At 35.1% G+C, this 50122-nt stretch carries 36 protein-coding genes, 1 tRNA gene and 1 pseudogene (1 of these 38 only partly in view); 17 read left to right on the forward strand and 21 right to left on the reverse strand.

What is annotated here, in order from left to right:
* The 4 genes from C8C87_RS15585 to C8C87_RS15600 all read left to right on the forward strand — a co-directional run.
* Positions 1 to 618: the end of a carboxypeptidase-like regulatory domain-containing protein gene (locus tag C8C87_RS15585; RefSeq protein ID WP_121343226.1), read on the forward strand. It extends 2208 nt beyond the left edge of the window; the window shows 618 of its 2826 coding nt (coding positions 2209-2826); its start codon lies beyond the left edge, outside the window; its stop codon occupies positions 616 to 618.
* A gap of 33 nt (positions 619 to 651) precedes the next feature.
* Positions 652 to 2145 carry a G-D-S-L family lipolytic protein gene (locus C8C87_RS15590; protein ID WP_121343227.1) on the forward strand — a complete coding sequence of 498 codons (1494 nt, stop codon included), beginning with the start codon at positions 652 to 654 and terminating at the stop codon, positions 2143 to 2145.
* 255 nt (positions 2146 to 2400) lie between these two features.
* Positions 2401 to 3912 (forward strand): F0F1 ATP synthase subunit beta, encoded by a 1512-nt coding sequence (atpD, locus tag C8C87_RS15595; RefSeq protein WP_035668832.1) that lies wholly within the window; start codon positions 2401 to 2403, stop codon positions 3910 to 3912.
* Between the two features lie 79 nt (positions 3913 to 3991).
* Positions 3992 to 4273, forward strand: coding sequence for a F0F1 ATP synthase subunit epsilon (locus C8C87_RS15600; protein WP_099713839.1), 282 nt, complete (start codon positions 3992 to 3994; stop codon positions 4271 to 4273).
* 52 nt (positions 4274 to 4325) lie between these two features.
* Here C8C87_RS15600 and C8C87_RS15605 read toward each other — a convergent pair whose 3' ends face one another.
* The 6 genes from C8C87_RS15605 to C8C87_RS15630 form a co-directional block, all read right to left on the reverse strand.
* A complete protein-coding gene (locus C8C87_RS15605; RefSeq protein ID WP_121343228.1) occupies positions 4326 to 4868 on the reverse strand; it encodes a GNAT family N-acetyltransferase in 543 nt (180 codons plus the stop codon).
* Positions 4869 to 4960: 92 nt separating this feature from the next.
* Positions 4961 to 5383 (reverse strand): hypothetical protein, encoded by a 423-nt coding sequence (locus C8C87_RS15610; RefSeq protein ID WP_233550051.1) that lies wholly within the window; start codon positions 5381 to 5383, stop codon positions 4961 to 4963.
* A 224-nt stretch (positions 5384 to 5607) separates the two neighbouring features.
* Positions 5608 to 7164 (reverse strand): vanadium-dependent haloperoxidase, encoded by a 1557-nt coding sequence (locus tag C8C87_RS15615; protein WP_121343229.1) that lies wholly within the window; start codon positions 7162 to 7164, stop codon positions 5608 to 5610.
* Complete coding sequence (locus tag C8C87_RS15620; protein ID WP_121343230.1) at positions 7154 to 8077, reverse strand: hypothetical protein; 924 nt, start codon at positions 8075 to 8077, stop codon at positions 7154 to 7156. The genes C8C87_RS15615 and C8C87_RS15620 overlap by 11 nt, the downstream gene beginning before the upstream one ends.
* Before the next feature lie 131 nt (positions 8078 to 8208).
* Positions 8209 to 9336, reverse strand: a complete 1128-nt coding sequence (locus C8C87_RS15625) for a hypothetical protein (protein WP_233550052.1) — start codon at positions 9334 to 9336, stop codon at positions 8209 to 8211.
* 489 nt (positions 9337 to 9825) lie between these two features.
* Positions 9826 to 10365: a hypothetical protein gene (locus C8C87_RS15630; RefSeq protein WP_147402384.1), complete on the reverse strand. Its 540-nt coding sequence runs from the start codon at positions 10363 to 10365 to the stop codon at positions 9826 to 9828.
* A 295-nt stretch (positions 10366 to 10660) separates the two neighbouring features.
* Between C8C87_RS15630 and C8C87_RS15635 the strand changes: the two genes are divergently transcribed.
* The 5 genes from C8C87_RS15635 (at position 10661) to C8C87_RS15655 (ending at position 15540) form a co-directional block, all read left to right on the forward strand.
* Complete coding sequence (locus C8C87_RS15635) at positions 10661 to 11800, forward strand: pyridoxal phosphate-dependent aminotransferase family protein (RefSeq protein WP_121343232.1); 1140 nt, start codon at positions 10661 to 10663, stop codon at positions 11798 to 11800.
* Between the two features lie 48 nt (positions 11801 to 11848).
* The gene (locus C8C87_RS15640; protein ID WP_121343233.1) at positions 11849 to 12235 is read left to right on the forward strand and encodes a GxxExxY protein; all 387 of its coding nucleotides are present in this window, start codon (positions 11849 to 11851) and stop codon (positions 12233 to 12235) included.
* A 48-nt stretch (positions 12236 to 12283) separates the two neighbouring features.
* Positions 12284 to 12901: a dethiobiotin synthase gene (bioD, locus tag C8C87_RS15645; RefSeq protein ID WP_121343234.1), complete on the forward strand. Its 618-nt coding sequence runs from the start codon at positions 12284 to 12286 to the stop codon at positions 12899 to 12901.
* Positions 12902 to 12985: 84 nt separating this feature from the next.
* The gene (gene bioA, locus C8C87_RS15650) at positions 12986 to 14257 is read left to right on the forward strand and encodes an adenosylmethionine--8-amino-7-oxononanoate transaminase (protein ID WP_121343235.1); all 1272 of its coding nucleotides are present in this window, start codon (positions 12986 to 12988) and stop codon (positions 14255 to 14257) included.
* Between the two features lie 125 nt (positions 14258 to 14382).
* The gene (locus C8C87_RS15655; protein WP_121343236.1) at positions 14383 to 15540 is read left to right on the forward strand and encodes a beta-ketoacyl synthase N-terminal-like domain-containing protein; all 1158 of its coding nucleotides are present in this window, start codon (positions 14383 to 14385) and stop codon (positions 15538 to 15540) included.
* Positions 15541 to 15595: 55 nt separating this feature from the next.
* Here C8C87_RS15655 and C8C87_RS15660 read toward each other — a convergent pair whose 3' ends face one another.
* Both C8C87_RS15660 and C8C87_RS15665 read right to left on the reverse strand, forming a co-directional pair.
* Positions 15596 to 18883, reverse strand: a complete 3288-nt coding sequence (locus C8C87_RS15660) for a T9SS sorting signal type C domain-containing protein (RefSeq protein WP_121343237.1) — start codon at positions 18881 to 18883, stop codon at positions 15596 to 15598.
* A 211-nt stretch (positions 18884 to 19094) separates the two neighbouring features.
* Positions 19095 to 19565, reverse strand: a complete 471-nt coding sequence (locus tag C8C87_RS15665; protein ID WP_121343238.1) for a regulatory protein RecX — start codon at positions 19563 to 19565, stop codon at positions 19095 to 19097.
* A gap of 343 nt (positions 19566 to 19908) precedes the next feature.
* Between C8C87_RS15665 and C8C87_RS15670 the strand changes: the two genes are divergently transcribed.
* From C8C87_RS15670 to C8C87_RS15680, 3 genes are all read left to right on the forward strand, one after another.
* Entirely contained in the window at positions 19909 to 23823 is a 3915-nt protein-coding gene (locus C8C87_RS15670) for a T9SS sorting signal type C domain-containing protein (protein WP_121343239.1), read from the forward strand.
* Positions 23824 to 24020: 197 nt separating this feature from the next.
* Positions 24021 to 26909, forward strand: coding sequence for a T9SS sorting signal type C domain-containing protein (locus tag C8C87_RS15675; protein WP_121343240.1), 2889 nt, complete (start codon positions 24021 to 24023; stop codon positions 26907 to 26909).
* A gap of 231 nt (positions 26910 to 27140) precedes the next feature.
* Complete coding sequence (locus C8C87_RS15680) at positions 27141 to 30998, forward strand: T9SS sorting signal type C domain-containing protein (RefSeq protein ID WP_233550053.1); 3858 nt, start codon at positions 27141 to 27143, stop codon at positions 30996 to 30998.
* A gap of 64 nt (positions 30999 to 31062) precedes the next feature.
* Here the strand turns inward: C8C87_RS15680 and bioB are convergent, their stop codons facing one another.
* The 8 genes from bioB to C8C87_RS15720 all read right to left on the reverse strand — a co-directional run bounded on the left by bioB (position 31063) and on the right by C8C87_RS15720 (position 39255).
* Complete coding sequence (gene bioB, locus C8C87_RS15685) at positions 31063 to 32148, reverse strand: biotin synthase BioB (protein ID WP_099713823.1); 1086 nt, start codon at positions 32146 to 32148, stop codon at positions 31063 to 31065.
* A 65-nt stretch (positions 32149 to 32213) separates the two neighbouring features.
* A complete protein-coding gene (locus C8C87_RS15690; RefSeq protein ID WP_099713822.1) occupies positions 32214 to 32651 on the reverse strand; it encodes a hypothetical protein in 438 nt (145 codons plus the stop codon).
* Between the two features lie 225 nt (positions 32652 to 32876).
* Positions 32877 to 33326: a hypothetical protein gene (locus C8C87_RS15695; RefSeq protein WP_121340693.1), complete on the reverse strand. Its 450-nt coding sequence runs from the start codon at positions 33324 to 33326 to the stop codon at positions 32877 to 32879.
* A gap of 114 nt (positions 33327 to 33440) precedes the next feature.
* The gene (locus C8C87_RS15700) at positions 33441 to 34370 is read right to left on the reverse strand and encodes a bifunctional riboflavin kinase/FAD synthetase (RefSeq protein ID WP_121343242.1); all 930 of its coding nucleotides are present in this window, start codon (positions 34368 to 34370) and stop codon (positions 33441 to 33443) included.
* Positions 34371 to 34468: 98 nt separating this feature from the next.
* Positions 34469 to 36511, reverse strand: a complete 2043-nt coding sequence (locus C8C87_RS15705) for a T9SS type A sorting domain-containing protein (protein ID WP_121340694.1) — start codon at positions 36509 to 36511, stop codon at positions 34469 to 34471.
* A gap of 153 nt (positions 36512 to 36664) precedes the next feature.
* Entirely contained in the window at positions 36665 to 37339 is a 675-nt protein-coding gene (gene pth / locus C8C87_RS15710; protein ID WP_121340695.1) for an aminoacyl-tRNA hydrolase, read from the reverse strand.
* 271 nt (positions 37340 to 37610) lie between these two features.
* On the reverse strand, positions 37611 to 38222 hold the full coding sequence (locus C8C87_RS15715) for a 50S ribosomal protein L25/general stress protein Ctc (protein ID WP_099713819.1): 612 nt from the start codon (positions 38220 to 38222) through the stop codon (positions 37611 to 37613).
* Positions 38223 to 38313: 91 nt separating this feature from the next.
* Positions 38314 to 39255, reverse strand: a complete 942-nt coding sequence (locus tag C8C87_RS15720; RefSeq protein ID WP_099713818.1) for a ribose-phosphate pyrophosphokinase — start codon at positions 39253 to 39255, stop codon at positions 38314 to 38316.
* Positions 39256 to 39474: 219 nt separating this feature from the next.
* Between C8C87_RS15720 and C8C87_RS15725 the strand changes: the two genes are divergently transcribed.
* From C8C87_RS15725 to C8C87_RS15750, 5 genes are all read left to right on the forward strand, one after another.
* Positions 39475 to 39554, forward strand: a tRNA-Leu gene (locus C8C87_RS15725).
* Between the two features lie 229 nt (positions 39555 to 39783).
* On the forward strand, positions 39784 to 41703 hold the full coding sequence (locus C8C87_RS15730) for a glycoside hydrolase family 97 protein (protein WP_121340709.1): 1920 nt from the start codon (positions 39784 to 39786) through the stop codon (positions 41701 to 41703).
* 759 nt (positions 41704 to 42462) lie between these two features.
* Positions 42463 to 42993, forward strand: coding sequence for a hypothetical protein (locus C8C87_RS15740; RefSeq protein ID WP_121340711.1), 531 nt, complete (start codon positions 42463 to 42465; stop codon positions 42991 to 42993).
* Between the two features lie 20 nt (positions 42994 to 43013).
* Positions 43014 to 43286: a hypothetical protein gene (locus C8C87_RS15745; protein ID WP_233549979.1), complete on the forward strand. Its 273-nt coding sequence runs from the start codon at positions 43014 to 43016 to the stop codon at positions 43284 to 43286.
* Between the two features lie 254 nt (positions 43287 to 43540).
* Positions 43541 to 44056, forward strand: coding sequence for a hypothetical protein (locus C8C87_RS15750; RefSeq protein WP_147402352.1), 516 nt, complete (start codon positions 43541 to 43543; stop codon positions 44054 to 44056).
* A gap of 275 nt (positions 44057 to 44331) precedes the next feature.
* Here the strand turns inward: C8C87_RS15750 and C8C87_RS15755 are convergent, their stop codons facing one another.
* The 5 genes and pseudogenes from C8C87_RS15755 to C8C87_RS15775 form a co-directional block, all read right to left on the reverse strand.
* Positions 44332 to 45513 (reverse strand): aldose epimerase family protein, encoded by a 1182-nt coding sequence (locus C8C87_RS15755; protein WP_121340713.1) that lies wholly within the window; start codon positions 45511 to 45513, stop codon positions 44332 to 44334.
* A 109-nt stretch (positions 45514 to 45622) separates the two neighbouring features.
* Positions 45623 to 47131, reverse strand: coding sequence for an L-arabinose isomerase (gene araA, locus C8C87_RS15760; RefSeq protein ID WP_121340714.1), 1509 nt, complete (start codon positions 47129 to 47131; stop codon positions 45623 to 45625).
* Positions 47132 to 47306: 175 nt separating this feature from the next.
* Positions 47307 to 48008: an L-ribulose-5-phosphate 4-epimerase gene (locus C8C87_RS15765; RefSeq protein ID WP_121340715.1), complete on the reverse strand. Its 702-nt coding sequence runs from the start codon at positions 48006 to 48008 to the stop codon at positions 47307 to 47309.
* Positions 47992 to 49685: pseudogene (locus C8C87_RS15770) on the reverse strand (ribulokinase). Before C8C87_RS15770 ends, C8C87_RS15765 begins: the two are co-directional and overlap by 17 nt.
* 166 nt (positions 49686 to 49851) lie before the next feature.
* Positions 49852 to 50122: alpha-L-arabinofuranosidase C-terminal domain-containing protein (locus C8C87_RS15775; protein WP_304466118.1), on the reverse strand; the 271-nt coding region annotated here is incomplete at its 5' end.

The following is a 50122-nucleotide window of genomic DNA, read 5'->3' on the forward strand; positions in this document are numbered from 1 at the left end:
GATTTGTCGATTGATATAAATGGGTATTATAATTTATACAATGATTTCATGAATACTTCAAGAGTTATCAGTCCTTATTATGGAGATGTTAATACAACTTTTGATTTTGGTAATCCTGCAACTTTGGCTACACTTTCAGCTTTAAGCAATGGAGATAGAAGAGTATATCAAGTATATACAAATACTACAGCAAAAATTACATCTTTAGGTTTTGGTGTTGGTTTGTCTAAAAAAGTGTACAAGGATTTTGAATTGGGTGTAAATTATAATTATGCTGAATTTAATTTCAATCAAGAAGAAGATCCAAGTTTTGTTGCTGGTTTTAATACACCGAAACATAGAGTTAAAGCGTCTATTGGTAATACTAAATTGTTTAAAAACTTTGGTTTCAATGTTAATGCAAGATATAATACAGAGTATTTATGGCAATCTTCTTTTGCTGACGGAATGGTACCTGAGAACACAGTTTTGGATGCTCAAATCAATTATGGTTTTCCTAAATTGAAATCAGTGCTTAAAGTTGGTGCTACTAATATTGGTGGAAAAGACTATATTCAAGTAATAGGAGCGGGTGCAATAGGACAACAATGGTTTGCTTCTTGGACAATCAACCCATAATTTAATAAGGTCAATAATTTTAAAAAATATATTATGATAAAAAATTTCAAATGGCTGTTGTTGATTTCGCTAACCTTCGCAGCATGTAATAATGATGATGAGGTAATCGTTGAAGAGCCACTAACGGCAGGTACGGCAGATTTCTCTAAATATGTGGCTTTAGGGGATTCATTTGCGGCAGGATATAGCGATGGTGCTCTTTTTAAAGCCGGTCAAAAAAATTCATATCCAAATATTCTGGCTGAGCAATTTGCTTTAGTTGGTGGAGGTGTTTTTACAAATCCATTTATGGCAGACGATAATAGAGGAGGTTTTTCAATTGGAGGGAATCAAGTTCCTCAATTTCCGACACGTTTGTATTTTAATGGAGCTGGGCCTGTAAATGTTTCAGGGGTTTCGGGAACGGTTCTTGGTGCCAGTATTTCTGGTGCTTATAGCAATATGGGTGTTCCAGGAGCAAAAGCGATACATTTAGGAATTGCAGGTTACGGACAGGCTAATCCTTATTTTGGACGATTTGCAAAAACAGCAATGTCTAGTGTGGTTAAAGATGCTACGGATCAAAATCCAACTTTTTTCTCTTTGTTTATTGGTGGAAATGATGTTTTAGGATATGCTACTAATGGTGGTATACCTACTTCGCAAGATCCTGTTTCAGGAAATGATATTACACCGGCGGGTACTTTTAATGCTGCTTATAATGCTTTGGCAACTGCTCTTGCAACTGGAGGAAGAAAAGGTGTTGTCGCAAATTTACCATACATCAACAATCTTCCGTTTTTTACGACGGTTCCTTATAACCCAGTTCCTTTAGATGCTGCTACTGCAACGCAGTTAAATACACAGTTGTTGGGGCCTGTAAAACAAATTCTTACTGCTTTGGGAGCTGGAAGTAGAATCAAAACATTAGCTGCTTCTGCTACTAATCCTTTGTTGATAAGAGATGAAACTTTAGTAAACTATAGTGCTCAGATTACTGGTGCATTGACAGCGGCGGGTGTTCCTGCAGCTCAAGCGGGTTTAATGGGTAGTCTTTACGGACAGGCACGCCATGCTAATGGAGGTGCGAATGTTGCTGATAAAGATTTTATATTACTTACTACAAGAACTGTGATTGGAACACCACAAGCTGGAGTTCCGGCTCCTTTTAATACTGTTGGGATTACTTATCCTTTACAGGATAATAGAGTTTTGACAGCTTCAGAGGTTTCTGAGATAAAATTAGCTACTGATGCATACAATGTAACTATAAAAGCTGCTGCTGATTCAAACAGTTTGGCTTTTGTTGACACGGCATCAATATTGAATCAGTTGAATAACGGAGGAATTCGTTTTGGTAACTTTCATATGACGGCTGCTTATGTAACTGGTGGTACTTTTTCTTTAGACGGAGTTCATCCAAGTCCTAGAGGATATGCTTTGATTGCCAATAAATTCATTGAGGCGATAAATGCTAAATACGGCTCTAATTTGAAAGGTGTTGATTTAGGTTTATATGGGATTCAATATCCAGCAACGATACAATAATCAGAATTTACTTTTTTATAAAAAACCATCCGTTTTTTAACGTGATGGTTTTTTATTTTTGAGGATATTGCTATCTTTTGTCTGTTTCTAAGTCATTTCTCCATTATCTATTAAAAATATCCTTTTTTTATAAAAAAATAATTGATTTTATATTTTAAAAAATTATCTTTGCGCTCTGAAAAAAGCATTTAATCGATACGTTTCGGTTGGTACTAATTCATAAACCTAAATAGCTATTTAATAAATACATAAGTAATGTCAAAAGTAATAGGAAAAGTTGCCCAGATCATTGGACCAGTAGTTGATGTAGTTTTCAACGGTAAGGATGTTGAACTTCCAAAAATTTATGATTCGTTAGAAATCACAAAAAAAGATGGTACTTTATTAGTACTTGAAGTACAATCTCACATTGGTGAAAACACAGTACGTACCATTTCGATGGACTCAACAGATGGTTTGAGTAGAGGTTATGAAGTAGTTGGAACAGGAAATCCTATCCAAATGCCAATCGGTGCCGATGTTTACGGTCGTTTATTCAACGTAATTGGAGATGCAATTGACGGTTTAGGTAATTTACCAAAAACAGGAGAAAATGGTATGTCTATTCACAGACAAGCACCAAAATTCGAAGATTTATCTACTTCTTCTGAAGTTTTATTCACAGGTATTAAAGTAATCGATTTAATTGAACCTTACTCAAAAGGGGGTAAAATTGGATTGTTCGGTGGTGCTGGAGTTGGTAAAACAGTATTGATTCAGGAGTTGATTAACAATATTGCAAAAGGTCACGGTGGACTTTCAGTATTCGCAGGAGTAGGAGAAAGAACACGTGAAGGAAATGACTTACTTCGTGAGATGTTAGAGTCAGGAATTATAAAATACGGTGATGAATTCATGCACTCTATGGAAAATGGAGGATGGGATTTATCTAAAGTTGATATGCCAGGAATGAGAGAGTCTAAAGCTACTTTCGTTTTCGGACAAATGAATGAGCCTCCAGGAGCTCGTGCTCGTGTAGCACTTTCTGGATTATCTATTGCAGAATATTTCCGTGATGGAGCAGGAACTGATCAAGGTAAAGATGTATTGTTCTTCGTGGATAATATCTTCCGTTTTACACAAGCAGGTTCTGAGGTTTCGGCACTTTTAGGTCGTATGCCATCTGCGGTAGGGTACCAACCAACATTGGCTACTGAAATGGGTGCGATGCAAGAGCGTATTACATCAACAAACAAAGGTTCTATTACATCTGTACAAGCGGTTTACGTTCCTGCGGATGATTTAACTGACCCGGCTCCGGCTACAACTTTTGCTCACCTTGATGCTACTACTGTATTATCTCGTAAAATTGCTGAGTTAGGTATTTATCCTGCGGTTGATCCATTGGATTCAACTTCAAGAATTCTTACTCCTCAAATTTTAGGTGATGAGCACTATGACTGTGCGCAAAGAGTAAAAGAAATTTTACAAAAATACAAACAATTACAAGATATCATCGCGATCCTTGGTATGGAAGAATTATCGGAAGATGATAAATTAGCCGTTTCAAGAGCACGTCGTGTACAACGTTTCTTATCTCAACCTTTCCACGTTGCTGAGCAATTTACAGGATTAAAAGGAGTTTTAGTTGATATCAAAGATACTATCAAAGGATTTAATATGATTATTGACGGTGAATTAGATCACTTGCCAGAATCAGCTTTCAACCTTAAAGGTACTATTGAAGAAGCTATCGAAGCTGGAGAAAAAATGTTAGCGGAAGCTTAAAATTAGTTTAAAAGTTTAAAGTTTAAAGTTCACTCGTAACTTTAAATTTTAAACTTTTAAATTTTCAAACTACAAAAATATGTTATTAGAAATAGTATCACCAGAAGCAAAATTATTTTCAGCAGAAGTAACTTCAGTTACATTGCCAGGAGTTGATGGAAGCTTTCAGATTTTGAATAACCACGCGCCAATCGTTTCTATTTTAGGAAAAGGTGTCGTGAAAATTACAGCTTCTGATTTTGCTTTTGCAAAAGAAGTAGCAGGTAAATTCACGAAGTTAGATGCTCAAAATTATACACTGGCTATCAATTCAGGTACAATTGAAATGAAAGACAATAAAGTTATTATTTTAGCTGACTAAAGTAATCTTGATCATAAAAAATGAAAGCCTCACAAATATGTGAGGCTTTTTTTTATGTCCAATCCCAAAGTACAATATTCCAAACAATCCCGTCTTCGTTATAAGTATCAATTATTTTGAATCCAATGGCTTCGTGTGCTTGCATAGAGCGAAGATTTATAGCGGCAACTTCAGTGATTAAGTAATCAAATTGATGTTGCAGTTCCTCTCTGTAAAAATGATAAAGTCCTCTGAATATTCCTTGTTTGCGATAGTTTTTATCTACACAAATTTGCCCCATTACAACGTAGGTTTTATCCTTGGGTACTAATTCATCAATTCTTTCAAACATTGGAATAAGAGCCTTGATTTCGTTCCTAAAGCCAGAAAGCATTACAAGTGCAAAACCTACTACTGCGTCATTGTCTTTAGCAATAATGTGTGCGCAAGCAGAATTCATTTGTTCTAGCAAAGCGACGGAATGTTGCACAGTAACAAATCCTTCTTGAAGTTTTTCTTCAGAACTTATATTCTGAGAGCTGTTTTGTAATTGGAGCGCTCTAATTTGTTCCAATTCGTTTAAAGTTGACGCTCTTTTATAAAGTATAGGTTTCATTTGATTTTATCGATACGGATTGATGATTGGTATTTACTATCTGTAATTATAAAATTAGAAAATCTTTGATTACACGAAATGGATTTAGATTTTTATTTTTCGCTTAATTTCAAATTCATTTCGGCATAATATTTTTCATTGTATTTTCCTGCAACCACAAGGGCTCCAGAAATTAAAATAAGATTTTTGATTATGTATTGTCCCGCCAAAGTAGGGCAATAAGGAAATGCATCAAAACAAATAGTTTTTAGAATAAAAACAGGAAAAAATGTAGCCGCCATATGCATTAATAATAGCGGAATAGTATAAGGAATGAGCCGTTTTATGAGTAAACCAAGACCAATAAGAACTTCGCAGATACCAAGAATTGGAATAAATATTTCAGGTTTAAACCAATAAACGGTTTGTTCTACTAATTCGCCGGCAGGACTCATTCCGAAAATTTTTAAAGCACCAAACCATATGTAAACTATTGCCAAAGAAATTCGCATCATATTGACGCTGTGTTTTTCCATTTTTTTGCTTAAAATAAAATAAAAAGTATTGAATATTTTTTTCATCAGTAAGGGTATTTAATGGGTTGTCCCAGCTTTTTTTATAATCGAAGCATTATTCTGTTTCAAATTAGATTGTGAAAAATAAAAAAACCTAACAGGTTTCCAACGTCTGTTAGGTTTTAGTTGATAAATGAGATAGCAAACAAACCATTAAAACAAAGTATCAACTTAATTATTTTAAGTTATTCGGCGCCATCAGTAAGGGCTCTTGCTACAGCAAAACCGCCTACTTTTTCGCCTAATTCAAGTCCTTTTTCACAATCGCTTCTGTAGTGTATGCATCCAAACATTCTAGAATCCGAAGCTTCTTTTGCCATAGCCACAAAACTTTGTTTTTTTGCAGGAATTATGTGTGATAAAACTACGCAGGCTGCACCGCTAAACGTGGAGTGACCTGATACATAGGAAGGGAAATTAGGAGTGCCTGTCAATGTTTTTATAGATGGGTCAACTTGAGAAGGTCTCGGGTTGAAGTAAGTGTATTTTGCATCCCAACAGCTGATTGCTGCATCCATCATTGCAATATTTAATAATGCAAGATTTCTCGCCCATCGTACTTCACTATAATTTAGCTCTACAAATGACTCTGACGCAATTGCATTCCAGTGTCCTGGAGGTGTATAAGTTCCTACACCATCAGCCCAAAAAGTCACGATTTGCATGTTCTTTCTGGTGGCATTTTTTCCGTAGTTTTTTACTTCAGCTAATTCCTTTGCAAATTGTTCTGATTTTGTAGAAGGGGGAGGAACCGGACGGCTGGCAACAACCATTTCTGGAGTCATTAAGAATGATTTTACTTTTCCAAACAATGGTAACATTGGAGGTCTTGCAGGTACATCCAATGATTTCCAAGGAGTTTCTCCAGTGGCAGCAGTTTGAGTTTCCAGTTGTGTCCAAAGCGCTTGATTACCAATAGCTGCTCCAGTTCCATCGGAAGCTGCTCTGGCGATAAATTTGCCTGCAATTTTTCTGCCTAAAATAATTCCGGCATCAACATCACTTCGAACATTGGCACCACTAATAATGCGATATAATTTTTGTTCCTCTGCTTTTTCTTGTATGTAAGCGATTTCTGTTGGGAACAATAATTTTAATAATTCCACCGTAACTCCAGCTAAAACAGCATCTTCAGATGGATATGAAGGTAAGGCGCTTTTTGGGATTAAAACCGGTAAAGTTGCATCAACCGTAAAAGGTGCAGCTCTATTATACAGTTTTTTATAATGCCAAGTAGCAATCATCGCATCGTATTGCGCAGCACTCACATAAGCATAAGCTCTGGCTGCGTATGGAGGATTTGAAAAAGGAAATTCAGGATTCGCAAATGGATTTGCTCCAGATGGTGCAGGATACGTTCCGTCTTCATTTTGATATGGTGGACGATTGTGTCTTGCAACTAAGGTTCGCATGATTTCATTCCAACGTAAAACACCTCCGGCACTCCAGTATTTTATTATTTTTTTCTGTTCCGGCGTTATGCTTGCTTGGTAACTTTTTATTTCATTAATTTCTCTTGTAAATGCGGCTGCGGTACTTGCTATTGGTGCATCCAAAGAGAATTCATCCGGTGTAGTCAATAGGAATGTTTTCCAAGTTCCTGCTAATTCGTCTGTATTAGCCGGATTTAATTGAGGAAATTGTTCGTTGCGTTCTGTTAACTCATCACTACAAGAATAGTTCAATGTAAGAAACAAAACCAAAAGACTGTTATAGGCTATTTTTTGTATTTTATTTTTCATTTTCTTGAGTTGTTTTTTTTAAATTAAGGATATAAAATAAACCGCCATAAAAGGTATTCGATTGTCCAACATTTCTGCCTTCTGTAACAAAATTGCATCCTCCAATAATAGATAATGCCGGTATTTTCTTGAGTGTATATTTACTGTTCACGCCTACTTTTAATGCATTCATTGTATTGCTTGGAAAAGGCATATTGTTTGTTGTAATGTCAAATCCTCCAGATTGTGTAACCCAGTTGTCTACCACTGCTTCAGCTATTAATCTGTTGGAGCGATACCCTATTCTGAAGTTTACAGAAATTGCGTCTGGCATGTCAACTTCATTGGTGTAATGTATTTCGTCTGTGTAATAGGAATTTCTGTCAATGGTTATGTTGGCTCTTTTTACATACGCTCCAGATAACGTGGAGAAAAAGTGACCTCTTTGATAATCACCCATCAATCGTAAAGAAGCAGTTTTGCTTTTTAGACCAAGACTTAAAGGTAAATAATCAGCTGAATAATTAGAAACTGGAGCCGAAAGTCCTCCTAAAGCATATAAAGAGTAGGTCGCTTTGCCAATTGTTTTTTCAAAAGGCATGTATTTTATGGTTAACGATACATCCTGCAATCCTTTTTGACCTTCCATTGTTCCTGCAGAAGCTTTTGTCTCTAAGTACGGAAGGCTGAAAATAATATTCAATTTATCAGAAACACCATAGTTTCCCATCAGTGCAACTGATTTTGTAGAAACGGTACCAAGATTAAGATTTTCTCTTTTAAAGGTTCCTTCCCAATACTCGTCCCAGCTGCTATATTGGTATACAGCTCCAAAACAAAAATTGTTTTTGCTCATCATAATACCGTCAATCTCTGTTTGAGCATTCATAAATAAAGGTGCCAACAGCAGGCAACTCAGATAAAATTTTTTCATTAAAAAATGGTTTTGGTTAGTAGTTTGGTGTTTTACGATTTAAAATAATTGGTTTTTTTTGATATAATTTAAAAGCGTATTGTGTTATTGATATTCTTGTGAAATGCAACTAATTCTTAAATGGTATGTCTCTAAAATCGGGTTGATATACCGATGTTAATTGTGTAATCAGCAAATGCCGCATCACCCTGAACATGTGTACCTGTTGTTACAGAATTTTCTTTGTCAGTAACACTTTGTGTACGGTTACGAACTACTGCAAATGGCACTGATGCAAACAAGACTACTTTTTTGTATTCATAGTTTACAGAAGGCTCTACTGACCAGATATAACCCGGACGACGGAAATCGCCGCTGCCACCTACAAGATCATAAACAGGAATCCCTTCTAATCGTGCACCGGCCGCCACAGATAATCCTTTTACTTGATTCACGGAATAGTTAAAACCTGCTCTAAACATATATTGATCTGGTACACTCATAATAGCTTCGTTAGCTAATCTTGATGCAATTGTTTCTCTATAGGTTCTCGTGCCATTTTGCTCACGAGGATTAATTAAGTAATAGAAATTACCGTAAACTCCAAAGTTCTCAATGAAGTTATAAAATGTATTTAATTCAAAAGTAAATCCAGTACCACCGTCTCCTAATTGGATGGATTGATCTACAGTGCGCAATTCTTTTGTCCCGTTTGGACCTACATTGTAAAAATAATCTTTGTAGTTGTAATCACCGGTTGGTAATTTTATCCCTAATCCTAATTGTATATTTCCTTTTGTGCTTTTTGCCGGATCTAACATCCACCTGTAAGCGGCAAATCTAATATCTCCTATTCCAAAAGAACTGGTTGAATGTCTTTCTCTTTTTACGTAAGTCCCATTTACCAATCCATGTTCGTACAATGAAGAACGAACGTTGTTTGAAATGGGAAGGTCGACCATAACGGACCAACGGTTGTTTAATATTCTGGTGAGTGAAAGATTGAAAACGGAAGTGTAATTGATGACTTCTGTTTTTTGAACTAATCTGTCTTTGTTTTCTTCTGTTCCTGAAAAGTGTCTGAATGATCTAAAATAACGCCCACTGCTGGCAAATTGCCATCCGGAAACATTAGTACTGTCTGCGTGAATCGACATACAGCTTGTGGCATTACCCTTGATAGCGACGCAACCTTGAGCAGACATATTTTGGGTGTTAAAAGTAATTGTAAGGAATAGGATAAAAATACAAGCGGATTGTAAAGCGAATAAATTTTTCAAGTTTTTGGTTTTTTAAAATGGTTAATGGTATAAAACAGGCCAACAACTGCTTCTTTCTAAAAAGAAGTTTGGCATTAAAAACAGATAAGTTAGTGGATTGGTAGTATCACTGTAAAGCAAGATCTACTTTGGCTTTCGCCAAAAAGTCTCGTTGATTTTACAAGGCAAAAGGATAGATTGAAGGTTACATTTGAAATAAAGAACTCTTTTAAAAATCCATTTTTTGAATTTGCAAATCCATTTAAATCATGATTCTGAAAGCTAGTAGTACAAAACATACCAGAATAGAAATACAAAATAGGCCTTTGAATTCATTCGCAAAAAGCGAATTCGGATAAATACAAAAGACTATTTTGTATTTATAACGGGCATAATTTCTAATAAATGGATGTAATAAATGTACAGATTTAGCTAAAAAGCAATCGTGAATTATCTTGACTTAACAAATGCCAGATAAAAGCGAATGATTCCACTAAAATGAAAGAAGATTTAAACGAAATCGGGTGGTGAATACGATACGGAAATGTATCCGGAATCTAAGGCCTGGTTTGGCATAATGATAGGTTCACTTGAAAGTACAGCTGTTTTTGGAGAAAAATCTACGCAAACAGCAGTATTTGCTACATAATCTTTTAGGAAAGATTTTAGTAGTTTTTTGACTGGAGACTCTTTTGATGAGGATCCGTTGAATAATTGATTGTCAACAATATCTTTTAAATCCTGACTTATTGCATCTTGATGTGAATTGCGCAGGTAATACAGACTTAGTATGTTGTTTTGAATTCTTTTCTTGAAAATATGATAACTTTTATTGTTGATAACCACATCTTCATTTACATACTCAAAATCAGTGTCTTCGATAAAGGAGTATAAAGTGGCGTTCAATTTGATTACTTGAAACTCTGAATCATGTTTTTTCTCCATAGAAGACACCCACGCTTGCTCCTCTTGATAAGCAAACATCAGATAGTATCCCATCACGTTGTAGAACAACGTTACTATTAGAAAAAGTGATGCAATTCGTTTCATATTTGCCGAAAGTAGAAAACTATTTCATAGGTTAACATCTTCGATATTAATTTTAAGTTTTTTTTAACATAATTTTATGAAAGTTATAAATCGAAACCGTTTTCGGAAAAATTTATGGATTTTTTTTTCATTGCTATTTTTCAATTGTTAAATTTTAATGAATTATATTTTTATGATTTATGAAATGGGATTCTAAATTAGAATTTATATTTCAAATCTCATTAATTTGAAGAAATCAGCAAACAAAAATGACACAAAATCCATAAACCAAAAAAGATGCTTATTTTTGCTGACTATGAAACATTTTCCAGAAAATCTATCCGCTAAACTTGAAATTAGAAAGCAGAATAATGCTTTGCGAAAATTACCTTTGTCAAGTAAAAAGATTGATTTTTCTTCCAATGATTACTTGGGTTTTTCTCAGTCAGAAATTATTTTTAAGGAGACGCATCAGCATTTAATTACTAATAAAATCATTCAAAACGGAGCAACCGGTTCTCGTTTATTATCTGGAAACCATAAACTGTATCAGGAAACAGAAGACTTTATTGCAAAGTTTCACAAATCTGAATCGGCTTTGATTTTTAATTCGGGCTATGATGCCAATGTTGGTTTTTTTAGTGCTGTTCCGCAAAAAAACGACTTGATTTTATACGATGAATTGTGTCATGCTTCTATTCGGGACGGAATTCAACTGTCGAATGCCAAAGCCTATAAATTCAATCACAATGATTTTGAAGATTTAGAAAAATTGATTTTACGGAATCCAAACACCAATATTTATATCGTCACCGAATCTGTTTTTTCTATGGATGGTGATTGTCCAAATCTAGAAGAATTAGTTCAGCTTTCGGATAAATATCATTGTTATCTTGTTGTTGATGAAGCGCATGCTTTGGGCGTTTTTGGTTCTTCAGGAGAAGGATTCGTTCAAATGCTGGGCTTACAAGATCATGTTTTTGCACGCATTATGACTTTTGGGAAAGGTTTGGGATGTCATGGAGCTGCGATTTTAGGTTCGACTGAATTGAGGGATTATTTAGTGAATTTTGCCCGAAGTTTTATTTATACCACAGGGCTTTCACCCCATTCTGTTGCCACGATTTTGATTGCTTATCAGCATTTAAAACAGGATTCGGATTCCATTTTAAAATTAAGAGAAAACATTGTTTTTTTTAATCAGGAAAAAAATATGTTGGGATTAAAGCCACTTTTTGTTCGAAGCAAATCTGCGATACAATCCTCGATCATTCCAGGAAATGAAAAAGTAAAAGCAATCTCCAACCAACTGCAGGAAAAAGGGTTTGATGTGAAAGCGATACTTTCGCCAACTGTTCCCGAAGGACAGGAACGCTTGCGTTTTTGTTTACACAGTTATAATTCGACGGAAGAAATCTCTGAAGTATTGCGTTTGTTGAGTACTTTTGTTTTTTAGCCACAGATGACACGGATTAAACGGATTTTAATTTTTAAATACTAAATAATGACTGAAATTTTACACAAAGAATTATCGGAATCTATTTTAAAAGTTTTTTATGACGTTTACAATGAATTGGGTTATGGTTTTCTTGAAAAGGTGTATCAAAATGCAATGTATTTGGAATTAAAATCACAAGGTTTTAAAGTTGAACCTCAAAAGCAAATTAAAGTATATTATAAGAATGAACTTGTTGGTGATTTTTTTGCTGATTTACTAATCAATGATCTTATCATTTTAGAATTAAAGGCTTGCGATAGTTTAGTGAAGGCACATTATGTTCAGACTTTAAATTATTTAAAAGCTACAAATATTGAAATAGGTTTGTTGTTAAACTTTGGAGAAAGACCAGAAATTAAAAGACTAATTTTTACAAATAACAGAAAAAATTAAAAATCTATATAAATCCGTTTAATCCGTGTCATCTGTGGCCAAATATATATGAAACTATTTATAACAGGAATTGGAACCGATGTTGGTAAAACCATCGCGTCAGCTATTATTACAGAAGCTTTGCAGGCAGATTATTGGAAACCCATCCAAGCTGGCGATTTAGAAAATTCCGACAGTCATAAAATCAAATGTTTTTTATCTAATGAAAAGACGGTAATTCATCCGAATAGTTATGCTTTGAACACGCCGGCTAGTCCACATCTCGCTGCTGAATTGGACGGAATTGTAATTGATTTAAAGAAAATTACTGAGCCCAAAACAGAAAATCATTTGGTTGTTGAAGGTGCTGGAGGTGTTTTTGTTCCGTTGAATTCTAATGATTGTGTTATTGATTTGATTCAATCTGATTATAAAGTAATTGTAGTTTCCCGTCATTATTTAGGAAGTATCAATCATACTTTGCTCACGATTGAAGCCTTGCAAAACAGAAAAATAGCAATAGCAGGAATTGTTTTTTCGGGTGATCAAAATAAAGCTTCTGAAGAAATAATCTTGAACAAAACAGGTATAAAATGCATTGGAAGAATTGAGCAAGAACCGTATTTTGATAAAAATGTAATCAAAGAATACGCTGATTTGTTTCGCGAACAGCTATTGAGTTTATAAAATTAAGAATCAAGAAGAAAGAATCAAGACTTGTTTTTTAGGTTTTTCTCGCTTCTTGTAGCTTGCTTCTTTTATCTTTGCAAAATGAATTTAACAGAAAGAGACCGCCAATATCTTTGGCATCCGTATACCCAACATAAAACCGCAGCGTTACCAATTGCCATTAAAAAAGGGAAAGGCGCATTGCTTTGGGACGAAAACAACAAAGAATATATTGATGCAATCGCTTCGTGGTGGGTCAATCCTTATGGACATTCGAACACCTTTATTGCCGATGCGATTTACAAACAACTCACTACATTAGAGCATGTCTTGTTTGGTGGATTTACACACGAACCCGCTATTTTGGTAGCCGAGAAGTTGATGGGAATTTTACCAAAGAACCAACAGAAAATATTCTTTTCGGATAATGGGTCTACAGCAGTTGAAGTGGCAATTAAAGTGGCGCTACAGTATTTTTTCAATAAAGGAGAAAAGAGAACTAGGATAATCGCTTTCGAAAATGCTTTTCACGGCGATACTTTTGCAGCCATGGCAGCGAGTGGAATTTCATTTTATACACAAGCTTTTCAAGGAATGTTTATTGATGTGGTTCGGATTCCGGTTCCAGTTAAAGGACAGGAGCAGGAAAGTTACAATGCTTTACAATCCGTTATAAAAAACAACACTTGCGCAGGTTTTATTTTTGAGCCATTGGTTCAAGGAGCTGCAGGAATGGTAATGTACGAACCGGAATCGTTAGATATGTTGATGCGAATTTGTCAGGAGAATAATGTGCTAACCATTGCTGACGAGGTGATGACCGGCTTTGGAAAAACAGGAAAAACTTTTGCAACGGATTATTTGGTTGAGAAACCAGATATGATGTGTCTGTCCAAAGCGTTGACCGGAGGAACTATTCCCATGGCGATTACGACTTTTACTCAGGATTTATTCGATGCTTTTTATGATGACGATATCAATAAAGCGCTGTTTCATGGACACACATTTACAGCAAATCCTACAGGCTGTGCGGCGGCTTTGGCCAGTTTAGACTTGTTACAAACCAATGAAATGCAAGCGAATATAGTTCGTGTCAATCAAAATCATTTGGATTTTCAGGAGCGAATTAAAAATCACCCAAAAGTTGTTACAACACGAGTGCTGGGAGTCATTTTTGCTTTAGAAATAAAAACCGAAAGTTCAGCCAGTTATTATGGAACATTGCGTAATAAACTCTATGATTTTTTTATCGAAAACGGAATAATTCTGCGTCCTGTTGGTAATATTGTGTACATTTTGCCTCCTTACATTATTACCGATGAACAATTAGAAAAAGTATATCAAGTAGTCGAAAATGCTTTAGAAATAGTTTAATTATTAAGCCACAGATTAAAAAAATCAGTTTTTATCTGTGAGAATTCGTGCCATCCGTGTGCTATTTTTTCACTGATAGAATGTAGAATGTAAATAACTTTGCGACCTTTGCCAAAAAAAATATCTTGTCAACAATAATCTCCATAACAGCCATAGCTTCCATTTCGCCTTTAGGGAATACTCCTGAGGCTATTTGGGAAAATTATCTTAATGAAAATCATTGTTTTACGGAACATATTTTAGACCATAAAAAAACCTTTGTAGCGACTTTAAACGCTAATTCAGAGCAAGTTGTTGGCGGTTTGCGAGAATCAGATAACAAATATAAATCCTTAGATAAATCGGTTTTGTATGCCATGGCGGCTTCGCGAAAAGCGATGCAAAATGCGGGTTGGACACAAAAAGATATTTTTGGGATTAATATTGGTTCGTCTCGTGGTGCAACAGATTTATTCGAAAAGCACTATCAAGATTATTTACAAACGGGAAAAGCACAAACTCTAGCTTCTCCAACGACTACTTTGGGAAATATTTCCTCTTGGGTTGCTCATGATTTACAAAGTTCTGGCCCGGAAATATCTCATTCCATTACGTGTTCCACGGCTTTGCACGCAGTATTAAATGGCGTGGCTTGGCTTCGAGCAGGAATGGCTGATAAATTTCTGGTTGGTGGCAGTGAAGCGCCATTGACTGATTTTACGATTGCTCAAATGCGGGCGTTGAAAATTTATTCGAATAGTAGAGAAACATACCCGAATCGTGCACTTGATTTAGAAAAGAAACAAAGCACCATGATTCTTGGCGAAGGTGCCGGCGTGTGTTGTCTCGAAATAGGGAAAAAAGAAAATGCCTTGGCTTATATCGAAGGAATCGGTTATGCTACGGAAATTCTAGAACATAATATTTCTATTTCGGCGGAAGCAACTTGTTTCCAAAAATCAATGAAAATGGCATTGGAAAACACTGATTTATCCGAAGTTGATGTTATTGTGATGCATGCTCCGGGAACTATAAAAGGCGATTTGACGGAATATAAAGCGATAGAAACAGTTTTTGGCGAAAGCCTTCCTTTATTGACTACCAATAAATGGAAAATTGGTCACACTTTTGGTGCATCGGGGATTTTGAGTATGGAACTCGCTATTTTGATGATGCAACACAACAGATTTATCGGAGTTCCTTTTGCGGAAGCACAATTACAAACCAAACCAATTAAAAAAGTACTGATTAATGCCGTTGGTTTTGGTGGAAATGCGGTGAGTGTTTTGATTCAAAAGGCATAAAAAAACCCAGTAGATCATTGATTACCGGGTTTTGTAGTAGTTGAAATTAGTGGTGTTACAGCATCATTTTTTTTGTAATTTCTAAACCGTCTTCTGTTTTTATTTTAACGATAACAAGCTGTTTTTGAGTTTGGATTCCATTAGTTGTATGCTCCAAAGTGTTAATGTTTTTTTTCTGATAAATAGATTTACCCAATAGATTATAAATTGTAATGTCTTGAATGTTTTTGTCTTCTGAAACAAGTTGAATTTGACTTCCATTTTTAAACACAACTATCCCGTTTTGGACTAATTCAGGATTTTCTACTCCTAAGGTTTTGTCTTTAAATTTCAATTCAAAACGGTCGTTAAAAGTTCCTTTTTCGGTTGTAAAAGTATAGCGACCTTGTTTTAAATTGACTGTGGCGTCATTTTTTTTGTCATACAAAAACACTTCCTGATTGGTAAAGAATCCGTCAAAGCTGTCAATCCCTACTGAGAATGTGCCGCCAATAGTGTTTTCAAAACCAAGAGGAATGCTGTCTTCTTCATCAAATGGTAAGCTTCTGCCTTGAATAGACAAATTTTCTTCACCTAAAATGGAATACATTGAAACAAAACTATCCGAAGAAAACGTTTTTCCGTCGTAGCCATTGTCGTAATCATTAGTGGCTCCAGTGATGTAGCCCAAAAGCATTTCGGAGTATGCTCCTTGCTCGTTTGTAATATTGACCCATACTCTGTTTTTTTCAAGAGTAGTGTTAGACGTACTTTTCGCAGCTTTTGTTTTAAAAAATTGCGTGTTGCCATTCTCTCCTTTGACTCTCATACTGTTATTGAAAACAAGTTTTTTTGTAGCTGGAGCAGTTGCTTTAATTTCTGCGAAAAAACCTTGTCCAGAAGCTATATTTCCTTGAGGCCTATTGTTATTGTTATTAGTTTTTCCAGATAGTGCCGGACTTGTTGTTACAGTACTTCCCGTTAAATTGTATGATGCATAATCATCACCAGAATATGCAAAAACACCAGAACCTGGATTGGGAGTGTTTGCTGCTATAGCGGTGTTGTGTGTCCAGAAATACAGCGTCCCTTCCAAAATATCTTTGTTGTTTGCGTTTGTAAGAAATGCATCCGCATTTAAAGCACTAGGGTATGGGTTTCCAATAAGCCCAAGAGAACCTGTTTCTGCTGTAGCAATTGGAAGCTCGATTAGACCTGTGAAAGGAACACCGGTAAAAGTTGTTGATACAATTTGTGTTGCCAAATCGTTTTCAGGCGCACGGGCAATATATCCTTTTCCGGGAGCCATTATGGTATTCTCTGATTCGAACTGCCAGTTGTCAACTGCATCATTAAAAGAATAATATAGATAGGATTCTTTGAAATTAGACAGTTTAATACCGGCAACTGGTGAAGACCAATACGTATAATCGTATTGCTTCATGAATGAGGAATTTCTAATTACATTTATAATTCCGGTACTTTTTGCATCATCATCATTTTGAATTAAACTACCATTGTTCTCAATGATTAAATTTCCTATCACAGTAACATCATTCTGTACTTCTACAAATTTTCCTGATGTAATAGTTAGTGTTTTTTCAGTGTTTATTGTCAGTTCACAAGTAGTAATGTTTCCGTGAATTTGTGTATTGTAGGTTCCGTTTATTATTGCTTTTATCGAAGGTGTTGGTGTTCCGTTTGACCAATTAGTGCCATTCCATGTGGATGAAATTTTACATCTGTTGTATTCATCGGCACCCATATCTGGAGCGACTGTACTTCTGGATTCGTCATCAATATCAGTAGGAATAATAGCTAGCGGAGTTCCTTTGTCATCAAATGCTGTATTGGTTCCGCTTAAATGTAAATCGGCAATCGATACAAACGTTGGAATCACATTAATTGAATTTCGGTCTTTTGTAGTTGCCGTTTGCCAATTTGCTAATGTTGTTCTGTTTCCGCCCAAAAAACCGATATGTCTCGCAGAATAATAATCGTTATAATCGATGTTCAAGAATGATGAAGCAGCAACAGTTGAATAAACAGAATAAGCAGTTCCAGTAGTACTTGTGTTTCCGAAAATGTTATTTATGATGTCTAATTCTGTTCCTGCATTTATATTCAATGCTGCAGAGATATTGTTTTGGTTTCCATTCAAGACAACTGAATTATGGTATAATTTGATATTTCTACCAGATTGTATCTGTATTCCTGAAGCACCATTTGTAGTTGTTCCGGTAGTTGTTATGTCACTAATAAAGTTGTTTGCAACAAGCATGTTTGCAGAAGTAGTGGCATTCATCTGTAAACTTAGCGTTCTAATAATACCATTTCCTGTGTTCTTTATGTTTGTTATTTTATTTTCAGAAATAACTCCATTTGTTTGTGTTCCACTTATGAAGATTGCATATTGAATAATGTGATTTGTGGTCAATATTACATTGGATATTGTATTTCTTTTGATATTATAATTACTCCCGTTTTCAATTGTAATTCCACTTATGGATGGATTTCCTGTGTTGTCATTCAAAACCCCATTGATTACGTTATCTGTTATGCTAAAATCATTAGTATTAATCATGTAAATAGGTAAGGAAGGTTTTTCGGTGTTTATAGTACTTCCAAATATATTTGACTCCAAAGCCGTTTTACTCGTTTTTAAGGTAGGGCTACTGTTGATGTAAACACCCTGTCTGACATTGATGAATTCATTATTTGTGATTTTGGTAGTAGCATTGTTTGCGGTAGCAGCATTGTTTATGTTTATGTTGTTGTTAAGGCCAAGTTCATTGCTACCGGAATAAATTCCTGAAAGTTGCCTTGCTTGCTGATTTCTGATGTTTGATTTTAATATTGTATTTTTTATATCAATATTTGTTGCTCCATTAGCACCATTACTGGCAACCCAAAGTACAGTTCTGTCTATGAAATTAACAGCGTCATTATTGATTAAAGTAAGATTTCTGGTTGTTCCCGTTGCATTGTTCCCGTCAATTATAATATTATCAGCTCCGTTAAACTCAATAACTGCAGGAACACCTGTAAAACCGTTTCTGTTTGTAGCGGTAATTGTTACTGTTTTTCCAATGTTGGGTTTAATGGTCAGCGTGTTTGTTGCGCTAGTACCCGTGAATTGAGTAATGATAATAGGAAACGTTTCCCCGGTTGTATTGCTGTAAGTAGTATCGTCAAGTAAAAAAACAACTGGACCAGCTGCTCCAACACTATTTATTCTGGCAACGGCATTTGTCAATGTGTTAAAAGGTGCAGCATTTGTTGATTTAATGATGTAGTTTCCGGATAAGGCTTGTGAGATTCCAATAAAAGGTAATAGTAAAAATAAAAGTAAAATTTTCTTCATGAACTATTTTTTAAATTAATTCACATGCTTTTCTATTTTGAATAAAATTACAAGTGCAATTAGACTTACGAAAAACAATTGCATTTGGATTTTAAATAATAAATATTTTGTGAAGAAATTTAAAAACGACAAAATTTTGCCTTTTGAGTATTTTGCTTTCTGATAAAAAAAGTTTTAAAGTGAACTTCTAAAACAATCAGTACTATTTGATTTATAGATTTTCTAATTCTTTTGCTTTTTCGAAAATCAAATTGCTTTCGAATCCTCTGCGCAGTAAATAGTCACAGAATTTTTTTCGTTTTTTTAATAGATTCGTTTCTTTTATGGATTCCCAATTTCTGTCGGCAAGAGTATGAAAAGTGGATAAATATTCCTCAGTAGAGATTTCTTTGAGGGCAATATTTATGAGAGTTTGTGTTATTTTTTTTGCTTTTAATTCATTGACAATCCTAATTTTCCCCCAATGTTTGATACGGTGTTTTCCTCTTGCAAAACTCTGTGCAAAACGTTCTTCATTAAGAAAATTATCACTTATAAGATGCACCATAATCGTGTCAATTTCATCAGCGTCCATTTTCATACTTCTCAGTTTTTGTACTACTTCTTCGTGACAGCGTTCTTGATAGGCGCAATAATGCTCTATTTTATGGATGGCTTCTTTTATGGAAAAAACTGGGTTCATTCGTGGTGGTTTCTTGATTTTAGTAATTAAGCGAAATTAATTATAATGGTCGTTAATTGCGCATTAAAAATATAATTTTTAGAGCAAGAGTATTACAATTAAAATGACAAAAGTTTGTCTTTGTGGCTATTGAAAGTGAAAATGCTTCGTTTTTGATATTTTTCTTTCTTTATAAATGTAAACATGTATTACGTCGATTATTTTAACTGATGGTCGGTAAAGTTTCATTTGATTTAAAAAAGTATCTGATATTGTACAAATTGATTTTTTCGATAAACACACACACTGAAATATGGTTCTTTAATGCTGTATTTAAAACAATTGAATTTACAAATAATACCACATGAATAAAGCTCTTTATACTCAAACACCAAAAATAATTGTTACTGTTTTATTTTTTTTAATCACTCAATTTTCCAACTCACAAACGGTGACAGTTACGACTACTGGAGCAGGTACTTTTGTAGTTCCTTGTGGTGTAACTTCTATAACAGTAAGAGCTTGGGGAGCAGGAGCAGGAGGAGGAGGGTCTACTGTAAATAATGATAGTGGTGATGGTGGTGGTAGCGGAGGATATACAAGTGGTGTTTTTACTGTAACTTCGGGACAAACTATAAACTATATTGTTGGTGTCGGCGGTACAGGAAGTATTAATAACGGAGCTAATGGAGGAAATACAACCATTGCGGATTTAGGTATAGCTGCTAATGGAGGTGTTGGAGGAAATCGTAATGGCGGAACCATTTCGGGTCTAGGTGGAACTGCTTCTGGGGGTACAGTAAATACTTCTGGTGTAAATGGAAGTGCTGGAGGAAGTAATACTGGCGGTAATGGTGGTGGTGCGCCTAACGGTGGTGCTGGAGGAGTTGGAAGAAACAACAATAATGGAAGAGATGGCGCTGCACCTGGTGGTGGTGGTGGTGGTGGTGAAAGAAGCAATAATGATGAGTCAGGTGGTAATGGTGGTAATGGTCAAATAGAAATTACTTATGTGTATTATTGTGTCCCAACTTTTAGTACTGTAGTCGAGCCAATTACAAATGTTACGTTTGGTGGAATTAATAAAACTACTTCGAATACATTGAATGGAACTCCAGCTTTAGAAAATTTTTGTGATGTGGCAACAGTTACACAAGGAATCATCTATCCTATTTCATTAAAAGGAAACACTGATGGTAATTTTTCAAATTATTTAACAGTATATATAGATTGGGATCAGAATGGTGTTTTTGGGAATAATGTAAACGAGAGATATGATATCGGGATAATTCAAAATTCTAATGGAAATGGTGCCTCGACTGCATTAGTAGGAAACATAAATGTTCCCGCTAGCGCCTTACCAGGAAATACAAGAATGAGAGTGGTTAAAAATTATAATAGCTATGCTTTGCCTTGTTCTTCAAATAATTGGGGGCAAGCTGAGGATTATGCTGTAACAGTAATTTCTGCGTGTGTACTTCCTGGAAATACAATTACAACAGCAAGTACAGTTTGTGCTAATACACCTTTTACACTGTCTTTACAAAATACTTCAGCAGCAGCAGTAGCATATCAATGGCAGACCTCGCCTGATAATGCAACATGGAGTAATGTTGCTTCTGCTCCTTTTTTTAATACAGATTTCACGACATTACCAGCAAATAGTAATGTCTACGGTACAGCTACTGTAACTGGGAATGAGTTAGTATTGACCAGCGCTGTAAGTTCTCAGTATGGAGGATATGTTATTCAGTCGACTCCAGGTTCTAATATTAATTCGTTTACAACAACTTTTGATTATAGAATGTTTGATGGAATAGGAGCTGATGGTATGAGTTTGAGTTATGGATCTGATATAGGAAATGGTCAAGGAGGAGGAGAGGAAGGAGAAGGAACCGGTTTGATTATAAAATTCGATTCTTATGACAATGTAGGGAATGCAACAGGTAGTCAGATTAGAATTTCTTATGGAGGTGTACAAATTTTTTCCAATGTTTTAAATTCTTTTAATTTAAGAAATACAGCATATAGAAATGTGTTGTTATCTGTAGATGAGAATGGTTTTTTATCGCTTAGAATTGGGACTACAACAATAGTATCAGGGCTAGCATTGCCGGGAGGATATCTTTCGTCTAATAAATCGAACTGGAAATTTAAATTTTCAGCGCGTACGGGTGGTTCAAATGATAAGCACAGTATTGATAATTTAAGAATCACATATCTAAATTCAACATTTACTACTTCGCAAACAGTTTCTACATATTATCGATCTATTGTTACGTGTGATGGTAATACAAATGTTTCAACTCCTGTATTGGTTATTGTCGACCCTGTGAGTCCTAGAATACAAACAATTGTTCCTCCTGATTGTGTTTCCGCTACAGGCAGCGTTACTTTGAATAGTTTGCCGTCAACTGGAACATGGACTTTAACAAGAAGCGGAACATCAACGGCAACAACTACAGGGACAGGGAGTTCAACTACAATTTCAGGATTGGCTCCAGGAACGTATGCTTTTACGGTTTCAAATGGTACTTGTACATCTTTAGCTTCAGATAATGTGGTGATAAACCCTGTCGTTACTAATACATGGAATGGAACGGTTTGGTCTACAGGATTGCTTCCAACAAGCACACAAAAAATTGTTTTTACAGGAAATTTTAATCAAGATGTAGATTTAGTAGGCTGTTCTTGTAAAGTTACCGGAAGCGCAACTGTTACCATCAGATCAAATCGTACACTCGCCATTACAAACGAAGTGGAAGTAGTAGGAGGAGGAACTTTGACTTTTGAGAACAAGGCTAGCTTGGTTCAAATTAATGATGCCGCTGTCAATGCGGGAAATATAATATACAAAAGACTCACAAATACGGGAGTACGCAATACCGATTACACGTATTGGTCTTCACCTGTATCGCCTTTAAATTTAGGAGGTACTGGAGGAATTTCGTATAATCCTTCTAGTCTTGTGGGTAGTATATTTTATTCTTACGAAGTTACTGCGGGCTCTGAAGATTGGAAAAGTGAGTCGGCTACAAGTCCAATGATTGTGGGGAAAGGGTATAGTATTAGAGGTCCTGGGCCAATATCAGTAAGTCCTTTGACTCTGTTGGAAGTGACATTTGCTGGTAAGCCTAATAATGGACGCTATCCTATCACAGGAATATATCCTTTTAAATCATATCTTATCGGAAATCCATATCCCTCGGCATTAGATGCAGATAAATTTTTGACTGATAACGCAGGTGTCATAGATGGAACGCTTTATTTCTGGACGCACAGCACAAAAATTGGAATTGGGGTTGTTAATCCCGGAACTGGTGTTTATGCTTATTCTGGGGATGATTATGCTTCCTATAACTTAACTGGAGGTGTTGGAACAGTTGCTGATAGCGACCCTGATAAGACACTAAGTAATCCTAACAAACCAACTGGTAAGATAGGGGCAGGACAAGGTTTTTTTGCTACAAGTAATACAACGATTTTAGGTACAAATGAAATTGTATTTAATAATAGTATGAGAGTTGGTGTTGGAGGAATTACAGGGAATAACTCTCAGATTTTCAAGACAAATAGCACCAAATCAAAAACGACAAGTGCCATTGAGAAAAACAGAGTATGGCTAAATCTAACTAATACAGAAGGTGCTTTCAAACAATTGTTAGTGGGATATATTACCGGAGCGACAAATGACTACGATAATGGCTACGATGGTGAAACTTTTGATGGAAATGAATTTATGGATTTTTACAGCGTAAATCAAAATAAAAAATTTGTGATTCAAGGCAGGGCTTTACCATTTGATGAAAATGATGAAGTTTCTCTAGGATATAGATCTGTCGCGATAGGGAATTTTAGTATTGGCATTGATGAAGTAGATGGAATGATTCAATCTCAAAAGATCTATATTGAAGATAAGCTGTTGAATGTGGTACATGATTTAAAAGCCTCATCGTATGATTTTACAACACAAGCGGGAACTTTTAACGATCGTTTTGTTTTGCGTTATATAGATAAAACTTTAGGGACAGGAGATTTTGAAGCAGCTGATGATAAAGTTGTAATTTCTGTCAAAAATAAACAGATAAAAATAGACTCTTCAGATGAAATAATTGATGAGGTTTTAATTTTTGACCTAATTGGAAAACAATTATATAAAAAGATAAACGTTGGGAATAATGAACATGTAATACCCAATTTGTCTTCAAGTGAACAAGTTTTAATTGTAAAAATTGTATTGCAAAATGGTCAAACGGTTTCTAAAAAAGTTATATTTTAAAATGTAATTTTAAATAATTTGTTATAGTTGGTGGTTTTTAAGATTTTGTAAAACAGCTTTTTAACGAATATAAATGCTTGTCGACGACTTTATTGTGTGAAGTGGATTTGTTTTTTTTAATTTGAATTTAACGTAGGTTTTTTCTTTTAGAAGACCGCATCTTTAAAATTGAATTTATTAAAAAAACATAAAAAAGCATGATCAAAAAATTACTCTGTACTCTTTTTTTAGTTTTAGTTCAAACTGTTGTTTCGGCACAAACAAATACATATACAGGCACAAATAGCAGCTGGAGTACAGCTTCAAATTGGTCTTTAGGAGTAGTGCCAACTGCATCACACGATGTCATAATTCCGTCTGGGAAAACTGTGACTATTGATATAAATGCAGAAGCAAAAAGCATAAGCATTAAGGGTAGGCTGACACTTAATACTACTTTAAGGTTTGTTGTCCATGGTAACTTTGATGTTGCTGCAGGGACAACAGTACCAGTTGTACCTGAAGGAAATTTTAAAATTGTAGAGAATGGTAACTCTTCTACGACTCTTATCGTTTTAGGAAATTACACAAATAACGGAACCACTGATTTTGATAAAGGAGATGTTATAATAGTTGGGGATTTGACAACTCCATCTACATCTACACTGCAAAATTTAGGTAATGTTATTGTAGGAGGAAATATTATAGGAGATTTTAATCTTCAAGGTTCTGTTCAAGCGAATCAACAAATTTATGCTGTAAATCCTAATGCAACGGTTATAATAACACCAACTAGTATCGATACTGATGTTGTTCCGGGGACTCAAGTTACAACAATTACTGAAACTGCGTCTTTAGTAACTCTAGTTAATCAATACGTATACGGTGGAAGCTGTCCATTTACAATAACTGATATAGCTAATATTTCTACTTGTTCAGGTTCTAATGCTGTTTTTACTGTTACAACCAATGCAAGCTCCCCTTCATATTTATGGCAGGTTAATACTAATGGCTCGGGATGGGTTGACCTTACAAATGGCGCTTCTTATTCTGGAGTAACTTCATCAACCCTTACTATTACTGGTGTTGTTATTGGAATGAATAATTATAAATATAGAGCCAAAATTGCAGGAGGGTCTCCTTCTTGCACAAAGAATGGGAATTATGGGGTATTGACGGTTAATACATTACTGTCTCAACCTATTCTAAGCAGTACTGCAATACCGCTAGATTGTACAAGTATAACTGGAACTTTTACAATAACTAATTACAATGCATCTTATACTTATGCTGTAAGTCCGTCGACTGGAGTTACAATTTCAGGAAGCACAGTAACTGCGCCAGCGGGAAGTTATACACTAACGGCTGCATTGGGAACTTGTATCTCTGCATCATCATCTAGTGTGACCATTAGCAATCCGATTACAACAACTTGGAATGGGACTTCGTGGTCTAACGGTATTCCTCTTGGAAACTCAAATATTGTTTTTACCGGATCATATCCTCCAGCTATAGATCCAGCTATAGATTTGTCAGGCTGTTCTTGTCAAATTACCGGGAGTCCTACTGTAACTATAAAATCTGGTCGTACTTTAACAGTAGTTAATGGAATAAATGTTCCTGGAGGTGCATCGTTAATATTTGAAAATAAAGCCAGTTTAGTACAGACTAATAATGATGGATTAAATACAGGAAATATAATTTATAAACGTCTGACTACGCCTATTAAAAAATTTGATTATACCTATTGGTCATCACCAGTTTCACCACAAACATTGTATAATGTGTCTCCTAGTACACTCTCAGACAAGTTTTTTTCTTTTGATTCTGCAGTAGAAGATTGGAAGCAAGAAAATTCATCAACTATAATGTCAAAAGGGAAAGGTTATATTATACGAGCTCCAGAAAATAATGACCCTACACCACCACCGCCAGGTTTGCATGAAGCAACTTTTATAGGTACTCCAAATAATGGAACGGTTTCTATTTCCAGTGTAATTAATGACAAGTCATATTTAATAGGAAATCCATATCCTTCAGCTCTGGATGCGAATAAATTTTTAACAGATAACAGCTCGGTTTTAGACGGAACCCTTTATTTCTGGACACATAATACAAGTATTCAATTAGCATCCGGTATAACTAATGGGTCTGCAGGATCTGGTGTTTATGCTTATACTTCGGATGATTATGCTACTTATAATCTTACTGGAGGAGCTGCTACATCGGCTACTATTTTAGGGCTTGATCCTGTTGTGCCAACTGGTAAAATTGCTGCTGGACAAGCGTTTTTTGCCACTACTAAACCTACTATTCCAGCAAATAGTTCAATAATATTTAATAATACCATGCGTGTTTCTGGGGGTGTTTTAGGAATAAATAACGCCCAATTTTTCAGGACTGCCAAAAGCTCAAAAACGAAGGATGCAATTGAGAAACACCGTGTTTGGCTTAATTTAACTAATTCAGAAGGTGCTTTCAAACAAATGTTAGTTGGGTATGTTACTGATGCTACTAACGATTATGATGATGCTTTTGATGGAGAAAGTTTTGATGGAAATCAGTTTGTTGATTTTTATAGTATCAATGATGATAAAAACTTAACCATACAGGGTAGAGCTTTGCCATTTGATAAAAATGATGAGGTAGTATTAGGGTATAGTTCTACAATTGCAGGGACTTTCTCAATAAGTATTGATCAAGTGGATGGAATACTAACCTCTGAAGATGTTTTTATCGAAGATAAAATGACTAATAGTGTTAAAAATCTAAAAGAAGGAGCTTATAGTTTTTCAACTGGAGCAGGAGCTTTTAATGATCGTTTTGTATTACTTTTTACACAAAAAACGTTAGGAACAGACAATGTTGGTGAATTTGATAATTCGGTTTTAATTTCTAAAGATAAAAATGAATTAAAAATAAAATCTGAACTTGAAAGTATAAAACGAATCACAGTTTTTGATTTACTTGGAAGAAAAATATTTGATAAAGAAGCTGTAAATAGTAATGAATTCCGCACGTCAAATATTACTTTGAATAAACAATTAGTAGTAGTCAAAGTGATATTAGCCAATGGAAAAAAAATCTCTAAAAAAGTTATTTATTAGAACAATAGAATAATTTCATAGCCGTATATAAAAATCCCATTCTATTTGTTCAGGATGGGATTTTTTTTGCAGCAATAAAAGCAAAAATATTTCTTGATTTAGGCTAAATATCACTAAATGTGGGTATTGTGTAAGGGAGTCATTGTGTTTACATTTATAGATGTTATTAACCAAAGTTGAAATTATGAGTCGTATCAAGATTCATAATAGCGGCCTAAATCCAATCTAAATTTGAAAACAATATTAGTTTACTTTGCTATAGTATTTGGTCTTTTGTTTCAAAATAAGGCATATTCTCAACAAGGAAAATCAGATGCAACATTTAATGTTTATGATGATGGTTTGCAAGGGGACGGTTTTGATAATACTGTTAGAACAGTCTCTTTGCAACCAGATAGTAAACTGATTGTAGGAGGTGATTATTTGAATTTTAACGGTGCAATAACTCCGTATTTATGTAGGTTATTTCAAGATGGGTCTAAGGATACTTCCTTTAATTTAGGTTCAAGTTTTAATGGTAAAGTGTATTGTTCTTTAATACAGCCTGATGGCAAGATAATTTTAGGAGGTTCCTTTACAACCTTTAATGGAATAAGTGCAAACCGATTAATTAGATTGAATAGTGATGGCTCCATTGATGCTACATTCAATACTCTGGTAGCTGCAAGTAGTGGAATAGTGTATGGACTAGCTTTGCAAACTAATGGTAGCGTGGTTATTGTAGGTAGTTTTACTAAATACAATGGAATCACAGCTAATCGAGTAGCCAAAATTTTACCTAACGGGAATTTAGACGCTGGCTTTATCACTGGATCCGCGGCTAATGGAGTAGTGGAAGAAGTTCAAATTCAGCCTGATGGAAAGATAGTTTTAGCAGGTTCATTTGATTCTTTCAACGGAATTAGTAAAAATAAAATAATCAGATTAAATACGGATGGTAGTGCTGATACTTCTTTTGTGATAGGTTCGGGTTTTAATGCTGGCGTGTCAGCTCTTGTCTTACAACCTGATGGGAAAATTATTGCTGGCGGGGATTTTGTAACCTATAACGGAATTATAGCAAATAAAATAGTTCGCCTGAATATAGATGGTTCTATTGATGTCAGTTTTGTTTCAGGCTTAGGATTTAATGGTGGTGTTGTTGAGGTTATTAAACTAAATTCGGCTGGAGCCGTTATGGTTGGAGGTTCTTTCACGGGTAATTATAACGGAATAGATGTAAATCGATTGACGTTTTTAAGTTCTAATGGAATTTTAGATCCAATATTTGATATTGGAGCAGGTCCATTCTCGGCATCAGTTCTGGATGTCGCTAATGCTTCTGACGGTTCTTGGTATGTAGCAGGTTCTTTCTCCATTTTTGATTCACAAAATCAAGGGCGATTGGCTAAAGTTGATCCTGTTGGAGCTTTAGACATTGGGTATCTTACCGCTGGTGTAGGTTTTGATAATTCAGTTTTGAAAGTGCTTTCCTTGTCAGATAACAAAACAATGGCATTTGGTAGTTTTACGAAATTCAACGGAACTATTTGTAACAGAGTTTCACGTTTGTCTGAAGACGGTGCAGTTGATTCTTCATTTAATACATCTGGTGCTGGTGCAAATAATACTATTAGAAGTGCAATCATACAAACGGATAATAAAATTGTTTTAGCAGGAGTTTTTACAACTTACAATGGTGTACTTGCAAATAGAATAACCAGAATTCTTCCTGACGGACTTTTAGATCCCACTTTTATCACGGGATTAGGCTCAAATAATCAAATCTATGCGCTCGCATTGCAGCCAGATGGAAAAATAATTATTGCTGGAAATTTCACAAGTTATAATGGGATTTTGGTGAATAGAATTGCCCGGTTATTGCCTAATGGAATTCTTGATTTCACTTTCAATACAGGTTTAGGTGCAGATGCTATAGTAGAAGCGGTCTTGTTGCAACCGGATGGAAAAATAGTTTTAGGGGGACGTTTTGCTACTTTTAATGGAGTTTCTTATAATCGAATGATTCGTTTGAATACTGACGGAAGTATTGATTCCGGTTTTTCTGTTGGCATTGGCTTTGATAAAAATGTATATGCAATTGCCTTACAGTCTGATAATAAATTGATTGTTGGTGGAACATTTTTAAGTTATGGAGGTGCTTCCGCAAAAAGAATTCTGAGGCTGAATAGCAACGGGAGTCTGGATGCCACTTTTGCATCAGGAGCAGGTTTTAGTAATGGAGAGATTAGAACTATTTTGGTCCAGCCGGATGACCGGGTTTTACTTGGCGGAACTTTCTCGGGCACTTATAATGGAATTGCTGTAAAACGAATGCTGAGATTGCTTTCTTCGGGAGTTTATGACACTGCTTTTTCCGTAAACTTAAACGGTACGCTGTTTAGCACTTGTTTTACGCCAAATAATAAAGTAATTATTGGAGGAAGTTTCAATTCTGTTTCTGGAATAACAAAGCATCGTGTAGCCCGAATTAAACTGTGTACAAATAGTTCTGTATGGAACGGGATTGCATGGAGTAATGGGCTGCCATCAGTTGAAAGAACATTAATTTTCAATGGTAATTACAGCTCACTTGCTTCCGTAAATTCCTGTTCTTGTTCAATTAGTTTGGGAAATACGGTTACTGTTCCAGACGGAAATACTCTGGGATTAGTTTTTGATTATTCGGGTTTAGGCACGTTGATTTTAGAAAACAATGCGGCACTTTATCAATCCGAGGATCAGGTCAGCAATACAGGAATTATTCAGTTAAAAAGAAAAACGACACCAATCCTGAAAACAGATTATACGTATTGGTCTTCTCCGGTTTTAAATCAAAAATTGATTGATGTGTCTCCAAATACACCTTTGGACAAGTTTTATTCTTTTGATGCTTCATCAGATTCATGGTTCAATGAGCTTTCAACAACTGCAATGACGGTTGGTAAAGGATATATTATCCGTGGTCCAGAATCTTTTTCGGGTGCAGTTAAAGGGTATCATGAAGCAGTGTTTGTTGGTGTTCCTAACAATGGATTGGTATCAATTCCAGTTGGTGCTACAGATACGTCGAATCTTATTGGGAATCCATATCCTTCAGCGATTGATGCCAATTTATTTATCAATGCAAATAATGGAATTTTAGAGGGAACCATTTACTTCTGGACGCATAATACTGCGATTAATAATAATGTATATACTTCGGATGATTATGCGGTTTATAATTCATTAGGAGGTGTTGGTACGAGTGCGTCTTTGAGTTCAGGCGTTAATAATACAAAGCCAGATGGCAAAATTGCTTCTGCTCAAGCTTTTTTTGTCACTGCTATCAATGGTGGCGGAATTGTAAAATTCAATAATAGTATGCGAATAATTGGGCAGAATTCAAGTTTTTTTAAATTAAATACGACCAAAAAAGCAAAAACAAATGAGATAGAGAGACATCGCATTTGGTTGGATTTATATAATAGTGAAGGCGCTTTCAAACAAATATTACTGGGTTATGCAACTGGGGCGACTGATGATTTTGATAATTCTTTTGATGGTGAAAGTTTTAATGGCAATGAATATTTAGACTTTTACAGTATTATTCAAGATAAGAATTTGGCAATTCAAGGCAGGGCTTTGCCATTTGAAGAAACTGACGAAGTTAAATTAGGGTTTACGACTACGATAGCGGGTGCTTTTACGATTAAAATCGATCAAGTGGATGAATTATTAGCGCGCCAAAATGTTTTTGTTGAGGATAAATTCAACAACAATATTGTTAATTTAAAGAATGAAAATCTAACTTTTAATACTGCTGTGGGAATTTTTAATGATCGTTTTGTATTGCGTTTTACCGATAAAACTTTGGCTTTGAATGAACTTGAAAAAGATAAAGAATCAGTTTTAGTGTTCAATGAAAACAAACAATTACAAGTGAATTCTACTAAAGAGTTCATCGATGAAATTTCAATATATGATTTGGCTGGAAGAAAAATATATCAAAGGAATAATATAAATGATATTGATTTCTCGTTACTTAATTTGGCGTCGAATCATCAGGCATTAGTGATAAATATAGTTTTACAAAATGGTCATTCAGTTGTAAGAAAGGTAGTTTATTAAAATATTGGGATAAAAAAAACCATCTGTTCAAAACAGATGGTTTTTGTGTTATTTGAATCGATATTTATTTTTCTTTACCGGATGCTTCAAGATTTCTTTCAATAGTATGCCCTGGTCTTGACCATTTTGGTTTTTCTCCCAATGGTGCAAATTGAGAATCTTCAGCTTCAACGGTTTGTGGCTGAGAAACTTTTGTAAATGGTTTTTGTGGATTTAAACCTAACATTTCAAACATTTTCATGTCTTCGTTTACATCAGGATTTGGAGTAGTTAATAATTTATCTCCTGCAAAAATAGAATTGGCACCAGCAAAGAAACACATGGCTTGACCTTCGCGGCTCATATTCATTCTTCCGGCTGATAAACGTACTTGAGTTTCAGGCATGATAATTCTCGTGGTGGCTACCATTCGAATCATTTCCCAGATTTCTACCGGTTTTTCTTCTTCCATCGGAGTTCCTTCAACAGCTACCAATGCATTGATTGGCACAGATTCAGGTTGTGGGTTTAATGTAGAAAGTGCTACAAGCATTCCTGCTCTGTCTTCGATGCTTTCCCCCATACCAATTATTCCCCCGCTACAAACAGTAACATTCGTTTTACGAACATTCTCTATGGTTTGCAAACGGTCTTCAAATCCGCGTGTTGAAATTACTTCTTTATAATATTCTTCTGAAGTGTCTAAATTGTGGTTGTAGGCATATAAACCTGCTTCCGCCAGTCGGTGCGCTTGGTTTTCGGTAATCATTCCAAGGGTACAGCACACTTCCATATCCAGTTTGTTTATGGTACGGACCATTTCAAGCACTTGGTCAAATTCAGGGCCGTCTTTTACGTTTCTCCAAGCTGCTCCCATGCATACACGTGAAGATCCGCTTGATTTTGCGCGTAAAGCTTGCGCTTTCACTTGGCTAACTGACATTAAATCATTGCCTTCAATTTCAGTGTGGTATCTTGCTGCTTGTGGGCAATAGCCACAATCCTCAGGACATCCACCAGTTTTTATGGATAATAATGTCGAAACCTGAACCACATTAGGGTCATGGTGTTCTCTATGTATAGAAGCTGCTTCAAAAAGCAAATCCATCATAGGTTTATTATATATTGCGATAATTTCGTCTTTCGTCCAATTGTGTTTTGTAATACTCATCGATGCGATTTTTTGATGGACCAAAAGTAGTTAAATTGTTCTAAAGAAGCAATGCAATAGCTAAGTTAATCAGTTATATGACGGTTGTTCCAATATAACATTAGCAACATAGTAACAATTACTGAAGAGGCTATTCCTTCAAAAAGTAAGCAAATCGAATAAGTATTTACCGAAGGGTTTCCGCCAAATAAAAAAGTCATTGGTAAGGATTTTACATAGGCGTCGCCTCCATTCATGTAGCTGTAAGTCACTAATCCTATGATGCTTAAAAAGACACCTATTAGTGAAGTTATCATTGCCGAAACTGCATTGTCAACAAAGTTTTTTTTACCTTCATTGATGTTCATTTCAATTGTTCTGTTGACACCGTAAAACACAAAAAACACATTCAAAAGACGCAAATAAAACAAATCAGCATAGCCGAGTGCATTCATGAGTAAAAAATATGCTCCAATTCCAATGAAAATAATTCCTCCGTTTAATAACTCTTTTGGTAGTTTCATACGATTCGTTTTTAAAAATTAAAAAACAAACTTCATTATGCAATAGAATAGAGATGTGAAGTGAAAAGAGTGTTCTTTTTTGAAATCTATTGCTATATAATGGTGTTATTTATCGTTTTTCGATAAATACTTTTGGTGTTTTTTCAGTGAAATATTTGTTCTATATTCTTTTATTACAGCTATGAATTATTTCTTCTTTAAGGTCTAAAAGTAAAATAGATTCAATCAATTTTGGTGTTTGTCTGAAGCGTAACGGGTGTCCCAATACAGCATTAGCATGAATGTAACAATTACGGCCGATACTATTCCTTCAAATAACAAGGAAATAGAATATGTCATTACGGATGGATTTCCTCCAAATAAAAAGGTTTTTGACAATGAGCTTACATAGGCATCGCCTCCCTTTGAAAAGCTGTAAATTATCAGTCCAATGATGCTTAAAAATATTCCTGTAAGTGAAGTGATTAATGCTGAAACTGCATTGGAAACCAATATAGTTTTACCTTCAGCAAAATTTGATTTTAAGGTTCTTTGGGTTCCGTAAAATACAAACAGCACATTAATCAGACGTAAATAATATAAATCAGCAAGACCTAAAGCCTCCATTAATAAGAAATAAAGTCCAATTCCAATGAAAATAATAAATCCGTTCAATAATTCTTTCGGTAGTTTCATATGGCCAGTTTTAAAATTTAAAAATTACACCTTTATGATAAACAGTATATTACAATCAAATTTACAGAAAAAATAGCAATGTTTTATGAAAATATAAAAGATTTTTATTCAGAATTAAAATTTATTTAAGAACTCGAGTGCCATTTTTTTGTCTTTCTCAAGTTGTTCTTTTAGGAGGTCAACAGATTCAAATTTTTGTTCTGAACGAATCCTTTGCAGTATTGAAACGCTGATTTTTTGATTGTATAAATCAGCATTAAAGTCAAAATAATGAATTTCAATAGATTGTTTTTGTCCATTAACAGTAGGATTGAATCCAATGTTCATCATTCCAAAAACACTTTGTCCATCAATTATGCTTTTTACAATATAAACTCCGTTTTGCGGAATCAGTTTGTAGTTTTCTTCGATTTTTAAGTTGGCAGTAGGAAAACCGATTGTTCTTCCTAATTGTTTTCCTTGGATAATACTTCCGGTTAGAAAGTAATTGTATCCTAAATAATCATTGGCCAAAGCCATATCACCTTCTAATAGCGCATTTCTGATTTTTGTAGAGCTTACCGAAATGTCATTGATTTCCTGAACTGATATTTGTTCTACTTCAAAACCATATTCTTTTCCATAAGCGATAAGATCATCGATGTTAGCTGTTCGATTTCTTCCAAATCGATGGTCGTGACCAATAACTATTTTTTGGATATGAAATCGATCAACAAGAATGTTACTCACAAACTCTTCGGCGGTTAGTCTCGAAAAAGCTTCGTCAAAAGGATGGATAACAAGGTTTTCAATACCAATCTTTTCTAGCAAATCTATTTTTTCGTCTATGGTATTGAGTAGTTTTATGTCAGAATGCTCTTGTAAGACCATTCTGGGATGAGGAAAAAAAGTAAGAACTAAGCTTTCGTATTTTTGATTTTCAGTGTTTTGGGTTAATTTTTTTAGGATTTTTTTATGCCCAATGTGTACTCCGTCAAAAGTGCCTAAGGTTAGAATCGTTTTTTTTGTGGAGCTGAAATCGTTTATAGAATGGAAAATCTTCAAAGCAAGTGTTTTATAATAGTGCAAATTTAAGGTATCCAATCGATATAACTAAAAAAGGATTGAAAACTTCAATCCTTTTTTAGCTCATTTTATGTTTTTTATTTTTTAATAAACCGAATTGTATTGGTTTCGGATTGATTTTTCGATAATTTTAAAAAATAAATGCCTTGCGATAAGTTAGAAATATTTACACTAAGGTCTTCTGCTGATTCGATTTTTTTCGATTTTATTATTTGACCTAAGCTGTTAATAATAGTGTAAGCTTCGGGAGTGTCTAATTTATTTTCAACAACGATGTTCAATAGGTTAGAGGTTGGATTTGGATAGAGATAAACTGAATTTAAGTTTTTAACGTCATTAGTTGATAGTGAATTGATGCTGAACTTAGTTGTTTCGCCTCCTCCAAAAGCATCTCCTGATGCAATAACCTCGCCTGTAGGAGTATTTAAAACATAAGATCCCGCTCCGTATTCACAACAAATACCATCGTCTTGACTGTCAAAAATTGAAAAAGTATAACAGTCATTACTAGCAAGGTTAAAACTGGTGGTTATTAGTGCTGGCAATGGTCCAGTTTCATTATCGGTATCCGTATACGGTCCGCCTTCATACAATATGACTCCTGCGGTGTTTGTTAGTTTCCATGTAGTTTCTGAGCCGTAATGGTCAAGTTGCAGGGAAAAATTTATGGTATTAGACGAGTAGTTTACATTGTCTGCAATCTCAAAATTAATTGTACTACTGTTATTAGAAGCGTTTTGATCAGTCGTTCCATTTACACTAGTTATGGTGGAACTAAAATTATGGCTCCCTACCGTTGTAGTTAAGCTGCTTAAAGTAATGTCTTGTGATTGATTATTGGTAAGATTACCAGTCCAGTTATAAGTTTGTAAGTTTTGATTATCAATGCCATATTGTATGGACGCTTGGGTTAAAGGAGAGGTTCCTTTATTTGTGATTTTTACGACTGGCGAGAAATTTTTACTGCAGTTAATATTTAGAGTTACAATCATAGTTGAGGCATCATTGCTAAAAGTGACTCCTGGAACAAGCGCATCAGAAGTTTTTAACGAAACTCTTCTTGTGGAATTGTTCATAACGGTTATCATACGAGTTTTTTGGTCTGCTGTGAATATGTTCATGCAGGCATCATTCGTATAGTCCATATAATTTTCAATCATGTCAAACCCTGGCGATGTTGGGCAGGAATCAACTCCTACCGGACACCCTTGATTTTCTTGACCTGCATTTGGAGTGTCCGCGCAAAAATCATCTACCGTACAATCTCCATCTCCCCAAATATGTCTTAGTCCAAGCCAATGTCCTACTTCATGTGAGGTTGTTCTGCCTTTGTCATAATCAGTTACGTATGTTCCTCCTGGAAAGTAGCTTGATGAACCAAAAAAGGCATAACCTATTACAACTCCATCAGTGTTAGCTGGACCTTCATTGGCATTTATTCCCGGTAAGCCGGATGCGTTTGGAAATTGTGCATATCCTAAAAGATTGTTTCCCGTGAATTTAACGACCCAAATGTTAAGATATTTTTCAGGATTCCATTGTGTCTGAGGTTTTACAATAGCATCAATCTCATCAGTTGACCAGCTTTCTTTTCCTAAGTCTACACGGTTTATTCCATTTGATAAAATTCCCGAAGGATCCCGTTTTGCAAGCGCGAATTCAATTTCAACATCGGCTCCAACAGGATTGGTGTTAAAACCTGGAGTTCCTGATTTTTTTCTAAAATCTTCGTTCAGTACTTGAATTTGCGAGATTACTTGTTGGTCAAATATGTTTTCCTCGGAACCTATCAGGTTTCCATTATGAATAACGTGAACTACAACCGGAATTGTTATGACAGCGTTTTGTCTTAATCCTTTAGAGGTGTTTTTTATTTTTTCTTTTTCAATTGTAATTTTTGGAGCAATCCATTGTTCAAATTCAGAAGTAGATAATCTATTCGGATTTTTGGACTTTAAATACTCTTCGTATTCTGTAGTTGCGCAACGAATGAAAGAACCTTGTTTGATGATTTTCTTTTTACCAAAAAGGATGACTTCAGTTGAATTATTTACTTGAGCAAACGAATAATTGGCTGAAAAAAAAAGGGAAAGTAGGAGTATAAAAGTAATTTTTTTCATGTTATAAGCTCGTTGGTTTTATCTAAAAAAATTTTGATATAAGAGGTCAATTTTTCTGATAATTAATAAAGATGCATTAAAATTAATTATTATTATCGTGTAATACAAATTAATTCAAAATCCATTTGATTAATGGTCAGGAGTGTACCGATTTTATTTCCCGTTAAATGTGGTCATCGTATTTTCCAGCCCTGCGGCTCCAAATGATTTTATAATCTCCGAGGCCAGTTCTAATCGTTCAGGAAGTGCCAGTTTTTCTGTGTCATCCCATTCGCCAAGAACATAGTCAACTTGTTTTCCTTTTTTGAATTCGTCGCTGATTCCAAAACGGAATCTAGTGTAGTTTTGCGTATTCAGGACCAGATTGATGTTCTTTAACCCGTTGTGTCCGCCATCACTTCCTTTCGGTTTAATGCGGATGGTTCCAAAGGAAAGATTCAAATCATCGGTAATCACAAAAATATTTTCCAAAGGGATATTTTCTTTATCCATCCAATATTTCACTGCTTTTCCGCTCAAATTCATGTACGTGTTTGGTTTTAAAATAAAAAAAGTTTTTCCTTTAAATTTGTATTGAGCAAGGGAACCCAGTTTTACAGTTTCGAAAGAAATTCCTTCTTTACGAGCCAAAAAATCGACTACTTTAAATCCTATGTTGTGACGTGTGTTTACATATTCGGCACCAATGTTACCGAGTCCAACTATTAAAAATTTATTACTCACGCTTTCTATATTGTTTTTTTGGTGTTTGTGAACCTCTGGTTTTATATAATCCGTATTGTCATCTGTGTTTGTTGATGAGAATAAATTTGAAATCCATTTTATCATGTTGCAAAAATAAACTTAATTAGAGTATTGGACTATTAGATTTTCGAAAATCGTTATTGCCAAGAAAATATTTCTGGATAGCCCTGATGGGAGTGGAAATCCTTTTTATCCTGAACTTGTTTCTGGATAAAAAGATTGTAACATACAGCAGGAGATGAGTTGTTGTGAAAATGGATAGCTGTGCTCCTGAATAGAATCTGAAACGAGTTCAGATTAAATAAAAAAAGCACCAGTTTTACAACTGATGCTTTCTTGAATGATTGAAAAAATATTATTTTTTCTTTCCTTTTGCAGGAGCTTTTGCTGCTTTTGCTGCTTCTTGAGCTGCTTTCATAGCCGCACGAGAAATCTTCACTTGACAAATAACTGTATTGTCTGGGTGCATGATTTTGAAGTTTGGAGTAGGTACTTTAGTAACGTATAATTTGTTACCCATGTCAAGTGGTGTAATGTCAGCTTCAACGAAATCTGGAAGATTTTTCGGTAATGCTTTTACTCTTAATTTACGGTTGTTCAAACGTAAATCTCCACCTGCCATAACTCCTTTAGAGTTACCAACGATTTTTACTGGAACTTCCATAGTGATTTCTTTGTCATCAAAAATTTGAAAGAAGTCAATATGTAAAATCTTGTCAGACACCGGGTGAACCTGAATGTCTTGTAAAATAGCGTTAAATGATTTTCCTTTTCCAAGATCGATCTCAACTGTGTGAGCGTTTGGAGTGTAAACCAAGTTTTTGAAAGCCATAACTTCTGCTGAGAAATGAACTGCCTGATTTCCTCCGTATAATACGCAAGGAACCAATCCAGCATTACGTAGGGCTTTAGTTGCTACTTTACCCACGCTTTCTCTTTCTGATCCTTTAATTGTAATCGATTTCATTGTAAAAAAAATATAGTTATTAAATAATATTACTTGTTTGGCCTTTAGTTTTTGGCTATCGGCATGATTTTATAACTTTAAGACTTGTGTCTTACATTATAAACTTTCCACTAATGGAATTGTTGTGGTGCACCATGTGCATAACTTCAGCAAAAAGAGGCGCACAACTCAACACTCTTATTTTGTTTGATTCTTTCTTCAACGGAATAGAATCGGTAACTATTAATTCGCTCAATTTTGAGTTTTCAATTTTTTCGTAAGCCTCGCCAGATAAAATAGCGTGGGTACAAATTGCTCTTACGCTCAAAGCTCCTTTTTCTATCATTAAATCGGCGGCTTTCGCCAAAGTGCCTCCGGTATCAATCATGTCATCTACTAAGATTACATTTCTACCTTTAACCTCACCAATTAATTCCATCGTGTCAATCACATTGGCGGCTTTTCTCTGTTTGTAACAGATAACCACATCTGAATTTAAAAATTTAGAATAGGCATACGCTCTTTTAGAACCTCCCATATCAGGTGATGCAATAGTCAAATTGTCTAAACCTAAACTTTCTACATAAGGTAAAAAGATAGTTGAAGCAAAAAGATGATCCACCGGTTTTTCAAAGAATCCTTGAATTTGATCGGCGTGCAAATCCATTGTCATTACTCGTGTTGCCCCAGCGCTTTCTAATAATTTCGCTGTCAATTTTGCCCCTATCGGAACTCTAGGCTTGTCTTTTCTGTCTTGTCTTGCCCATCCAAAATAAGGAATTACTGCAGTTATATGTCTTGCCGAAGCACGTTTTGCAGCGTCAATCATTAATAACAATTCCATCAAATTATCTGCATTTGGAAAAGTCGAACAAACAATAAAAACACGTAATCCTCTGATAGACTCTTCATATGAAGGCTGAAATTCACCGTCGCTGTATTTTGACATGGTGACTTTCCCTAATGGGATTCCGTATTGCTCTGCTATTTTTTCTGCAAGATAGACACTTTGTGAACAAGCAAAAATTTTAGCTTCTGGTTCTAGGTGTGACATTAATTTGTTGTTTTGTAGTTAGTTAGTGTGTTTCGTTTTACCGAGGTGCAAATTTATAAAATTTATTCAACTCTGAAAGGAAAAAATTAAGTATTTTTAGTAGAACATTTAATATTATTTTTTACATTTGCACCGTGTTAAAGGAATTGATGGTTGATTTAAACACAATCACATCTTTTATTGCGTTGAAATGACTGTTGTTATTTCATGTCTAGCTAAGCCCGGATGGCGGAATTGGTAGACGCGCTGGTCTCAAACACCTGTGGGAAACCGTGCCGGTTCGACTCCGGCTCCGGGTACAAAAACCGCTTCGAAAGAAGCGGTTTTTTTGGTTTTAGATGGTTTTTTTCTCCTGAAATATCCATTAATATGGCGTTAATCACTTGATTATCGGTTCACTTGTAGCAGTTTTATACCCCAAAACGTTTTTTTTGTGATATTCTAAATAGAGTTTGAAAATTTTAACGATATCGTTATTTATACAATTTTATTTTTGTATTCTTGTAAGTGTAAATAAAACACTTAATTATGAAAAAAATAGTTTTGCTAGCTTTTTTGGCGCTGTCATTGTCTTCATTTGTGGGGAAACCAACTGGTTATTCTTTTGTCAACTCGGATAGAACAATAAAAATTGAATTTAGTCTAAACCTAAAGAAAACTCCTTCTTACAAGGTTTTCTTCAAAGATAAATTGGTTGTTAATACTTCTGATTTGGGGATTGTCAGAGAAGACGCTAATTTTTACACGGATTTAAAGATAGTGGCCGTTTCTAAATCGAAACCAATTCAATCCAACTATTCGATGCTGCAAGGGAAACGAAAAAAAATCGCGTATGCCGCAAATCAATATACCGTTAGCTTACAAAACAATAAAGGGGAAAGAATGAATGTTATTTTTCAACTATCCCACGACGGAATTGCGTTGCGATACCATTTTCCAGAAACTTCTACAGCTATTAAAAAAATAACCGAAGAGAAAACTACTTATAATTTTGACACCACCACAAAAGCGTGGTTGCAACCTATGTCAAAAGCCAAAACGGGATGGAAAGAAACCAATCCTTCCTATGAAGAGCATTATGCGATGGGCGTTCCCGTAAATACAAAACCTGCAATAGGCGAAGGGTGGGTGTATCCCGCTTTGTTCCATGCAAATGATACTTGGGTCTTGATTTCCGAAACAGGATTGCAAGCCAATTATTGCGGGAGCCGATTGGTTTATAATGATACTGCCAAAGCAATGCAGGTAACTTTTCCTCAAAAAGAAGAGATTTTCCCTAACGGAGCTTTAAATCCGGAATCTGTTTTGCCTTGGTACACGCCTTGGCGCATCATTACTATCGGGTCACTTAAAACCATCACCGAAAGTACCATGGGAACAGATTTAGCCGATCCGTCAACGGTTACCGACACTTCGTTTATAAAAAGCGGAATTGCGTCTTGGAGCTGGGTTTTACTGAAAGATGAATCGGTTAATTATGAAACTACCCATATATTTATTGATTATGCCGCTGCTATGAATTGGCCGTATTGCTTGATAGATGCCGATTGGGATACTCGAATTGGCGATGAAAAAATGAAAGAATTGTCGGCTTACGCCAAAGGTAAAAACGTGAAATTACTCGTTTGGTACAATTCATCAGGATCCTGGAACAGTACGGAATACCATCCAAAAAGTAAATTGATTACCCATGCTGACAGAGTTCGGGAGTTTACCAGATTGAATGAAATGGGAATTGCGGGAATCAAAGTTGATTTTTTTGGCGGCGACGGACAATCGATGATTGCGTATTATCATGATATGCTGACCGATGCTGCGGCGCATAAATTAGTGATTAATTTACATGGAGCAACTTTACCCAGAGGTTGGCAACGCACCTATCCAAATTTGCTGACGACTGAAGCGGTAAAAGGATATGAATACATTACTTTTTTCCAAGATATTGCTGATTTAGCCCCAACACATTGTGCCATGCTTCCTTTTGCCCGAAATGTTTTTGACCCAATGGATTTCACACCAATGGTTTTGGATTCTATTCCAAATATTACCCGAAAAACAACTCCAGCATTTGAATTAGCCTTGCCCGTTTTATTCTTATCCGGAATTCAACACATGGCCGAAACGCCTGATGGAATGGCTAAAATGCCTGCTTATGTAGTCGATTATTTAAAAGATATTCCAACGAATTGGGATGATTCTAAATTTATTGATGGGTATCCGGGAAAGTACATTATCATGGCCAGAAAGAAAGACAATATATGGCATATCGTTGGGATTAATGGGGAAACCACCGCCAAAGAAATAGAAATTGATTTGTCTTTTGTGACTAATTCCAAAGGTTTTAGTATCGCCGAAGACGAGAACGGATTTCAGCAAAAAGCAGTATCAAAAAGTACCAAACTAAAAGTAACTATGAAACCTCATGGAGGGTTTGTCGTGAAGATTTAGTTTTTTCAGGAGCTATTTCCCGCTTTACACTGCAATCTTTTCTTAATCCTGTCTGGGTAAACCCAGACAGGATTAAGAAAAGGATTTTCGTTGCAATCAGGGCTAGGGAATTCTGCATGTCCAGTACCTTATTCTAATCTAGATTTCAAGTAGTGTTAGCGTCAAATGATTCCAACACATGAAAAGGCTTTTTTTATAATTTGTAAGAAAATTTTAATATATTTGAAAAGAGATAAAGCGAAACAAACCTTCGTGAATCTACCCATTTTTGGGTGTATATGCGAAGGTTTGTTTCGTGTATATATTAGTTAGTGGCAAGCAACCAGAAATTGAGAGGAAATTTAATAGCTATAATAACTGTGAAGAAAGTAATAAAATATTTGCTCAATTTTACTGCATTAAGTTTTATGATTTGTTATACATATCTCTCATATGCAATAATAGTTAGAGTTTCAAATATTGAAAGACTTATGAATTTAATCCATAGTCAAGTTGAAAGGCTCACCTTAATTTCAATTGGATTTATTATAATTATAACTTCTATTAATTATGTTTTTGAAAGAAAAATTGAGAAAATAAAAACTTCATATGAATTTATTTGGTTGTTGCTATTTCACTTTATCACTTTAATTTTAGCCATTGCTTATTACTCAAATGATTTTTATAGAGAATTTATACAATATCCAGAATATTTTTAAAACTGGAGCCAGCCAATAACAGTTACACAACTTTAAACATTGATATCTAAAAGCGCACATAATGGAAGAAAAAAATGGTGAAGAAGATTACGTTCTAATTGACAGTGAAAATTTAGATGAAGAGTTTGTTAAAGCTGTAGGAAGATTGACTTTAAATTTTGCGAATTTAGAATTTATGTTTACAATGTTTGCTGGAATGCAAATGGGAATTGGTCAACCATTTAATGAATTAATTTTAGCAGAAATGTCATTTAAACAACTTTTAAATGTTTCTGCTGGAATATATAAGGTCGTTGAAAGTTCTCCAAAAGAACAAAATAAATTCAATAAGATTTTAAAAGAAGCATTTATATTAGAACAACAGCGAAATACTATAACACATTCTTTTTATGGACACAATAATAACACAAAAATTATTGTAAGACATAAAAACACGACTAAAGCAAAACAAGGTTTTAAGAAACACACAGAAAATATCAATGCTGAAAGTGTAAATAATATTGCCACCAAAATGTTAGAAACAAGTAGAGAATTAGGAGTGTTAATTTATGAAATCAGTGGTGCATTGCAGATTGAAAATGACAAACCTTGATGACTTCAAAATTCTCAAATATGAATATAAAAGACAAATATAAATATCGCTTTCGACCAGAATACAATTCTGAAAATTTACTGATTGAAATTTTTAGCGGTGTTGAAAATCAAAATTTTTTCTCAGACTTATTAAATTCAATTATTGAAATAAATCCAAAAATTGAAGAAGTTTCAGAACTTTGGATGAATGATGAATTTATATTAGAAGTTCAATCAGATATTGGAAATTTTTCACTTTCAAAAGATATATGGGATTTAGCTTTCATAATGTCCGAAAATAATCAAGAATGAGTGAATAGAATAAATTCAATTCTATTAAACGATAAAAGATTTGAAAAAGTAGAAGTGAATTTTGACGATTATGAACAGCATTAATGCCAGCCACTAACAGCTACTACAACGGATTTGAGCAATTGGCTTAATGGAAAGTAGTTTTTGTACTTTGTCAGTTTGGTTGTTAATTTAAATTTACGAATAATTTATTATGCAAATCTAAAGGTACTAACAGAACGTTAGCGACTATTATCACGCAGATGACAAATAAAATGACTGAAACAGAAATAAAAGATATAATTTTAAGAATCTTTAACGAAGAAAGGCAAAAGCCTGATGCTGACTTTTCGGAATCTCATTTTCTTGACTTTCTTACATTTCCAGCTCATTCAAAAAATACAATAAAAAATACGTTTAAAGGCGTTAGACGATATTATCGATTTATGAGTAAACTTGAACTCGAGTTTGGAATTTGTTTTTCAATTCCCGATCTAGACAAGTATTATTCTATTGACAGTATTACAAAAAAAGTGATAGAAAGAATAAATAAAAGGCGTGGAAATTTAATGATTTTAAAACGACGTAATGAAGAAAAAGATAAATACGGTTTTGAAATAACAATGACTATATTATTAATTCTAATCTATATTTTGCTTGGATTAAATTTAATGTCAATAACTCTAACTATTTTTATAGGTATTGCTATCTATTGGATATTAAGTAGCAAAATTCACGATAAACAACATAATAAGAAACTAACGAGAAAAATATTAGGAACAGAAGAATAACAGCCACTAACAAACGCTACAAGCAATTTGGGCAATTGGTTTAATGGAAAGTTGGTTCTGTATTTGGAAGATTTGGCAAATCCTCTAGCTATCGCAAACTTTTCGCTCGCAATAAAGAAAGTTATATAGCACAACATTAAAACAGCAGTATTAAATTACCATAAAAAAACCCCGAAAGTTTTACTTTCGGGGTTACTAACTAGTTCCATATTTAAACCAAACCATTCAACTTATTTATGGGAATAGAAACTAATCTATAATTAGTTAGTGTATTGTTATTTAATAGAGAATTTAAAGCTTGTTTTTGTTTTATAATTCTCACCTGGATTCAAGACCGTAGTTGGAAAATCTTTTTGATTTGGAGAATCTGGATAGTGTTGTGTTTCTAGACAAAAACCAGTTCTGCGAGCATACGTTCCACCATTTCTCATGGGTAAAGTACCGTCTAAGAAGTTACCGGAATAGAACTGAATTCCTGGTTGGTCCGTGTACACTTCCAATAATCTTCCGCTTCCTGCATCATAAGCCGATGCTGCAAAACGCTCTCCTTTATCTTGATTGTTCAGCACCCAGCAATGGTCGTAACCCAATCCGTTTTTCAATTGTTCGTCTTTCCCTTCGATTTGTGCACCCACTTTTTTCGCTTTTCTGAAATCAAACGGCGTATTGGTTACATCGGTCAATTTTCCTGTTGGAATAAGTGTTGCTGCAACCGGAACTAATTTATCTGCATCGATTGTGATTTCATGATCTAAAATTGGTTTAGAAAAATCAGAAGACAAGTTGAAATACGAGTGTTGTGTTAAGTTTACCACTGTTTTCTTATCCGTAGTTGCTTCATAAACCACGTCCAATGAGTTGTCATTGTTCAAGGTGTAGGTTACAAAAACAGTTAGGTTTCCTGGATATCCTTCTTCCATGTCTTTACTCACATACTTCAATTTTAGCGAAGCATTGTCTCCGGATTTTGCTTCTTCGGCAGTCCAAACCACTCTGTGAAAACCTTCTGGTCCTCCGTGCAAAGCATTAGGATCGTTGTTGATGGCCAAAGCATATTCTTTTCCGTCCAAAGTAAATTTTCCCTTTGCAATTCGGTTTCCGTATCTTCCGATAAGGGCTCCAAAATATGGATTTGGTTTCATGTATTGTTCCAATGAATTAAAACCAAGCACTACTTCTTCTGATTTTCCGGCTTTGTTAGGCACTTTCAAAGAAGAGATAATTCCACCATAAGTGATAATATCCACTTCCATTCCTTTTTGGTTTTTCAGCTTGTAACTGTCAATTTTTTCGCCTTTTGGAGTCGTTCCATAAGCTGATTTTTCGATAGTTACCACATCAGTAGCTTTTGCTTCTGTAACAGTTTCTTCCACTTTTTTATCGCTTTTGCATTGAATATTCATACTGGCCAAACTTACTATGGAAATTCCGTAAATGCAACGTTTTAATACATTCATAATGATTCGTTTTTTAGTTTTTAAAAGCCTTAAAGTCTAAAGTTTAAAAATTAACTAAAACTTTAATCCTCTGCATTGGACATTAAGACTTTATGACATTAGACTTAAATTATAGACCGTGCTGAAACAAATGATAATAGGCTTCGTTAGCATTAATTTTATCCTTAAAGTCCCTAACGGTTGTTTTCTCATCGATAACAAGCAATTCTATACCCGCAATATCGGCAAAATCTTCCATATATTCAGTTGTCAAAACTTGGCTGTAAACCGTATGGTGTGCTCCACCTGCTAAAATCCATGTAGTTGCAGCAATATCAAGGTCTGGTTTACAATCCCACAAGACGCGCGCAACAGGAAGTTTAGGCAAATCGGCCATTGGCGCTACCGCTTCTACTTCGTTTACAATCAATCGGAAACGGTTCCCCATATCAATCAAGGAAGCGTTGATAGCATTTCCTGCAGCAACATTAAATACCAAACGAACCGGATCTTCTTTTCCTCCAATGCCTAATGGGTGTACTTCACAAGAAGGTTTTGCATCAGCAATAGAAGAGCAAATTTCCAACATGTGAGACCCTAAAACATACGATTTTTGAGGCGTGAAATGATACGTATAATCTTCCATGAAAGAAGTTCCTCCTTCAAGACCTACATTCATTACTTTCATTGCACGGAGTAAAGCGGCGGTTTTCCAGTCGCCTTCTCCACCAAAACCGTATCCATCTGCCATAAGACGTTGCACAGCAATTCCCGGAAGTTGTTTTAAAGAACCCAGATTTTCGAAAGTATCAGTGAAAGCACCAAAACCTCCTTCTACAAGAAATGCTCTTAATCCTATTTCTATTCGGGCAGCTTCTAGCAATGAATCTCTTTTTTCTCCTCCTTTTTGAAGGGCTGGAGCCAAAGTATAAGACGCTTCATACACTGCAACCAATGCATTCGTATCAGCATCAGAAACTTTGTCAATGTGTTTGGTAATATCTGAAGAGTCGAAACCATTTACCGAAAAACCAAAACGGATTTGGGCTTCGACTTTATCTCCTTCAGTTACTGCAACTTCGCGCATATTGTCTCCAAATCTTGCCACTTTTAAGTTTTGGAACTCATCCCAACCTAAAACGACTCTGGACCAAATGCCTAATTTCTTTTGAACGCGTTCGTCTTCCCAATGTCCAACAACCACTTTACGTTTTTTACGCATTCTGGACATGATAAAACCAAACTCTCTGTCTCCGTGAGCCGATTGGTTTAAATTCATAAAATCCATATCCATAGAAGCCCATGGAATTTCAGCGTTGAATTGTGTATGCAAATGGCACAATGGTTTTTTAAGAATATTTAAACCGCCAATCCACATTTTAGCTGGCGAAAAAGTATGCATCCAAGCAATAATACCAATACAGTTTTTGTTCGAATTGGCCTCTAAACATACATTTGTAATTTGTGCTGGAGATTTTACCACATCTTTATATACAATTTTCACTGGTATATGAGACGAAGCGTGTAACCCTTTTGCAATATGTTGGGAATGCTCTGCTACTTTTCTTAGCGTTTCTTCGCCATATAATTCTTGGCTGCCTACTACAAACCAAACTTCTTTTTGAGATATATCTATCATTATTTTATTATTTTATATAGTATTGAATAACATTGTTTACCTATTCTGGAAAATAACATTGAGTTATAAAATGATTTAAGATTTTTGATTTCAGAAGTTTAGACTCGTATAAAACGAGAAATCTAGTGCTGTAAAATCTGAAATCAAAAATCGTTAATCATCATTCAAAAATCTATTATTGTCCGTAATACGAATCTTTTCCGTGTTTGCGTTCGTAATGTTTCTTTATTAAGGAATCTTTTAATCTTGGAGCATTTGGGTTTATTTGCAAAGTCAAGTGTGCCATTTCGGCAATTACTTCTAGAACTTTACTGTTGTAAACTGCTTTCGCTGCGTTCTTTCCCCAAGCAAAAGGACCGTGATTTCCAATGAGAATCATCTCTACTTCCTCGTACGAAAGGTTTTTTTCTTTGAAACAATCCAAAATCTGAATTCCGGTATTGTGTTCATAATTGCCTTCGATAAGTGCGTCTGCCATTGGCGCAGCACAAGGAATATCAGTGGTTAAATGATCGGCGTGAGTCGTTCCAAAAATTGGAATGTCTCTTTGCGACTGTGCCCAAGCTACAGAATACGTGGCATGAGTGTGTGCTACACCACCGATGTTTGGCCAGTTTTTATATAAATAAGCGTGCGTTTTCGTATCCGATGACGGACGCATAGTACCTTCGATAATGTTATTGTCAAAATCTACAATAACAATGTCTTCGGGTTTCAAATCTTCGTAAGGAACACCGCTGGGTTTTATGGCAAAAACGCCATTTTTTCTATCTACGGCACTCACGTTTCCAAAAGTATAGACTACTAAATTCAATGCATTCAATTGCATGTTTGCGTCGTAGCATTCTTGTTTTAAAGCATTATACATACTGCTCATGGTGTAGTTTTTTAATAGATGGATCGGCAAAAGAACTTAGTTGTTCATACGCCAAAAGCAATTTATTATAGGCAGCAACTTTGTCTAATTGTGGAAAATATTCACCGTCAAAATCACTTCCCATTTTTTGGCTGGCTTCAATTACATTCGGATAAATTCCTGCCGCAACTGCTGCGTATATTGCTGCGCCCAACGCTGGTGTTTGGTCTGAAGCTGCAATCTTGATTGGTTTATTCAACACATTTGCCAAGGGTTTGCATGATGTAAGGCGATTTTCTCGCTACACCACCAATTCCGATGACGCTGTTTATTTTCACCCCTTCTTCCTCAAAGCGATCTACTATTTTTTTAGAACCAAAACAGATGGCGTTTACCAAAGATTTGAATAAATGTGGTGCTTTCGTTCCTAAAGAACAAATTAGAAATAGCACTTTTGATTTCCTGATTAGCATCTGGAGTTCTTCTTCCGTTAATCCAATCTAAAGCGATTGGTACACTTTCAGATAAAGGAATTTTTTCTGCTTCGGCGGTCAATTGAACGATTAAATTATCACTCATTTCCGCTTTTAACTGCTGTTTTTGAACATTAGTCAAAAGGGTAGAAGTAGCTAATAAATGTTCTGTTGGCCAAAGTAGTAATTCTTTGTACCAAGCCAATAAATCTCCAAAAGCAGATTGTCCCGCTTCCAGACCTATGAATCCTGGAATTACCGAACCATCAACTTGTCCGCAGATGCCACGAACGGTTTTGTTCCGATTGACTCTTTTGAATCAATAATAATATCACAGGTTGAGGTCCCATCACACGAACCAAAGTATTTTCTTCGATTTTTGCTCCTACCCGTCCAGAATGTGCGTCGAATGTTCCCAACTGCAATTACAGTACCCGTTGTAAGTCCTAATCGTGTTGCCCATTCTTGGCTTAAGTTTCCGGCTACCAAATCAGAAGTATAGGTTTCATCGTATAATCTTCCGCGAAGTGCGGCAAGATATGGATGCAATTGACCTAGAATTCTTCAGGTGGTAATCCGTTCCAGTCCTCGTGCCACATGGCTTTATGACCGGCTGCACAACGACTTCTTTTTGAATGTTTTTAAATCTTTATTCTCAATCAATAAATACGTCATCAAATCACAATGTTCCATCCAAGTATAAGCGGCATCTTTTACAGCTGTATCTACTTTTGCGATGTGTAAAATTTTTGCCCAGAACCATTCTGATTGAATAAATCCCACCTACATATTTGGTGAAATTTTCTCCACCCCAATTTTCGGCAAGTTCATTGATTTCGTTTGCTTCGTTGATAGACGTATGATCTTTCCACAACACCATCATCGCATTCGGATTGTGTTCAAAACCTTCAGTCAAAGCCAAAGGAATTCCATCTTTAGTAACGGGTACTGGTGATGAACCGGTGGTGTCAATGCAAATGCTTCGTATTAGTGAAGGATCTATATTGCTGTTTTGAACAACATATTTTATGGTCGTTTCTAATCCTTCGATATGATCTAATGGATGCTGGCGAAACTGATTTGTGGATGCATTGCAATATTCTTTGGTTGCCCATCGCTTGTATTGACAAACATTTGATGCTAACTCTTGCCCATTTTCAGTGTCTATTAACATCGCTCGAACAGAATCTGTTCCGTAATCTAATCCTATAACATAATTTTTCATCCCAAAATCTTTTAAAGAATTACAAATATAATTATATTTATTTTATAAGTGTATAAAAACACTTAATTTAATTTGGTATTATAATTTTTATCAAAAACGCATAAAAACAGCGTTTTACGAGTAAAAATAAAAAACAAACGTATGATATACATTTATTCTGTTGCGATTATTTCATTTTTAACTTCAAAACAGTAACAGAATAGGGTGGAAGGCTCGTTTGTGCTTTGTCCCCTTTTAAATTAAATCCCTTTTCTGTAGGGCTTATTTTCTTAGGATTTGCAAATGAATTCTCGTCTTGTAAGTTTGGACTTGTAAGGGTTATTATAGTTCCCTTAGTTTGTAATTTGGTTCCTTTTAAGTCTACATTTACTTCTTGTGCAGTCGCAGATGTGTTTACTAATTTTACAATTACTTCTTTAGAGTTGCTATCTTTCACT

It is taken from the genome of Flavobacterium sp. 120 (genome assembly GCF_003633605.1).
In the GTDB taxonomy this organism is placed as follows: Bacteria; Bacteroidota; Bacteroidia; order Flavobacteriales; family Flavobacteriaceae; genus Flavobacterium; species Flavobacterium algoritolerans.

Excerpts from the sequence above, each read along its gene's own strand:
- C8C87_RS15750 (WP_147402352.1), top strand. The coding sequence starts at position 43,541 with ATGACTGAAACAGAAATAAAAGATATAATTTTAAGAATCTTTAACGAA.
- pth (WP_121340695.1), bottom strand. The coding sequence starts at position 37,339 with ATGATAAAATGGATTTCAAATTTATTCTCATCAACAAACACAGATGAC.
- C8C87_RS15675 (WP_121343240.1), top strand. The coding sequence starts at position 24,021 with ATGATCAAAAAATTACTCTGTACTCTTTTTTTAGTTTTAGTTCAAACT.
- atpD (WP_035668832.1), top strand. The coding sequence starts at position 2,401 with ATGTCAAAAGTAATAGGAAAAGTTGCCCAGATCATTGGACCAGTAGTT.
- C8C87_RS15755 (WP_121340713.1), bottom strand. The coding sequence starts at position 45,513 with ATGAATGTATTAAAACGTTGCATTTACGGAATTTCCATAGTAAGTTTG.
- C8C87_RS15660 (WP_121343237.1), bottom strand. The coding sequence starts at position 18,883 with ATGAAGAAAATTTTACTTTTATTTTTACTATTACCTTTTATTGGAATC.
- C8C87_RS15600 (WP_099713839.1), top strand. The coding sequence starts at position 3,992 with ATGTTATTAGAAATAGTATCACCAGAAGCAAAATTATTTTCAGCAGAA.
- C8C87_RS15730 (WP_121340709.1), top strand. The coding sequence starts at position 39,784 with ATGAAAAAAATAGTTTTGCTAGCTTTTTTGGCGCTGTCATTGTCTTCA.
- C8C87_RS15690 (WP_099713822.1), bottom strand. The coding sequence starts at position 32,651 with ATGAAACTACCAAAAGAGTTATTAAACGGAGGAATTATTTTCATTGGA.
- bioA (WP_121343235.1), top strand. The coding sequence starts at position 12,986 with ATGAATTTAACAGAAAGAGACCGCCAATATCTTTGGCATCCGTATACC.
- C8C87_RS15605 (WP_121343228.1), bottom strand. The coding sequence starts at position 4,868 with ATGAAACCTATACTTTATAAAAGAGCGTCAACTTTAAACGAATTGGAA.
- C8C87_RS15720 (WP_099713818.1), bottom strand. The coding sequence starts at position 39,255 with ATGTCACACCTAGAACCAGAAGCTAAAATTTTTGCTTGTTCACAAAGT.
- C8C87_RS15705 (WP_121340694.1), bottom strand. The coding sequence starts at position 36,511 with ATGAAAAAAATTACTTTTATACTCCTACTTTCCCTTTTTTTTTCAGCC.
- bioD (WP_121343234.1), top strand. The coding sequence starts at position 12,284 with ATGAAACTATTTATAACAGGAATTGGAACCGATGTTGGTAAAACCATC.
- bioB (WP_099713823.1), bottom strand. The coding sequence starts at position 32,148 with ATGAGTATTACAAAACACAATTGGACGAAAGACGAAATTATCGCAATA.
- araA (WP_121340714.1), bottom strand. The coding sequence starts at position 47,131 with ATGATAGATATATCTCAAAAAGAAGTTTGGTTTGTAGTAGGCAGCCAA.
- C8C87_RS15695 (WP_121340693.1), bottom strand. The coding sequence starts at position 33,326 with ATGAAACTACCGAAAGAATTATTGAACGGATTTATTATTTTCATTGGA.
- C8C87_RS15640 (WP_121343233.1), top strand. The coding sequence starts at position 11,849 with ATGACTGAAATTTTACACAAAGAATTATCGGAATCTATTTTAAAAGTT.
- C8C87_RS15610 (WP_233550051.1), bottom strand. The coding sequence starts at position 5,383 with ATGGAAAAACACAGCGTCAATATGATGCGAATTTCTTTGGCAATAGTT.
- C8C87_RS15635 (WP_121343232.1), top strand. The coding sequence starts at position 10,661 with ATGAAACATTTTCCAGAAAATCTATCCGCTAAACTTGAAATTAGAAAG.
- C8C87_RS15665 (WP_121343238.1), bottom strand. The coding sequence starts at position 19,565 with ATGAACCCAGTTTTTTCCATAAAAGAAGCCATCCATAAAATAGAGCAT.
- C8C87_RS15670 (WP_121343239.1), top strand. The coding sequence starts at position 19,909 with ATGAATAAAGCTCTTTATACTCAAACACCAAAAATAATTGTTACTGTT.
- C8C87_RS15740 (WP_121340711.1), top strand. The coding sequence starts at position 42,463 with ATGGAAGAAAAAAATGGTGAAGAAGATTACGTTCTAATTGACAGTGAA.
- C8C87_RS15620 (WP_121343230.1), bottom strand. The coding sequence starts at position 8,077 with ATGAAAAAATTTTATCTGAGTTGCCTGCTGTTGGCACCTTTATTTATG.
- C8C87_RS15765 (WP_121340715.1), bottom strand. The coding sequence starts at position 48,008 with ATGAGCAGTATGTATAATGCTTTAAAACAAGAATGCTACGACGCAAAC.
- C8C87_RS15715 (WP_099713819.1), bottom strand. The coding sequence starts at position 38,222 with ATGAAATCGATTACAATTAAAGGATCAGAAAGAGAAAGCGTGGGTAAA.
- C8C87_RS15590 (WP_121343227.1), top strand. The coding sequence starts at position 652 with ATGATAAAAAATTTCAAATGGCTGTTGTTGATTTCGCTAACCTTCGCA.
- C8C87_RS15745 (WP_233549979.1), top strand. The coding sequence starts at position 43,014 with ATGAATATAAAAGACAAATATAAATATCGCTTTCGACCAGAATACAAT.
- C8C87_RS15630 (WP_147402384.1), bottom strand. The coding sequence starts at position 10,365 with ATGAAACGAATTGCATCACTTTTTCTAATAGTAACGTTGTTCTACAAC.
- C8C87_RS15615 (WP_121343229.1), bottom strand. The coding sequence starts at position 7,164 with ATGAAAAATAAAATACAAAAAATAGCCTATAACAGTCTTTTGGTTTTG.